This window comes from Acinetobacter sp. TY1 (assembly GCF_048551395.1).
In the GTDB taxonomy this organism is placed as follows: domain Bacteria; phylum Pseudomonadota; class Gammaproteobacteria; order Pseudomonadales; family Moraxellaceae; genus Acinetobacter.
Genome location: NZ_JBLYZK010000027.1, coordinates 1 through 41,137 on the forward strand (window position 1 = coordinate 1; position 41,137 = coordinate 41,137).

Genomic DNA, 41,137 nt, shown 5'->3' on the forward strand with positions numbered 1-41,137 from the left:
ATCATCTTGACAACTTGAGGACTACTTTCGATTCCTGTAATTGCCCAATTACATAAATGTTCACAGTTATTAATAATCAGGTGATAGTGGTTTTCATTCATTCGAGAACGCATACGGCGTACCACAGCACGACCTCTAAATTTAGGTTGATTATAGGTAAGAATGAGGATGGGTTTGCCCCGAGAAAATTTTTCGATAGTAGTGATTTCTATAGGCTTTTTTTTGAATAAATGCGCAAATCCTGAATAGTGGATGACACGACCCCGTCCGGCATAAATTCCGTGATGGCTATAGCCAAAATTTTTGACAATGAGATGACTGCCAAGCCTGTATTTGTCTGAACGTTTTTGCATAAATCCTATAGATTCCAATAAAGGTACATCTGTATTTTATTGAAAGAGTGATTTGATTATACCTAAAAACCGAGTGGTGAGTAGACTAAAAAAGTAGGTTTGTCTATTTAACTGCAAAATTATGTGACAAACTTTGAATTAAATAAAGTCACTTGTCGAATCATTAAATCTGAGTATATTGAGATGATTATTCATAGTTTTATAACAAAAAACTTAATATTGATGGGGTTGTTGGTTAGCTTGTTGGGGTGTCATTCAGGTTCTGCTGAAGTGATTTATCAGAATGCACAATATAAAAATATGCATCTAGATATTTTTAAGATCAGTGATTTTAGGCAATTAAAACTTTTTTTAAATGATCAAAATCAACAGCCTTATGGTTATTTTAAAAATGTGCAAAAAGATCTTAATGCATGTCAAAGCTTAGTATTTGTAATGAATGCTGGAATGTATCATCCAAATTATCAACCTGTCGGTTTATATATTGAAAATGCTCAGCAGTTAAAAGCGCTTAATACAGAAAAAGGTTTTGGTAACTTTTTTATGCAGCCCAATGGGGTGCTTGCTTGGAATTCAAAAAATGCTGTGATTGCAACGACGGATGAACTCCAAAGGTCGAAAGAATTTAAAAATTTAAATCCACTCTATGCAACTCAGTCAGGTCCCATGCTTGTCAGTCATGGGCAAGTGAATGCCACATTTCAGAAAAATGCTCAATCACGTAAAATTCGTAATGGTGTTGGCATTAAAAATCAGACACTGTATTTTGTGATCAGCCGTGAGCCAATCAATTTTTATGATTTTGCACAAGTCTTTAAAACACAATTAAAAATTGATAATGCGCTTTATTTGGATGGGACTATATCAAGTGCTTATCATCCTAAGCTAGATAGTCCTAAACAACATTTCAAACTGGGTCCAATGGTGGGATGGGTCAACAATGAAAACTGTGCTAATTAATACGTGCGATGGTTTGTAGTTATATTATATAAAAGTATTTTTATTATGAAAAAAGGTCATCTAAAGTTGGATGACCCTTTACTTTTTGATTGTAAAGACTCTTATATTAAAAATGAAAAATGCTTAGTTTGTTTCACTTTCAAGTAAAACCGAACCAAACTGCTCACGTAAATCTTTTTTCAGCATTTTTCCTGTGCCTGTCAGTGGAATAGAGTCCACAAAAATTACACGGTCAGGAATTTGCCATTTAGCAATTTTATCTGAGAAATAATCGAGTAATTCAGCTTCGGTAATATCGCTATCTTGTGCCTTAATAGCAATAATAATTGGGCGCTCATCCCATTTACGATGAATAGCAGCAATAGCGGCAGCCATTGCAATTTTAGGATGTCCCATCGCTATATTTTCAAGCTCAACAGATGAAATCCATTCACCACCCGATTTGATTAAATCTTTTGCGCGGTCTTGCAAATTAATAAATCCATCAGCATCTATGGTTGCAATATCACCTGTGTCGAACCAGCCATCTTCAGTTAATGCACTTTCATTTTTACCATAATAAGCGTTAATGATCCAATGACCTCGAATTTGTAGATTACCTGAGGTATTGCCATCATTCGGTTGTTCAACCATACCTTTTTCTTGTTCAGTAATACGAACTTCTACGCCAAACGGTGGACGACCTTGAGACAGGCGAATTTGTAATTTTTCATCATCAGATAAAGCATTGTGCTTCGATTTTAATTGGTTCAATGATCCAAGTGGGCTTGTTTCGGTCATTCCCCATGCGTGAATTGTTTCACAGTCATACACATCACGGAACGTTTTCATCATCGCAGGTGGGCAGGCAGAACCACCTATGACATTGCGCTTTAATGTTGGAAGTGAGCTATTTACAGCTTTTGCTGCAAGCAATAAACCTTGCCAAATGGTCGGAACACCAAGAGCAATGCTGACTTTATATTCATCAATCAGCGCAGTTAAACTAGCGCCGTCAAGACCTGGTCCAGGCAATACCAGTGTACAGCCGACCATTGCGGCAATGTAAGGTGTACCCCATGCGTTGACATGGAACATTGGAACAACAGGGAGCATGATATCACGAGCCGAAAGGTTTAAAGAGTCAGGCATTGCACCTGCATAACTCTGTAAAACGGTTGATCGATGAGAGTAGAGAGCTCCTTTTGGATTGCCTGTTGTACCTGAGGTATAACATAGTGAACTTGCTGTATTTTCATCAAATTCAGGCCATTCGTATTCTGCAGATTGTTCTGCAATGACGACATCATAGAATTTAACATCTGGAATGGCATCGGCAACGTCTTGGTCAAATGCACTTAAGCAAATGAAGTGTTCAACATTAGGTACATGGGGTTTAACGGCTTTGATGAGCGGTAAAAAGGTTTTATCGAATAAAATGACACGGTCATTGGCATCGTTAATAATGAAAATCAATTGTTCAGGAAATAAGCGTGGATTGATGGTGTGACAGACAAGCCCACTGCCTGAAATAGCGTACCAAGACTCAAGATGACGATGGTTATTCCAAGCGATCGTTGCAACTCGATCACCTTGTTGCATGCCTAAAGCATTAAGTGCATTGGCAAAGCGTTTTGAGTTTTCAGAGATATGTGTCCAATCTGTTTTCGTAATGGTGCCGTCTGTATTTTTAGAAATGATCTCGGTATCACTGTGATAGCGTGCTGCATGTTTTAACAGGCTGCTGATCAACAGCGACTGAAACATCATACGTCCTTGCATTTTTTATATCCTTTATATGTACTTGAATTTTAGATTCTGTTTTTATATCTTTCCTGACTCATTTTCCTATAAATGGAAAAAAAGAGCTTGCATTCATCCTAACCGAATCACAGGGTTAATCAAGTTAATTTAAGCAAGTTTTTATTTTATTTTTCAAATTAAATACGGCAAAACAATAGCTTGTGTTATTCTCATTATATGAAAATGAAAGCAAACAAATACAAAAAATATTTTAATTTTTATTAAAATGAATACTTGAATAATCATGGGAATATGATAAATATAATAGGGTAGCAAATTTTGATATTGATATTTCAGGATGGAATATCGTCAGTTGCTTTAGCCAAGGATAGAGAGGTAAATCTATAATGTTAAAACTATTAAGGGAATTTTTGTGTATTCACATTTACGAATACGAGCATCAAGCAGGGGATGTTGAGCATATAGAGTGTCGTAAATGCGGAGTTCATAAAGCGCATTAATTTAAGTTAAAAATACATGATCCACTACAAAATCGAAGTGCATAAACACTTCGATTTTTATATTTGCAGTTAAATTTTTCATTATTACGTTGAAGCCGTTAGACTGCATCTAAATTCAAATTGAAATGAAGTGCTATGCCAAAAGACTTTTCTAAGCAAACCTATGTTGTTGATGATGTACTTGCTGATACTTTAACGTGGCTTTGTCATCATCAAGATACTTTTGATGCATTTGAATATGATGCGCTTACTCAAATTTTAAAAGTGCATCATGCCAATGGTACAGATCAGATCCAAGAAGGTATGTTTCTGAATGCCAAATACGGTATTTTAATTACTTCGTTATAACTTTATGTTGTAATCAAAATGTATAAAAATGGCATAAAATGAGATTTCATTTTATGCCATTTTACTTTTAACGTTTAGAACTAGGTATTAGGTTTTAACCTGCCATCGCATCAACAGATAATTCAGCAACTGTCTGTTTGGCTTTCTCAGCTTGTAAGCCGAGTTTTTGGAAGAGTTGTTTGTCTTTACCATCGCCTGCATTTGGCGTAGTTAAGAGCTTTTCACCACTAAACAAGGAATTTGCACCTGCCAAAAATGCCAACGCCTGATCAGAGTCAGATAATGCTTCACGACCTGCAGATAAACGTATATAACTTTTTGGCATAATAATACGAGCAACTGCAATGGTGCGAATCCATTCAGTAACATCTAATTTTTCGACATCGGCAAGTGGTGTACCTTCAATAGGAACTAACATATTGATTGGTACAGATTCAGGGTGCATAGGCAATGTTGCTAATTCTTGGAGTAAACCTACACGGTCATTACGGTTTTCACCTAAACCGACAATCCCACCACTACATACTTTCATACCTACACTACGAACATGATCAAGCGTATCTAAGCGGTCATCAAAAGTACGTGTGCTAATAATATGTGAATAATATTCACGAGAAGTGTCAAGATTGTGATTGTAGTAATCAAGTCCAGCTTCGTGTAATCGTTCAGCTTGAGATTGATTGAGCATACCCAATGTCATACAAGTTTCTAAGCCTAATGCCTTTACTTCACGTACCATTTCTAAAACATAAGGCATATCACGCTCATGTGGATTACGCCAAGCAGCTCCCATACAAAAACGTGATGAACCTGATTCAAGAGCGTCTTTTGCCTCGCTAATCACTTTGTCTACAGCAATGCGCTTTTCGGCTTCTAGTTTTGAATCATAATGTGCTGATTGTGAACAATATTTACAATCTTCAGGACATTTCCCCGTTTTAATAGATAGTAAAGTACTGACTTGAATGACATTGGCATCAAAATATTCACGGTGAATTTGCTGAGCCTTAAAAACAAGATCCATAAAAGGTTGTTCATAAAGATGTTGAATTTCTTCACGCGTCCAATCGTTGCGGGTGGTCATGGGTCAAATCCGTGATATATACGTTATTTATGTTTTATCATACAGTGTTTGTGCAAAATCCAAAGGGCAAAAATGTACAAAGTTGATGGGATCTGTCGATAAAAAATAAGTAATTTATAAAAAATAAATGTTCAATTTAGTTGCAAAGATTGGCTAATTTTTGCAGATTTAGTGACATAATTTTAAAAGAGAAGAGTTTTAATGTTGTGTTGAATTGGCGACTAAGTTGATAATTTTAAGCCAACTTTGTTAGTAACGTGTATAAGTAAAAAAAATTAAAAACTGTGGTTAATATACAAATTTTATGGCTTTTTTTTACTCAATTGTTCCTCAATAGCCCAATCAATATGGACTTGCACAATATTATCTTGTTGATGTGGTGGTTGTTGAAGTTTCCTTAAAATTTCTTCAGAAAATGGTGCATTACCCAAGCCAATGGCGATATTACGCATAAAGCTCTGATAACCTGTACGTCGTATTGGACTACCTTCGGTACAATTAAGGAATGTTTGTTCATCCCATTGCCATAGGTCTAATAAATTAACATCATCCAAACCGTGACGAGGGTTAAAGTCGTCAATGGTGGCTTTTTTTGCAAAGCTGTTCCAAGGGCAGATCAGTTGGCAATCATCACAGCCAAAAACTCGATTACCGATACCACGGCGTAATTCTTCAGAAATAATACCTTTATATTCAATGGTTAAGTATGCAATACATTTACGAGCATCAAGCATGTACGGTTCAACAATTGCTTGAGTTGGACAAATGTCGATACATGCTGTACATGAACCGCAATGTTTCGTTGTTGCTTCATCAAAAGGCAATTCTAATGAAGTAAATAATTCACCTAAAACAAAGAAAGAACCTGATTTTTTATGAATAAGTAAAGTATGTTTGCCAGTCCAGCCCATGCCTGCATTTTCAGCCAAAGATTTCTCAAAAACAGGGGCTGAATCTGCAAAAGGGCGAGATTCAAACTCACCAACTTTTTCACGAATAATATTTGATAGAGTTTTTAAGCGCCCACGCATGACTTTGTGATAATCACGCCCACGCGCATAACGGGCAATGATGGCTGAGTTTGGTTCATCAGGCACATAACGTGGTTTTGGTGTTTCTACCAAATAATTCATTCGCACACAGATAATGCTTTTTGTACCTGGGACGAGCAGGGTTGGGTCTGCACGTTTTTCTAAATTTTCTTCTAAAAATTTCATATCGCCATGATAGCCACGTTTTAAATATTCTTTGAAACGTGGTAATTCAGCTTGAGCATCGGGGCGAGCAATGACACAATCAGCAAAGCCCAATTGCAAAGCCTGATCTTTAATCCATGCTTTTAATTCATGTGGATCAATTTGTTGCAGTGGAATAGAGGGTGTAACTGAAGTTGCCGACATAGTAAATTAATGCGCTATTTAAAAATGAGAAGAAAAGGACAGAATCATGCCTAAGCAAGTTTATCATAGCCATGAAATTCAAGCATGGGAGCATCGTTGGTTTGAGCAACAAAATAGTTCGTTTGGCTTGATGCAACAGGTTGCTTGGATAGTTTCACAGCGTTTAGATAACTTGTTTCAAAATGAATATTCACACATTCAAAAAATAGCCGTGTGGTGTGGTGCAGGCAATAACGCTGGTGATGGTTATTGCATCGCAAGTTATTTAAAACAAAAAGGTTATTTGGTTGAGATATTTGCAAGCGATACTAGTCATTCGGTTGACCTACAATCTGCAATCAGAATCGCCAAGCAAAATCATGTGATGATTCATCAGAATTTTAATCTTTTATCTGCCTTTGATTGTCATATTGATGCTTTATTTGGTATTGGTTTAAATCGTGAGTTAGATGAGCCTTGGCAAGCCATTATTCAAAAATTTAATGCTCAAAAAGGTTTGAAAATAGCAATTGATCTTCCAAGTGGTTTAAATGCTAATTCAGGACAGCCATTACCTCTTGCTATTAAAGCAGATTATACCTACACCGTTTTAGGGCTAAAAGCAGGGTTATTTACAGGACAGGGCAAGGAGTATTCAGGCATTGTCGATGTGATTTCAGTGATTCCTATAGATTCAGAGTTAAACAATTTAGCGCAATTATCACCTTTAAATATTCAGCTACCACAACGGCAAGCCTTTGGTCATAAAGGCAGTTATGGACATGTTTTGGTGGTTGGTGGTCATGCGGAAATGGGCGGTGCTGTAATGATGGCAGGCGAGTCAGCGTTTAGTGCAGGCGCGGGCAAAGTCACCATTGTCTGTGATGCTAAACATCACACAGCTATTCTTTCTCGTTCACCCAATATCATGCTTCGTGATATTAACCTATTGTCTGAGCAAGATATTCAAAACCTACTCGATCATGTCGATGCGGTGGGTTTTGGTATGGGTTTAGGACGTGATGATTGGGCAAAACAGCAATTTTTAAAATGGTTTACACCCATTCAAAAAAGTGAACACTTACAAATCGTTTTGGATGCAGACGCTCTATGGTTTTTGGCTGAACAGTCGACCAAATTGAATGAAAAAACTTATTTAACGCCACATCCTGGCGAGGCATCTAAATTGTTGAATTGTTCAGTCGCAGAGATTGAACAAGATCGAGTGAAAGCCATTCAAAAACTTCAAGAAAAATATGCAGGGCAATGGGTACTTAAAGGTGCAGGCAGTTTGATTTTAGAAGATCAACTTTGGATTTGCACAGCAGGCAATGCAGGTATGGGTACTGGTGGTATGGGGGATGTACTCGCAGGCATGATTGCAAGTTTAAAAGCACAATTTTCTGAGCAAATTCATTTGCATGAAATCGTGACTTTACATGCGTTGGCAGGTGATTATTTAGCGAAAAAAGGTATGCGTGGTTTACAAGCACAGCATATGAATGAAGCGGTGTATGCTGTGGTCAATCTTAGTTAATTCGAGTTATTTAGAATGCAAGTAATCAAATTATTGATCAGCGGAAAAGTTCAAGGAGTTGGTTATCGCCGTTGGTTTGAGAAACTGGCTATAGCGCTAAAACTGAATGGCTATGTGAAAAACTGACCAACAGGTGAGGTAGAGGCCGTGGTTGTTGGGAATGAAACTGTGATTTCAAGGTTAATTACACATTGTTATACAGGTTCTACATGTGCGCATGTAACACAGATTGCTGTAACGCAGATTGAGCAAAAAAAATTGGAGCAGATATCTGAATATACCGATTTTAAAATATTACGATGATTTTATTTTCAAGAGAAAAAAGCGAGTTTTAAAATCTTTAAATGATGGTTTGTATGATGTTGAAATCAAATTTTCAGGGACAAAAAAGATAAAAGTTCTGATAAAATTGTGTCAGTAAGTAGAAAGGCTTTATTTGTATAATGATCAACAGGAAACATTTATTCGAGTGAAATAACATGATAGAAAAGTATTTGGTGGTGGGGGTTGTGGTGGCTTTATGTCTTGCACTTATTGCCTATACCCAATTTTCAGGTCGAAATACCGAAGATAAAAGTTTGAGCTTTAAAGATAAACTACAGAAAGCTTTTGCTGAGTTTAAAATAGTTGAGCGTAATCAAAATTTAATTATTTGCCGTGAAATTGAAAACCAACGTATTCTCGATGAATTGGTTTTAATTCGTATTGATCCAAATCAACAGAAAAATTTGCGTACATCAGGGAAAATGCTGATAGCGACCTATTCAAAACAGCCAAGTATTCGTGAAGTGACAAAAGATGCTGTAGCGTATTTGGCGTAATTAGATTTAAAACATCTATCTAAAAATGTTGAGTTATTTGAGTAAGGCGAAATGATAAATATTTCGCCTTATCTTTTTATAAGTCTAATCTTCTTGATTTAGCGACGACGACTGCTGGTACGGCTACGCCCACGTGCCATTCCACCGAGTGCATTGAGTACAGCAAGCTTACTCATACTGCCAGAAGCATGTGCATGACAAATAGCAGCAGCAAGAGCATCGGCAGCATCTTGCTGCGGCTTAATCGAAAGATTCAGTAATCTCATCACCATCATTTGCACCTGTTCTTTATCTGCCGCTCCATAGCCCACAACAGATTGCTTGATTTGTCGTGCAGAATATTCGGCAACTTGTAAGTCTAAATTGACTAATGCCGCAATAGCAGCGCCACGAGCTTGACCAAGTTTTAATGCGGAATCTGGATTTTTTGCCATAAAGACTTGCTCTACAGCAGCCTCCGTTGGACCATGAAATTTTACAATACGTTCAATCCCTGCAAAAATTCGTTTGAGTCGTTCAGGCATTTCAGTTGTTTCTGTGCGAATTGTCCCTGCATCGATAAATTTTAGTTTTTGACCATCTTTTTCGATGATGCCATAACCTGTAAGACGTGAGCCTGGATCAATTCCAATAATTAAAGACATAAAAAGACGAAGTTAAAAGATTGAGACAATTATATGATTTGGCGAGGAAAATGTAAGTATAATTTTAATGATGATAACTCGATTCAAGAATGAGTGATTTTATAGATGATTATGATAAGTGCTGATTTGGTCTTTGTAGGAAAGTAATGGGTTTAAATATTCAGTCCTTTTGTTTAAAACAGGGCGTGGTCAAAAATAAAGAAGTGTATTGGATTCATCGCATACTCGCCATTTTCTATGCTTTAGTTTGTGGTTTCATGGCTATTGGGCTAATCAGTACATTTGAGATGATGAATAGTGTTTTTGTACTTTTAGTTGTATTACTACCTTTGGGGTGGATCAGTTATTTACATTGGCTCGCATCGCTTGAATCTATGCAAGGAACAGAGCGAGGACGTCGTATGACTTTATTTATTGCTCTGATTTTATTGATGGCTTTTCCTTTGGGAACACTCATTTCAATATGTTTACTTTATAAAAGTAGCCAAAATTTATGGCATTTTGAATAGAAAGCTAAAATTTACCCTTTAAAATTTTAGAAATGCCCATATAGTATTTTAACAACGATGTAAATATTGATCACGTATGTGTGCAATGTTGTATCAAAATTTATTGAATTATTTGAGATTAGATTAATTTTCATGAAAATTGCATTGGTGGTTCTTATCGGTTTGGTCCTCGAAATCCTCGTTTGGATTGGTGTGGGCGATCTTGTTGGCAGTATGTGGTATGTCTTTTTTTGGTTTATTGCTGCATTTTTTATTGGTGGAAGTATTATCCGTAAAAACTCGCAAGGTTTAATGCCTCAGATGCAACAAATGCAGATGGGACAAATGGCAGATCCATCATTGGCAGGGAATTTACCTAAATTGATTGCAGGTTTTCTGTTGTTAATTCCAGGTTTGATCACGGATGTACTTGCTGTTTTACTACTAATCCCTGCTGTTCAAAATGCACTAAAAGCAGCCATGATGAAAGTGATGATGAAAAAACAACAAGACATGATGAACAATATGATGGGTGGCATGATGGGCGATTTAAATGGTATGGGCGGTGCAGGCGCACAAGGTCAAAATCCATTTGCAGACATGATGCGCCAAATGCAAGATATGCAGAATCAACAAAGTGGTGGTACAGGGCGTTATAACGATTCTTCAGTGATTGATGGTGAAGCACATGAAGTTCAACCTCAACATCAACAGATTGAATTAAAGGATGTGAAGAAAAATTAATCTTTAATCAGTACTGTAGATATACTGTATTGAACAAGTATTCATAAAAAATCAAAGTCGGATCACAGATCCGACTTTTTGATTTTTAAATATTTATATTTAAAATAAAAGCATTTAATTTGAAGGATTATTTTTTAATATTTGATACATTTTTAAGTATAATTTAGGACTCTGCGATTCAGATTTTTGATCCATGTCTTTGTTAATCACCATTTGTTTATTACATTTCATTGCACAATTAAGCCCAGGTCCAGATGTTTTACTTGTTGCTAAAAGTGCAGCATCCAATAGTAGAGCGAATACATTAAAAATAGTTTTGGGCATTAGTGTCGGTATTGTGATATGGGTAGTGCTGACTTTATTGGGTTTTACGGTGTTGATTGAACAATGGCCGTGGATTCAACAAGCCCTGATGTTAATTGGTGGATTTTTTCTTGCCAAAATGGGTTATGGCATGTTGAAGGGTGGCTTGTTAAGTTTAAAACAACAGGCTTCACTTGATGGTGTTATGGAACAAAAGCCACAAAATTATTTTATGTTGGGTTTGTTCACCAATTTATCCAATCCTAAAACGTTAATTTATTTTAGTAGTGTATTTTCTTTAGCGCTGAGTTCGAGTGCAGGGGCAAGCTTGAAACCGCAACTTGCTGTCATTATTCCGATACAGACGTTTGTGGTCTTTTCATTGCTGACTTTAATTATGTCTATGCCCAAAATGAAAGCCATGTATCAACGCGCTGGAAGCTATATTGATATTATTTCAGGTGTTTTTTTCCTCATTTTCGCCGTATTTTTATGGGTAGATGCCGTTCATTTGTTCGGCTGATCACTGTTTAAAGATTGTGGGGATTTAGGCTTAGGTTCTTTTTCTATATGTAGGCATGCTGACTTAGTTGTATGCTCAGCTCGGTATTGTGTAGGCTCGAGTACTGTTTGTTGATTTTCAGAGTTTTGATATTTACGACTACGGTTAGCGCGTTCCCGAAAACCACCTTTATTGATGAGTTGTACCATGTTAAAGCTCATTGTGCGAATCATGCACATTTTAACATAGAGAAGTATTTTGTAATATTAAGATAGGTTCTTGATGTTGATAATTTACACTTCCAAAAAATTTATACATATAAATAGATAATCTGTTACATTCAAGTTCTATGTTTTAACGAATTGAAATATATTTAAATTTTATTTTTTGACACAAATATCTATTAATTTAAGGGAACTGAAACATTTTTCATTTAATTTAGGCTTGAAATTATTGATTGTGTTCCTTAGTATGAATTTTATAAATATAAAACAAAGTATATGCAAATGGATGGTATATACCAAAAATGAAGGAGTTTAAAATGTATACTTATAACTGCGCATGTTGTAATTCTGTTCTGACATATCATGCGAAAGAATGTAATCACTGTGGTTCACATCATATTCGTAGCCCAATTAATAGTTGGATTTTCTGTATTTTCGCTTGTCTTGCAGTTGTCATTACATTGAAACTCGTACATATCTATACGCAAAGTCACAATGAAGTTCCCGTACAACAGTCATTATTAGAAATTCTTAATAAAAGTAAATAACGTGGATTTTTGTTGAGAATAGTTGATTGAATAAAAAAACCCACATGATGTGGGTTTTTTTAATACTCTATGAGAAAGTTAACAGATCGGCTTATAGACCTGCAGAAGCTTTTAATGCTTCAACTTTGTCTGTTTTTTCCCATGTAAATGCAGTGTCAGAACCTTCACGACCAAAGTGACCATAAGCAGCCGTTTGTTGGTACATCGGCTGAATGAGATCAAGCATACGAGTAATACCGTATGGACGTAGATCAAAGTGTTCACGAACTAAAGCAATAATCAAATCTTCAGACACTTTTGCAGTGTTAAATGTATTGATTGAAATTGAAGTTGGCTCTGCAACACCAATAGCATAAGACACTTGAATTTCACATTTGTCTGCAAGACCTGCGGCAACAATGTTTTTCGCCACATAACGACCTGCATAAGCGGCAGAACGGTCAACTTTAGATGGATCTTTACCAGAAAAAGCACCGCCACCGTGACGAGCCATACCACCGTAAGTATCGACAATAATTTTACGACCTGTTAAACCACAGTCACCTACAGGACCGCCAATGACGAACATACCTGTTGGATTAATGTGAAATTGAGTGCCAGCATGGAACATATCAGCAGGAATAACTTTTTTCACGATTTCTTCAATAATAGCTTCTTTGAGCTGTGATTGAGAAATAGAAGGATCATGTTGTGTAGACAAAACTACAGCATCAAGGCGAACAGGCTTACCATTTTCATAAGCAAAAGTGACCTGACTTTTTGCATCTGGGCGTAACCAAGCAAGCGTACCTTTTTTGCGAAGTTCAGCTTGTTTTTCCATTAAGCGGTGTGCATAAGAAATTGGCGCAGGCATTAATACATCAGTTTCACGGCTTGCATAGCCAAACATTAAACCTTGGTCACCAGCACCTTGATCTTCGGGTTTCTGGCGATCTACACCTTGTGCAATCTCAGGTGACTGTTTACCAATCATATTGAGAACCGCACAAGTCGAGCCATCAAAACCCAGATCAGAATGGTGATAACCAATACCATTTACGGTATTACGAACAATTGCTTCGAAGTCCACATTTGCAGTTGTAGTAATTTCACCCGCAAGAACAACAACCCCTGTTTTTACAAGCGTTTCACAAGCAACCCGTGCATATGGGTCTTCTTTTAAAATAGCATCCAAAATCGCGTCACTGATTTGATCCGCCATTTTGTCTGGGTGGCCTTCGCTTACTGATTCAGAAGTAAAAACACTGTACTCGCGCATGAATATCCTACGGGCATTATTTTTTCGATGCGTTATGTTACATCCACTTGCCAATAATCACTAGGCTATTGTTATGAAAAAATCAAATTAAACATACAATTTAATCTGATTCATTGTGATCATGGCATTTTTTGTCCTTATTTTTTAGCTTTCTGTGGATACATAACAAACAGGTACGAGTTCTTCACGGCGGACATCATCTACAGCAAGGGGATTATCTTTTTGGCTATCCCAAATATAAAGTTGATAGTGTTCAGGAAACATTTTTGAAGAATATAAATCAACTTTTGGAAAAAATTGACGATAACGATTGTAATAGTCTAAACCTGACATATGTGTCCAACGTGCATTGCCACTATAGTCATCTACGGTTTTTTCAGTAAAAACAGGCATAGGAATAATTGCGATCCCGTTGGGTTTTAATATTCTCCGCATTTCTGAAATGGCTTTAATATCATCAAATGGATAAAGCAAAATATGTGATGCGAAAACAATATTAAAACTTGCATCAGGAAAAGGAATATCGACAACGTCAAACTGAATATCGACATTGGTACGGAATTTATCAGCCGAAGTATAATTTTTAAATTTACTTTGAAAGTATTTTTGCAATGCTCGTTCAGGAGCAATGTGTAATATTTGAGCGTCAATATTTTCATATGAGTCAAAAAGTTGTTTGATAACAATATACTGTAGTCGAGCACGTTCATTTTCACCACATTTTGGGCATTTTGCATTCAATCTGCGTTTTTTATCCTTAAATGGACCTGTATATAAACAGATTGGGCAGGTGAATTTTTGCTTGTTCGGGTATAAAATTTTATAAAATGGTGCTCTTAAGCTTTTAATTTGTTGCTTCACTGACATGATTATTTTAGATTTTCCCTGTTGCAACAGTTTTTCCAAATCATATATGAAATATTTTTAACTTACATTTAAAAAAAATCATGAATGCAAAAAAACAACAAAGCGATAAAAATTGGGAAAATGATATTAATGTGCTAAATTTTCCATTTTTTTGAAACCTGAATGCATAAATATGTAGTTATGCCTTTACCCCGTCAGCTTTTTTTAAGACAATAGCACTAGCTTTTGAATTTTTATTCATCTTCCTCATATTTTCAAACTTATTGGACTCTGATCTATGACAACCCCGCTAAATGAACGTCGTGTTGCAAATGCAATTCGTGTATTGGCTATGGATGCTGTGCAAAAAGCAAACTCTGGACATCCAGGTGCTCCAATGGGGATGGCTGATATCGCTGATGTGGTATGGCGTGAGTTTATGAACCATAACCCGAACAATCCACAATGGGCAAACCGTGACCGTTTTGTATTGTCGAATGGTCATGGTTCAATGTTGCAATATGCGTTGTTACATTTGACAGGTTATGATCTTTCAATTGAAGATATTAAACAATTCCGTCAATTACATTCTAAAACACCAGGTCACCCAGAATTGGGTTATGCACCAGGTATTGAAACCACGACTGGTCCATTGGGTCAGGGTGTTGCAAACGCTGTTGGTTTTGCACTTGCTGAAAAAACTTTAGCTGCGCAATTCAACAAAGAAGATATTAAAGTTGTAGATCACTTCACTTACTGTTTCTTGGGTGATGGTTGTTTGATGGAAGGTATTTCCCATGAAGCATGTTCACTTGCAGGCACTTTAAATTTAGGGAAGCTTGTTGTTTATTATGATGATAACGGCATCTCAATTGATGGTGAAGTAGAAGGTTGGTTCTCTGACGATACAGAAGCTCGTTTCCATGCTTACGGTTGGCAAGTGCTTAAAGTTGATGGTCACGATGCTGATGCAATTCGTACCGCAACGGTTGCTGCACAAGCTGAAACAGCGAAACCAACACTGATTATGTGTAAAACCATTATCGGTTTAGGTTCACCAAACAAACAAGGCAAAGAAGATTGCCACGGTGCACCACTGGGTAATGATGAAATTGCATTGACTCGTCAAGCTTTGGGTTGGACAGATGAGCCATTCGTTATTCCTGCTGATATCTATGCAGCTTGGGATGCTAAAGCGAAAGGTACAGCTTCAGAAACAGCGTGGAATGAAACTTTTGCTGCCTATGCTGCAAAATATCCTACAGAAGCAGCTGAACTTAAACGTCGTTCTTCAGGTGATTTACCTGCGGACTTCGTAGCAAAAGCAGATGCGTATATTGCTGAAGTAAATGCTAAAGCTGAAACCATTGCAAGCCGTAAAGCAAGCCAAAATGCGATTCAAGCATTTGCCCCACAGCTTTCTGAAATTTTGGGTGGTTCTGCGGATCTTGCGGGTTCTAACCTAACACTTTGGAAAGGTGCAAAAGGCGTTGAATCTGATCCTGCGGGTAACTATGTTCACTATGGTGTGCGTGAGTTCGGTATGACTGCAATTGCCAATGGCGTTGCACTTCACGGTGGTTTCATTCCTTACGTTGCAACATTCCTGATGTTTATGGAATATGCACGTAATGCTGTACGTATGTCTGCGTTGATGAAGCAACGTGTGATTCATGTATATACACATGACTCAATCGGTCTAGGTGAAGATGGTCCTACGCATCAGCCAATTGAACAAATTGCATCTTTACGTGGTACACCAAACTTAAACACTTGGCGTCCATGTGACACTGTAGAAGCATCTATTTCTTGGAAATCTGCATTGTTACGTTCAGAAGGTCCAACAGCGTTGATCTTCTCTCGTCAAAACTTACCATTCCAAACGCGTACAGATGCACAAATTGCTGATGTTGCTAAAGGTGGTTATGTTTTAGCGAAAGAAAAAGGTGAGTTAAAAGCCATTATTATTGCAACTGGTTCAGAAGTGTCATTGGCAATGGAAGCACATGCACAACTTGATGGTGTGCGTGTTGTGTCTATGCCATGTGCTGAAGAATTTGTTAAGCAAGATGTTGCATATCGTGAAGCTGTTCTTCCTGCACATATTCGTGCACGTGTTGCGGTTGAAGCTGCACATGTAGATTATTGGTGGAAGTTCGTTGGTTTAGACGGTAAAGTGATCGGTATGACTACTTATGGTGAGTCTGCACCTGCGAAAGATTTATATCAACACTTCGGTATTACCACTGAAGCGGTGATTGAAGCAGTTAAAGAAGTTACAGCTTAATAATGATATTTAGTTGAAATAAAGAACGCTCCTGAAAATGGGGCGTTTTTTATTATTCTTTTTAGTGAAAAGGAAAGGGTAATTTATATATACAAATTAGATATACAAAACATTACGGCTGAATCGTCATCGTATATTTAAAATAAAGACTGTATGTATTTAAAACTATAAAAGGAAACAATAATGAAATTATTTTCTAAAATTTGTGTTTTAGCACTATGTGTGGCTAATGGTGTAAATACCCAAGCTCAACAAAATAAAATGGATGAGCCTATTCGTGTAGATTGGGATGCGCAGGGTAAATTCGAAAATAAAATTAAGGAATTAACAGGTTTAGGCGAGTGGAGTTATTTGGAACTCTATATTGATCAGAATAATCGACAAGAAAGTATAAAGTTTTTGAGTAATAAGAATGTAAAAAAAGATAGATTGATGATGAAATTTAATTGTATAGAACCTAATGCAAAGCCAAGTTTTTTGATTGAGGATAAGCGAGGACTAGATCGGTTGAGTTCAAATGACGAAAAAGAAATTGATATTCTACTTGATGGAAAAAGCTATAAAAATCCATTTATTCAAACATCAGACCAATTGGAGAAGTTTCAACAGGCTTTAATGACAGCGAAAATAATTCAATTTAATGCAGATACTTTTGATTCGCCTTTTAAGTTTTCAAATCAAAATGCTGAAATAACGAATAAAAAAGTAAATTGTGAAACTTAATGCGCTAGGTCATCGAGAGGAATAAACATGATTTTAATGAACGATAGGTTGATTCATACATATATCGAACGCATCAACAATAAAATGTATTGTCAAAAATGGACGGAAAAGGCTAGCAGTTTTTATTAAAAGGTATATAGTGTGCTCCTTAATTTGGTTTTGATTCCATATGGTTATTCATAAGCCATAAGTGAGGTAAATATGAGTCTTTATGAACAAGTGAGTGAAGAAATCATTTTGATGGATGTTGGTGAGCAAAAATGGATTGGGCAGGATTTGCCGATAGAATCTATGGTTGCTGTTGAATTGTTACTTCAGGATATGGCTGACGACAAGCAAATTAAAATTCGCCGTAAGAATCACGAAAAGCAAACTGGTTTAAAGCAAATAGATCGAATTTTGGTTGAAAAGCTATAATTTTTAAAGTATTAAAAAGCCCCGAAAGGGGCTTTAATCGTTTTAGTGTATTAAAATAGTATATGTATTCACTATTTTAAAATGTTCCTAATTTTAAAATGTCCCTACATGTTGTCAAAGGCGATTGATCATAGTTTGAATACGATTTTTTTGCTTCTACAACCTTATATTTTTTAGACATTATTTTATGCTTAATTCAGTTTGAATCTGAATGTTTGATGTCAATAATTTATGCACAGGGCAACTTTCTGCAACTTTAAGTAAGCGCTTATACTGTTCCTCGGTAAAATCACCTTTTAAAGTAATTGTACGCACAATATTATTTTGACCTGCCTCAGGATCACCTGCAGGATTGAGTGCTAAATCGACCTGAATATGTTCAATTTTAATATCTTTATGATCTGCATACATTTCCAAAGTGACTGTGGTACATGCACCTAAAGCAGAAAGTAAAATTTGCATTGGATTTGGTGCCGTATCTGAGCCTCCTTTTTCAGCAGGTTCATCGGCATACCAAGTGTGACCTTGAGGATTGGTCAATGTAACACGGTAAGGCGTATGGTTACCTTCAACAAATGCACGATTGATCATAATATAATTTTCCCTTTTATTATCTGTGAGTGAGTCAAAATATTATGGCAGACTTCCACTGTTATTTTTTGTAGATTCTTTGTCGTTATGTTTGGCTTAATCGCTTTTTAATAGCTGTATAGAGATTATTTTTTGAAAATTATAATATAATAATCATATAGATAGGTATTTTATTGTTCTGTTGATTTTAAATAATAGCGTATTTTGTGTAATCGTTGCAATTATGCGACATATCGTTTTATGAATAAGAGTGCATTAAAATCATGAATGTATAAACTAAACATTATTCTAAGTGAGATAACAACATGAACTTCAAGTCTTTAGCATTAGGTTTAGCAGTCGCTTCTATCGCAACAATCAGTGTTGCAAAACCTGTGGATTACACCATTGACCCAACACATACTGCAACAGTATTTACTTGGAATCATTTTGGTTTCTCTACACCCTCTGCAAATTTTAGTGACATTCAAGGAACAATTTCAGTAGATAATGCAAAACCTGTAAACTCTGCTGTAAATGTAACAATTCCATTGTCTAGTTTGAATACAAATGTTAAAGCACTTGATGATCACTTGAAAAATGCTGATTTCTTTGATGCTGAAAAATATCCAAATATCACATTCAAAAGTACAAAAGTGCAAGCGCTAGGTCAAAACAAATACAAAATTACGGGTGATTTAACTGTAAAAAATGTGACTAAACCTGTCGTATTGGATGCTGTGTTAAACAAACAAGGTGTTCATCCTATGACTAAAGCTGAATCAATTGGCTTTAATGCAACGACTTCTTTTGATCGTTCAGCATTTGGTGTTGGTGCATATGTGCCTAATGTAGGTGATAAGATTACTGTAAATATTACAACTGAGGCTTCTGTAGCGAAGTAATATTGCAATATATCAAAGGCTTATAAGGTGAATATGAATTACTTTATAGGCCTTTTTTATCGCCTATTACTTTTAAAAAGGTGTTAATTTTTACTATTTTCTCTACAATATTACTAAAATAATAAGGAATTTACTCCGAGATTACGCCAAAAATTCGATAAAACTATCTAATCCTATTAAGCGTGGCTCTAGATAGCGTATCACACCGTTAATTTTCAAAATCAAAGATAAATATCAACAAAATCATTGTTTGATAATATAGTTAGTTGTTAATAATTTTAAGTTATTGATTGTATTTAAAAAACTACCATCTGGTAGTTTTTTAAATACAATCAATTAAAAATAATATAAATCACAAATGAGAGAAAAAATAAACCAATTAATATTAAAATATATACAGGTATCCTTCGGTTTGTTTTAACTTGCTCAGACCTTTCTTGATAGTGCTTCCCGTTTTTAAGGGTAATCATATTAACCTCCAAAATTTAATGAAGCTTTTATATATAATGCGCTTATATTTTAACCATATTGTGTATAAATGTAGTTAAATGGTTAAATTAATAGATTTTATAGTTTTAATTATTAACATAAAATTATAAACCATTGATATATAATTCTTAACCTATCAAATATTTACATATTGAACCAGTGTAAATTAAAAATTGGAAGTAACTATAAATAAAAATTAATTCGATTTTCTGTTTTTTAAACTTATAGATAAGTTATTTTAAAAAATTAAATATCAATACAACCTAAGTGCTTAATTTGAATTAATTTAATTAATATGCTGAATGTAGGTGATACAAAATAAGTATTTGTTGCTAATGCAAAATAATATCTACGTAGGCAGAAAGAGAAGCCAATTTATCTTTAAAAATAAAAAGCACCGTTAATCGGGTGCTTTTTTATGGCATTTTTTTATAAATTGAACCTATTTAATCACGACCTAAAATAAGATAACAACCAAAACTAATAAAAATTCCACCAGTAACACCATCAATCCATTTTGCAAATTGTTGATAATATTGAGTCATTTTATGCCATGAGAAAAATACAGCAACTAAAGAAAACCACAATAAACTTTCAATCCAAATTAGACCCAATAGGGAGGTTTGTGCACTGAGTGGTGCATCCGATTGAATAGCTAAAGCAAATACACTACTAAAATAAACCAAAGCTTTTGGATTTGCCATATTGGTAAAAAAGCCTTGGAATAATAACGATAAATGCGATTTATCCAAGTGTGCTTCGGTTTGTATTTGGCTACCTGTGTTGTTCTTTGTTTTCAAGGATGACTTAAGCATTTGCCAACCTAAATAAAGCAAATATAGACCACCACAAACCATAAGTACGTGTTGTAACCATGCAATTTTTTGAAATAGAAAATGTAGACCACTAATGGCTAAAATTGCCCAAACTAAAATACTCAGGGAAATACCTAAAGCAGCAAAAAGTGCATGAGTGCGAGATTGACGGATTGCACTTTGGGTAACGAAGAAAAAGTCAGGACCCGGACTGATAAGTGCAAAAAAATGAATCAGTGCAATACTGAGTAAAGCGGTCATAATCTTTCCTTTATAAGATATATAAGCAATTGATTAAATTAAAAAAATACTTTGATAAAATACTATTTAAATCAATTTTTGCATGAAATTTTGTAGGACTTCTGAAGCAACTTGTTCAAGTGTAGGTGCAAATTTTTGATTATTTTCACGTAAAACAGAGATATCAATTTTAGCTTTGCGTAATTCAGCTGTATGTCCAATCAGCCATTTTTCTAAGCTATCATTGAGTACTTCTGGGTGAAATTGAACTGCTAAAACATGAGTACCAATACTAAAAGCTTGATGCGGGTAAATGTCTGAACTTGCAAGTAATATTGCTTGATTAGGAAGATCAAAAGTATCACCATGCCAATGTAATACTTCAATGTCATTTAAAGGCTGTAATGGATTATTATCAACATCAGCTAATTGTAATTTAGACCAACCAATTTCTTTTTGATGTCCCGGATAAACTTTAGCACCACTTGCGTGGGCAATCAGTTGAGCGCCTAAACAAATGCCGAAAGTAGGTAGTTTTTTTTCTAAACGTTGCTGTAGATGAATTATTTCATCTTTTAGAAAAGGATAATCTTCTGTTTCATAAACACCAATCGGTCCACCTAAAATAATAACTAAACCTGTATATTCAAAAGCTTGTTTTAAGTCATCGACACCTGCTTCAAAATAACGAACTCGAAACCCCGCTTGGTATAGCGTATCTTCAAAACTGCCTAGATCTTCAAAAGCCAAATGTTGAATCGCGTAAACGGTTTTAGGGAAATCTGTTGGAAGGGAGATCATGGTTTTGAACGCATTAGGCTAAATTTGACGCATTAATGTAGCTTAATTATGCTGAAATTTAAATCTAAAAAACGTGGAAAATGCATGATTTTAAGCAATTCTAGGTTAGGCCGTGAAAAAGATTGAATACCTGCATTAAGCAACAGATTTAAGACAAGATAAAATTAATGCTTTACTTGAGGTTAAAATCGTCTGTTTAAGATTCTCATCGGCAATACTTCGAGCCATTATAATTGCCCCAATCAATTGACACAAAACAGCCCATGCTTTTTCTTCACTGCCTAAATGATGCTTAAAAATTTGCTGACCACGCATTAATTCAGCTTGATACGTTTGTTTCAGTTGCAGGTCTGAACGAGCAATTTCACTTGCAAGCGCAGGTAATACACAGCCATAGTCAGGACGTTCAACATGGGAAAGCGATAAATAGCGATTCAGCTCAAATTCAATCCATTGTTCAGCATCTTCAAAAGGGTTGTCTTGCCACATTTGAATACTGTTTTGTAGTTCATTTTCAAGTAAGGCTTCAAATAGGTCATTTTTGGATGAAAAATGTGAATAGAATGCGCCACTTGTAACTCCAGATGCTTTCATAAAAGCATCGACACCAGTAGCAGCAAAGCCATTTTTTTTGGCAATTTGCCCACTAATATGCAGTAATTCTTTTCTTCTTTGTTCTTTATAGCCTGTTTTATAGCGCATAAAGTATTCGCCTTTGAAAATATGATGACAATTATGGTGATTCTTTAGACTTGACCTCTTGTCAAAATTATAACATAGTCATCGTTATAGTAACGACCGTTATCCAATAAGCATTCAAAAAGGAAGAATAATGAGTGATATAAATGATCTGTCATCATCAGAAGATACATTACTGAAAAATTTTGAATTTAAGACCAGTAATTCTGAAGGAAAGAAAGTGGCTTTAGTGATTGGCGCAGGAGATGCGACAGGTGGTGCAATTGCCAAACGCTTTGCTCAAGGAGGGTATATCAGTTGTATGACACGGCGAAGTGTAGAAAAACTACAACCTTTAATTGCTGAAATTAAGCAAGCTGGTGGACAGGCATATGGTTTCGCATCTGATGCACGTAAAGAAGAAGATGTGATGGCGTTGATTGAAAACATAGAAGCGAATATTGGTAAAATTGATGTTTTAGTTTTCAATATTGGTGCGAATGTGCCATGTAGTATTTTAGAAGAAACTGCGCGTAAGTATTTTAAAATTTGGGAAATGGCATGCTTTGCGGCTTTTCTAACGGGTCGCGAAGTTGCGAAGCGGATGGTTACTCGTGAACGAGGCACCATTATTTTTACAGGTGCGACAGCAGGAATACGTGGTAGTGCTTATTTTGCTTCATTTGCGGGTGCAAAACATGCACTACGCGCATTGGCACAAAGTATGGCACGTGAATTGGGTCCTCGAAATATTCATGTAGCGCATGTGGTAGTCGATGGTGCAATTGATACTGATTTTATTAAAAATACTTTTCCTGCAATGTATGAAAAAAAAGATCAAGACGGTATTTTGAACCCTGAACATATTGCGGAAAACTATTGGCATTTGGCGCAACAGCCACGTGATGCATGGACACATGAATTAGATTTACGTCCTTGGATGGAAAAGTGGTAATTGTAAAAGGTAAATTGTTCAAATACCTAGATACTTAAAATATAGTTACTAATTAAAAGTAAGTTTTATAATATTTAAAACAATTCGGCAAATATTAATCACACAAGGAATGTATAAAGAATGAAACAGGTTGAATTTTATTTTGATTTAGGTAGTCCTTATAGCTATTTAGGATTTTTTCAAATTCAAAAAATTGCACAACAGCATCAGGCAGAAGTGATTTGGAAACCGATGTTATTGGGCGGTGTATTCAAAGCCACAGGGAATAATAGCCCGATGATGGTACCTGCGAAAGCAGCATATTCAATGAAAGATATGGCACGTTGGGCGAAGTATTGGCATATTCCCCTACAAATGAACCCATATTTCCCGATCAATACATTACAGTTAATGCGCTTAATTACTGCTGTACAATTACATCAACCTGAAGATTTTGTGCGTATTTTGGCGGGTTTATTTAATGCGATGTTTGGCGAGCCAAAAAACTTAAATGATATGAATGAATTGATACAAGTCGTGACTTTGTTGGGTTTGAATGTGGAACAGGTTCAGGCATGGCTCAATGATGAAGGTGTAAAAGCACAGCTTAAAAAAGTTACGGAAGAAGCCATTCAACGTGGTGTATTTGGTGCGCCAACATGGTTTGTTGGTAATGAGATGTTTTGGGGTGTCGACCATTTACACTTTATTGAAACAGCATTGAGTGAATAATCTAATGTTGTGTAAAGTGTATTGATTTAAAAACTCTGATTAATTCAGGGTTTTTAAATACTAAATGTATAGCGTGCTTCTGATGATAGAAAATTTTTTATATTTAAAATATGATTTGCTTATTTTTCTTATCTGTACTTATTTGTCTTATGCTTCATTCAAAATGGCGAAGCAAAAATACCAATATAATTTTTCATTGTTCTTGGTGATGATTTCTAGTTTTTTAATAAATATTTCTTTTCTTATTATGAGTCATGATCTTGGTTTAAATTTCAGTATATCAATATTTTTTTTGATCATGATTTATGTTTTTGTTCCTTTTTTGCGGTTAGAAAAGCGTATTATGTAAGTAAAAATGATTGCTGATAATATCAGATAAAAAAGGATATTAAGGCTGATGTAATAATGACAAAATGAGTGCCAAACTAAAAATAGATAGAATCGTTTGCAGGCTAATCACAGATGCCATGAGTTGATAATTACCTTTTAATAGCTTTGTTAGAATATAAGCTGAAGAGGCTGTGGGAATAGCAAAGAAAATCATAATGGCAACAATGGCTTCATCATTTAAATTAAAAAATTGAATCAATAACCATGCGATACATGGAATGAGGAGGAGTCTTAAAAAACTAATCATCAGTGATTGAGCTAAATATTCCTTCATGCCTTTAAGCTGAATTGCAGTTCCGACACAAAGTAAACCAAGCATCAAACTACTATTTGAAAAGGCATTGAGTAAACTTGTAAATCCATTCCAAATTGGAATATTTAGAACATTAAATGTAATACCGAGTAAACATGAACTAATCAGCGGATTTTTGATTAAAGATAAAAAGATATTTTTAATCTTAAGTTGGTTTTTAGGTGTTAATGATAATATTGAAACCACGTTGACGAATGGAATGGTAATTGCCAAGATATTGACTAAAATACTTTTAATTTCAGGGTTATTTAAAGTAGCAGCTATTGATAAACCAATATAAGTATTGAAACGAATCAAACTTTGAATATATACGCCTATTTCTGCAACAGGGCTTTTCTTGATGAATGCAAATGCATAAACACTACCAATCACAATAGCCATCATTGAAAAAATAACGATGAATATGGAGTCGAGATGCCCCATATTGATATCGGCATGTGCAAGAGAGCTAAATAATAACGATGGAAATAAAATATAGTAATTGAGCTTTTCTGCACCATTCCAAAATTTTTCATCGAGCATACGTGAATGAAATAAATAAAATCCTAGACCAATCAAGGCAATTGATGGAAATAGGATGTTGATCATTTCTAGCATTGTTGACTCAATATCTAACTTTATTATCAAGGTTGAACAGAAGCATACATTAAATTGTGTTTAAGGGATAAATTTAAGCGCTGAAAGATAGAGATTGTGAAAGATACAGACTATTGTTCTATGATATTTTTGCATAGAATGAATAGACGTAAAAAGTCAGTTTCTTGATCTTAAATGGATTTAAAGAAACAGCGTAAAATTTAGAAATGATTTAAAGCATAAAAATTGGGGATGAAATGAACGTACAAATTTTGGGGAAATTTAAAGCACTCGCCGTGTTGGTAGCGGTCTGTATATTACCCATGCAAATTCAAGCTATGGGGTATAGCGCTAACTATGCTGCATGTATGAATAGTGCAGGCATTGCAACAAGTGCTGTTACGAGTTGTATGAATGCTGAATATCGTTATCAACATAAGCGCGCTCAAGATAATTTTAAGGCCTCTTTAGCACTTTATGGTGATGCGGAAAAGAAAAGTCAAAAAGCAGCAAATAAACAATGGAAAAAATTACGCGCAACCAATTGTCGTAAAGAAACTAGTTCAGACTCGATTGAACGAAAGACTTATTTTTTAAATTGTGCAATTAAAATGACTGTGACTCGAGCAGATTTACTTGAAAAACAATTGTACCGATTGAAATAATTTCTAAATTGAGCATGGGCAAAGCATTATAAAAGTCATAAAAACAAGGTATCATAAGGCGTTTAAAAATTTACCCTTGGAGACGCCTTAAGTGGATCGACCGACTATTAGCCCTGAACATTTACAGGAAGCTGCTGAAAATTTAACGACCATTCGTGACTTTATTCGCTTTGGTGTGACAGCACTACGTCAATACGATGCACACTTGGGTCAGGGGACTGAAGATTATTTTGCAGAAAGTTCAGCCTTGGTTTTACAGACCTTGTCGCTCGAATGGAAGGCAGATGCTGAAATTTTTGATGCTAAATTATTACCAAGTGAAAAAGCTGAATTTCTTGCATTACTTGAACGTCGTATCAATGAAAAAGTACCAACCTCATACTTGTTGAACTTGGCTTATTTCTGTGACAAACCTTATTATGTCGATGAGCGTGTGCTAATTCCTCGTTCACCAATTGCAGAGTTAATCAATCAACGTTTCGCGCCATATTGCTTAGATGAAAATGATCAAGTGCGTGAAGCCTTAAACAATTTACCTGCAAATCCACAACCTAAGAAACCACAGCGTATTTTAGATATGTGTACGGGTTCAGGTTGTATTGCGATTGCTTTGGCGTATGCATACCCAGATGCTGATGTTGATGCAACCGATATTTCTAAAGATGCTTTAGAAGTTGCTTCAATCAATGCAGAACATCACGACAAACAATATCAAGTGGCTTTGCTTGAATCAGACTTATTTGACAAAATTCCTGCTGAAAATCAATATGATTTGATCGTATCAAATCCACCGTATGTAGATGCGGAAGATATGGCAGAACTGCCTGAAGAATTTCATCATGAGCCTGAGCTTGCTTTGGCAGCGGGTCAAGATGGTTTAGATCTGGTGCGTAAAATGTTAGCTCAAGCAGCAGACTACCTAACAGAAGATGGTTTAATTGTCATTGAGGTTGGTAATTCTGAATGGGCAATGAAACAGAACTTCAATACCATTGATTTCCATTGGTTGAAATTTCAAAACGGTGGTTCAGGTATTTTTGCACTGACCGCAGCACAATGTCGTCAATACCGAGATTTATTTATTCAATCTATACAAGCATAAGGAATTGTAGGCATGGCAGGTAACAGTATTGGGCAACTTTTCCGTGTTACGACTTGTGGAGAATCTCACGGCGTTGGTTTAATGGCAATCGTTGATGGTGTTCCACCAGGCATGGCTTTGTCTGCTGAAGACTTACAGATTGATTTAGATCGCCGAAAACCAGGTACATCAAAATTTGCCACGCAACGCAAAGAGCCTGATGAAGTCGAAATTATTTCAGGTGTATTTGAAGGTAAAACAACAGGTACATCGATTGGTTTATTGATTCGTAATACAGATCAAAAATCGAAAGATTACGGCAACATTGCTCAGACTTTCCGCCCAGGTCATGCCGACTATACCTATACACAGAAGTATGGTTTCCGTGATTACCGTGGTGGTGGTCGCTCAAGCGCACGTGAAACAGCGATGCGTGTGGCTGCTGGTGCCATTGCGAAAAAATACTTAGCTGAAAAGTTTGGTATTTTAATTCGTGGTCATGTGACACAGATTGGTACAGAGAAAGCTAAAGTTTTGGATTGGAATGAAGTTTCCAATAATCCATTTTTCTGTGGTGATGCCGATGCTGTTCCTCGTTTTGAAGCACTAGTGACTTCGTTGCGCGAACAGGGCACAAGCTGTGGTGCAAAACTTGAAATCTTAGCTGAACAAGTTCCTGTGGGTTGGGGCGAGCCAGTATTTGATCGTTTAGATGCCGATATTGCCCATGCCATGATGTCAATTAATGCGGTGAAAGGTATTGAAATTGGCGATGGTTTTGCGGTTGCGGAGCAGTTTGGTCATGAAACACGTGATGAACTTACGACAGATGGATTCCTTGCCAATCATGCAGGTGGTATTTTAGGTGGGATTTCTTCGGGGCAGACCATTCGTATTGCCATTGCGCTGAAACCAACCGCAAGTATTACTACGCCAGGTAAAACCATTAACATGAATCGGGAAGATACTGATGTATTGACCAAAGGTCGTCATGATCCATGTGTGGGGGTGCGTGCAACGCCAATTGCTGAAGCGATGCTTGCGATTGTGTTGATGGATCATTTTATGCGTCATCGTGCGCAAAATTCCGATGTAGTTGCACCATTTACTCCGATTTAACACAATTTGTATTTGATTAAAAAACCAAACGCTATGTTTGGTTTTTTTTTTTTGAGATTTTAACGGATTTATGGTTGTGTAATGTGTTGAGAATAACCTTTGATAAAGGTTAAATAAGCAGAAGATTGTTGACCATCAGCTTTTAGAATTGGGCGCTCTATATCACCTTTATCTGTAATAAGTTTCAATGAAATTTCTTTACCACTACGGAAAGAGTTTAAGAAACTGACTGGGACAATAATATAATTTGAAGATAGTTTTGTACCATTTTCAAGTGTACTATTCTCTGTTGCAGCAATCGTTGAATAAGCATAAGGCTGACCATCGACATTAAATACAAACTGTTGAATATTATATTGCTCAGTATTTTTAATATCGGCAGTGATTTTAAAACCATCACGTTTTTCTTCATTCCAACGCATTGCAAGTTCAGGACAAACCTCGTTGGTTTCACAGATCAAAGGGCCTTTTGTCACAACTTTGAGAGAATTTGGAGTAGCACATGCCGATAATAAAAGTACAGATGAAAGAAATGCGAGCTGAATTTTCATAAATTTTCCTGAGTAACATGGATCTTACTGTTATTGATTGTTATAACAATGCACTGAACTTGTTAAATTTACCGTTTAATGCATAAAAATGGAATAACCAATCTTATTTTAGTGGTGGAATTATGAATAAAAGTCAACATTTAGATAGATGGGTAATAAAAAAAGCAGCATTATGATGAATACTACTTTTTGTTTTCTTATTGATGAGAAATAAACAGCATCAATTATTGTTTATAACCACGCATAAAGACTTTATAACCACCAGACTCATGGTTGCTGTCTAAAAGTACACCACTCACATCGCCTTGATTTGTATTGACGGTCATGGTGATATTTTTACCTCTAGCTAAAATAGTTAAAAAACTACGAGGAACTGTGACGTAATTAGTTGAGTCAATCAGGCTAGAGTTTTGAAGCCTACGATAAGTTGAAGGTGTTGTTGGGGGGTAGCTATAGTTTTGACCATCGATATTAAAGTTAATTTTCTTAATATCATACTGATTAATATGGAAAATATCTGAATACAAGTTGTATTGTCCCTGTGAGCTTCTCCAATCTACAGAAAATTCTGGGCAAACAGTATTAGAATCACAAAGCGGTGATCCTGATGTTTCAGTACGTCGAACTGTATCTGAAGGATTCATTGAGTTACTTAAAGCGTTGGTTGTTGGTTTAAACCATTTACCAGGGAGTACCACACATCCTGTAAGTGTTAAGCTGCTTAGTGATAAAGTTGTTAGCAGAAGTATGCTTGAATATTTCATTGTTATGACCGTTTAGTTTTTATTCACAATAATTTATCATAAAAATAATAAAGTGAGAACTGGTTATCTTTAATTTGTGTTAAAAATATCCATTTATGTTTGTATTGTTTAAATTTTTTTTCGTTAAATTATTGAAATTAAGCTATAAATTATATTTATCATGTTTTTTGATTGGATTCCTAATATTTTTAATTTTTTAATCAAGTGTGACACTTTATTAAGTTTTTATTTAATTTGGCTAATTATTTATGTTAAGTGATAGAGAAAATGGTTCATTTATGTTTTGTGCGAAACTAAATTATTGGATATTAAATAGTGTTGGTTGATACCGTTAAAAGGCTAATTGCGGAAAATCTATACGAAATCAGTAAATCAGGGATTTTTTATCAGTAAAATAATGCTATAAATGAAAATAAAGCGGATATGAAAAGGAGTTAAATTGATGAAAACAACAGTGAAGTATGTTGTGCTGAAAAGTCGAGAATATCAATTGGGGACTCCACTCTTTGAAGAAAGTCTAGATGTTGATCAGCACTATTTTGATCAAATTCCTGATGTTATTCACTATCAGCAGCATGATTTTAAGGTCAAATCTAAAGAGTTAGTGCGTAAGCAAATTTTTGATGATTTCGAAGAGTCACAAAGTATTTTGGTCAAAGTGATTGCGTTAAACTAAGTTACTCTAATTCATCACAAAGCAATGATTTTGAATTGTTTGTGAAAATTAAAAAACCCCATCAAATGTGGGGTTTTTATTTTTAAACGATTATTTTACTTTTTAACAATAAATACAGGTAATGTCGTTTGGCTTAATACATCTTGTGCAAAACTACCAAGTAACCATTTTTGGAAGCCTTTACGACCATGTGAACCCATGACAATCAGGTCTACATTTAATTCTTCAGCTGTATCAATAATAGTTTCTGCAGACACCATGCCTTTTTTTATTGAAGTTTCAATGTTGACACCTTCAACTGTAGCAATTTCATTCACTTTTTCGAGTGCTTGCTGTGCATTATTATAGGCTTCTTTGAAGTAGTCTTGAAGCATACCAGCTGTATAGTAAAAATCTGCACCTGAAAATGGATCTTCAGCAATGACGCTAATTGCCGTAATTTTACAATTGAAGGCTTTAGCAAGTCCAACGGCATGTTTTACTGCCGAAAATGAGATGTCTGAGCCGTCTACAGGGACTAAAATATGCTGATAAGTCATAATGATTTCACCTCTTTGTTTATTGTTCCCTATATTCATAACATATAAAAAGATATGATTAAAGTAGCTAAATAGAGTACAAAATTTATTTGAAAATTAATGTGAAGTAGTTGGATAAATTTTCAAAAAATGATTCATTTCGATATTCATTTTTCAAGAATGATTTTAATTAAAAGTATGAATCAACCAAAACATAGTTGATGATATTTAACATCAGCGGATTAACGTCTAAAAAGATTTCTGCGCTGATTTTGAGGTTTATAAATTTAAGAAAAAATAACTCATTGTTTAACAATCATCACAGGTAAAGGGCAGATGCTGAGAACTTCTTGAGCAACACTTCCTAAAACAAGTTTTTTAAGCCCTGTACGACCATGAGAACCCATCACAATCAAATCTGTATTTATTTCATCTGCAATATTGAGAATAGCCGTTGCCGTTGAAACATCTCGTGCAATGCGAGTCGTTACATGAATGCCATGTCCCAATAATGTTTGTTGCAGATCCTCTAAGCGACCTTTAGCATTTCTTTCAGCAGCAAGAATATACTCAGTAATAGATGGTGCAACTTTATAAAAATCTACGCCAATCATAGGATCTACAGCCAACACACTCAAGATCGTGATATGACTTCCAAAGGCTTGAGCAATTTTTTCGGCATGCTCAACAGCGGCATAGGAAATAGGAGAATCATCTATTGGAACAAGGATATTTTGATAACTCATATATATTCTCCATCATTGTTATTTCATTAGTCATAACATGGAATAAGAATATAGTGGGGAGTTGATTTGTTAAATTTTAATTGGTTTAAAATAGATCATAAAAATAGTGTGATTTATGTAACATAAATAAAAATATAATTGTTTTTAATCACAAACAAACTAGAATATATTTATCAAGTAGCTCGTTGAAAAGAGAGGTTATTATGATTCTTTATGATGGAGAACAAGTATTCCCTGAACAGGCAAATAAATTTAAAGTATTCCTAAAAGATTATCTTGCTAAACGTGGCGCAGCTTACATTTTAGAAGAAAAGTTTTTTATTTATGATAATGATAATGATGAATTTTTAGAACCAAAGATTCAAGAATTTTATGTACTTTGGTCTGTCGTTCCACATTAATAAATATAACCGCCAAATTGGCGGTTCTAAATTTTTGAAAGTGCTAAAATAACTTAAAATAGATGCATATAAAATAACAAAAATGAAAATATGAGGTATATACTCAGGCTAAGCCTTTGATCCTGAGTGAGAAGATAATGCCGAAAAATTTTGTCATCCGTTTTGCAGTTCTACTGTTTATGACTTTGTTGGTGATTGCATTGGGTATCCATTTTATGCTTTCGAAAGAAGTCACTGTTGTTGCATGGATTTTGATGTTCCCTATAATTATGGCTGTACCAATTTTAGCATCTGTACTTATGGCGAAAGATGAAGAACTAGAGATTTCAATGCATTAAGTTCGTGTTGAATTTGAAGTTGTTATAAAAGCCTACAGATGTAGGCTTTTAATTGAGTTATTCGTATAACATCTACTCTTATTTTTTTGGTTGTTTATTGATCTATGGTGATCATTTTAAATACAATAAGTAATGTGAAACTCTATCTATATTTACTCAAATCGTTTATTCTATCTGCATCATATTAGAATTATAAATTTTATCGTGTTTACTGATTTTGTTTCGTTGTTGATTTTCTCCATCGTTCTATAAGACGTTTATATTTTAAAAGTTATTTTCTACTATTATTTAATTTTTTTGAGAGAAATGTATGTCAGATATCACTACTGGTACTGTTAAATGGTTTAATGAAACTAAAGGTTTTGGTTTTATCGCTGCAGATAGCGGTGAAGACGTTTTTGCACACTTCAGCGAAATCCAGTCATCTGGTTTCAAAGTTTTAAATGAAGGTCAACGTGTTCAATTTACCGTTACAGCTGGTAAAAAAGGCCCTCAAGCAAGTGGTATTACAGTTATCTAAGTCTCTCTAGATTTAGAAGCTAGGCTCATCGTAAGATGGGCTTTTTTATTACTTATCGATTATTCAAAGTGATTGGGGCTTTATCTAAATCTAAAAATTATGGTTCATGTAAAATGAAGGCGTGTTAAATGAAATCAATTTTACAATTGTTAGAAGTATTTAGTGATACTTTCTTGGGACGAAAACAACGAGATGTGATGCACTCTTCGGTTGCGACTGCTTCTGACTCAGATCGTAATATTGGGATTGCCAGAGATACGATGATGATTAGTCCTAAAGGGATTGAAATGATTTGTCGATTTGAAGGCTTACAGTTATCTGCTTATGATGATGGCGTAGGCGTGTGGAGTATTGGTTTCGGTACGATAGTTTATCCAAGTGGTACAAGGGTTAGAAAAGGTGATATTTGTACACTTGAGCAAGCAAAATTTTATATGTCACATGATTTAAAAAAATTTGAACATGCTGTTGATCAAGCTGTAAAAGTATCAATTGATCAGAATCAGTTCGATGCATTGGTTTCGCTGACTTATAACATTGGTGCAGGCGCATTTCGAAATTCTACTTTACTTAAAAAGTTGAATGTTGGTGATTATCATGGTGCATCTGCACAATTTGATGTTTGGAATAAGGCGAGTGGTCGTGTTTTACAAGGGCTTGTGAATAGACGTTTTGTTGAGCGTACGTTGTTTGATAAAACCTAGTGTTTATATGTTGAATCATTTTAAAGATATAAAAATCAATTCTATACCAATAGGCTCAAGTGGTATAAGTTACATTTTTTAGAATCAAGATTTGTTGTGGTTGTGATGGAAGCATTTGAAGCAAAGAAAAATGTATATTTTAATTATGAATTTGATGAACTCACTTTGGATGAAGATGATTTTCCTGATGTGATTTATAAATCTTTGGTTGGTTTGCTTTATAAACATGTTATTGAATATCCTGATACTACGTATTGTATTTATTATCACGAAGAATTAGCTGGAGATGAATTACAAAAGATTAAAAATGATTGGATGGGTTATTGCCCATTGGATTAATCTCAGTTTCTTTAGGATACTTTTAATTGGGTTTTAAACCGCGCTTTATTTTTAAAAAAATTAAGTTAACAATTAAACAGCAATAATAAAGCCCTCATTGAGGGCTTTATTATTTATTTATGTTTTGTGTGAATCAAATCGCTTAAGTTATAACCTTGGTTTTTAGCATGATTTAAGAACTCGGTAGCAATTGCTGGATCAAGTGTTGGGGATCTGCTCAATAACCATAAGTATTTTTTGTTTGGTGTGCCGACTAATGCAACTTGATAGTCTTCATCTAATTTTAAAATCCAATAATCACCTCGTCCGACAGGTAACCAACGAAGCGCTTTTGGTAAAAAACTCACTTTTAGTTTAGAATTTTCTGGGGTATTTTGTACTGATGCTTCACCAATCGATTGCTGAAGTTTTCCATCTTTGTTAAAGCATTTATTATCAACTTTAACTGTTCCATTTTCATTTAACGAGTAATTTGCAGTTACGTTGTAATCGCATTTTTTTTGAAAATATAGCGGTTTACGCGCAATTTCATGCCATGTTCCTAAATATTTATTAAGATCAACTTTTGCTACAGTTTGTACTTTTTCATCACTAGCATATGCTAATGTAGCCATGCTAAGGAATGCTATTCCAGAAATAAGGGTAAAAATCTTAAATGTATTGTTCATCATATAGCTCGCATATTTAAGTACTTAATAAATATATCGAGTTTGAATAACGATAGGGATGATGTATTGTAAATTTGTTTACAAATCATGTAATTTTCTCATTAAAGAATTTACTTTATGATTTTTATATAATGTCTACAACTAATCTATTGGATTTATTTTTGATCTGCTAAATAAACAAATGACTACAATCTTATGTAACCTTTAATTTTTATAAGATATTGAAAATACAACCATATGCAACCGATGCCAATCCATCAAAGACTAAGTGGATTTTACTTTTTTTATAATACAAGCATGAATTAACATTGAGTAATAAATTTATATAAAACAATATATTGTGTTGTATTTTTACTCATTGTCTAATTGGTTTTAGACCTCATATATATTCTTGAGAAATTCTTTTAAATAGATTTTCTTAAAATATACTGAGTTTTTATAAAGATGAGAATTAATAAGTAAAATATAGATGATTTAGATTTTGGCGAAAAAGGGCAGAGTATTTATCGTGACGCTGACTTAATTGGTTTTATTATACGAGTCAGACCTATAAGTTAAACATTTTTTGTCGAAAGGAAATATAACAATGAACTTTTCCGTACCCTAAACTGTTTGATCGACCTTCACATTAATATTTTAATTGCCTATATAAACCATATCTATATCAATAGGGCGAAGTGGTGTAAGTTACGTGTTTTTAAGATCGAGATATGTTGACTGTGATGAAAGAATTTATCATCAACTTCAACTATTCTATCTTCATTTAACGATAAATTAGATCCTCAAAATGTAAATCTAAAATTATTTCCATTGATGGGCTAGGTTATATGGTGCTTAGCATCTACAATTCACGTTTTATCCAATGAGATTCTGTTTTGAGTAGCGAGACGCCTAAACTTCAGCGCCGTTTAAAGAACCGTCATATTCAATTGATTGCTATGGGCGGTGCAATTGGCACAGGCTTATTCTTAGGTTCAGCACATATTATTCAATCCGCTGGCCCATCTATCATTTTAGGTTACATGATTGGTGGCTTAATTGCATTTTTGATTATGCGTCAACTTGGTGAAATGATTGTACATGAACCCGTTACAGGTTCGTTCAGTTATTTTGCTTTTAAATATTGGGGACGATTTTCTGGCTTTTTGACGGGTTGGAATTATTGGGTTTTATATATTTTGGTGGTAATGACTGAGCTGACGGCTATTGGGAAATATGTCAATTATTGGTGGCCTCATATTCCTGCTTGGACATCTGTATTGTTCTTTTTTATTGTGATGACCTTTGCTAATTTAGCCAATGTAAAGCTGTATGCGGAGTCTGAATTCTGGCTATCGATGATTAAAGTCCTCGCAATTATTGCAATGATCATTTTTGGTATCTATTTGCTAATGACGGCAGATGTTGGCTCAACGGCTTCTATTAGCAACTTATGGGCACATGGTGGATTTTTCCCGCATGGCTTTGAAGGCCTATTTTATATGTTGGCTTTTATGATGTTTGCTTTTGGCGGAATTGAACTGATTGGGATGGCTGCTGCTGAAACAGAAGATCCCGAAAAAAATATTCCTAAAGCGGTGAATCAGACAGTTATTCGGATCTTTTTGTTTTACATCTGTTCATTGGCTATTCTTTTGTCTTTGGTACCTTGGAATCAATTAGATTTAGGTGGTCTAGATAAAAGTCCATTTGTACTTATTTTTAAGCAAATGGGCATTGACTGGGCTGCACATTTACTTAATTTTATTATTTTGACAGCATCAGTATCTGTTTGTAATAGTGGTATGTATGCCAATAGTCGTATGCTACTAGGCTTGGCAGAGCAAGGTAATGCACCGCAAATTTTTAAGTACGTTACTAAACAAGGAACTCCTGTTCCTGCCGTTTTATTTTCAGCATTGCTTATTTTTGGTTGTGTTCTGCTTAATTACTTTGTACCTGAAAAAGCATTAAGTTATCTGATTTATATTGTAGTAGCAGCAGCAGTATTGAATTGGATGATGATCAGTTTAATTCATTTAAAATTCAAAAAAGCAATGAAACAGCAGGGCGTCAAGACCAAATTTCCAGCGTTATTTGCGCCATTCACCAATTATGTGGTTTTGGCTTTTATGTTAATCATTCTTTATATTATGTGGAGTCAGGGTTTTATGCTGTCGGTATTGATGCTACCCGTATGGATTTCACTATTATTTGTTATATTTAAGTTGTATCAAAAAGCCCTCAACTGAGGGCTATTTCGAGCACCATTATGTTAAATGGAGCTTTTTACTTAGATTGTTGCTCATCTATAATGATAATTTGTCACAAGCTGAAAATTTAGTTGGAGTTACAAGAAATCATTCCATACCCATTGTTATAACAAGTAGTATTAGTCGATCTAGGTTGACTATTTAACATCTGTAGCTCTAGTTGCCGATTCTGTTGATACATGTATAGCTGTTGGTCTGTCATCGCATCTCTGTATCCAGTATCTTGGCCTTTTTTATTTATACACATGATGCGAGTCTTAGAGATTTGTCTGCCTGCTTTACAAGATGAGTCTCCTGCTAAGTAGTAGTTCCCATTTATATAATTTGGGGTAGCACTCATACATCCACTAAGACCAATAGCCAATAATCCCATTAAAATAAAATTTTTCATATTATTTAATCCATTAAGTTTAATAAATATTATGCTCTAATTTTACTAATTTTTTATTGCTATACAAAGGTAATCAAATATAAATAAATGCTAAAGCAAAGCGATTTTAAATTTGTCAATTTATATTGAGGTTTAAGCAATTTATCTAAAATTAGCATAATACGCTTTATGGGAAATACTCGATATTTCCTCATAAGCATCAATATTTTATATGAGACCATGATAGGGTTTAGCGCACTATCATGGTTTGTTTGTGACTATTCATGGTTGTGATTCGATTAATAGAACAAAAGCTGTTTGAGAAAGCCCTCAGTTGAGGGCTCATTTTTCAATGATGAGAATGCTGAATTTTGGGTGTGTCTCCTGCGAAAGGTCTAGCTTTACACATCTCTAAGCTTTCATTTGGATCACAAATACGTACATCTTGCATCATTCCTTGGTCTTCATGATCAAGAATGTGACAATGCAGAACAAAATCGCCAAGAAGATTATTGTCATATTGGGTACGTGTTATGACGGTATATCCTTTAGGGACAAAAATAGTGTCTTTCCATACATGCTTCAGGTTATTAAATTGAACATCATATTGACCTCCATTAGAGGGATTGCCGGAAACATCTTCATTTTTCTCATTTAATATTTTTTGGATTTGGAATGGATTTACATGAATATGAAAAGGGTGTCCACCTAGAGTAGATGTTAAATTCCACTCGTCGATGTAACTGCTCTCATCAGTAGTTTTAAAATTTAGATAACGTACATCTTCTTGTTTACCTGTGTATGCTTTACTATTTTTATCATCATTGATTTTATTGCTAATTTCAAAAGTAGGTTTAGAGCTAGTATTAATATTAAAATTCAATTCTTGCTTATCATTTTTTACTTGTTCATTTTCTAGGGATTTGAATGGTGCAAAAGCTGATAAGTCATTTTTTGCAATTTGATTTATGATTTGAGTAGGTAATTTCTTCAGTTTTGCTTGATTCGCTAAATAAGCTTGAATATTTATTTCACGTTCTGTGGATTTTTTAACATCAACCCAACTAATCAGTTTTGCATATAGTTCATGATTTTCAGATAGTTGCGCTTTCAACTTATTAGAAATATTTTTATTAATTTCATTTTTATCATTCAGTTTTGTATCAAAAACACAATATTTATTTACTGTTGGGAAAGAGATTAAAGCATCTTGGCGATAACCAGGTTGTAATACTGATAGCTTAGTTGGTTGAGTCTCTGCCATAGTAATTCCGTCATGGGCAAAGGTGTTAAAATTGATAGATTTGAGTTGGTTAAATCTCGTTATTTTTTCAATGTCCTTATTTTCTTTGTTATCAATAAATTCACCATATTCACGGCATTGTTGAATAACTTTATCATCACTAAAATCGGCTGAATTTGGTAGCTCTTTGATAATTAAACCAAGAGTATCTCTAATTCCTCCATGAATCATTCTCCAACGAGAAAATTTATTTTGGGTCATTTCTAATTTACCCAAAACTAATCCATTAATTGATGTATAACGTGATGATTTAGCCCAAGATGAAGGGTCTTTTAATTCATTATAATCATCAATTTTTCCATTCTCATTATATTGAATTTGTTGAAACATCAGGATTTTTTCATCTGTACGTTTCAAGAGAATATCAATATCACCGACTTGGACAATATTATTATTTTCGATTTTTGGAAATCTATTGCCTTCAACTATAAGTGTGCCAGCCATACCACTAGATACTTGTAGTGCTGTTGAACCATGTAGATGCGGATGATACCAAAATGTGCCTGCAGGATGGTTTTTCGGAATTTCAAATTGAAATGGTTGTGACGTATTCGGCTTTATATTAATAAAGACGTTATCACTTGCAATACCGGTATCTTTGGAGTCAGGTTTTTTAAAATAACCCGGATTTACAGCTAAACCGTGAGTATGTAGGTTTGTATTATTAAAACAATGAGGGGTGTTGTGATCATCTTGTTTTTTGCATTCGTCATTATCTAATTTATTATTTAGTAGAACTTTTAAAGATGCTCCCGGTTGGATTCGAATAGTGGGACCAACTAGAGAATTATTTTCTGTATTTTGACTGCTCCCGTCAATATATTGTCGAAGCTCAACTTCATCAATTTTTTTAAGACTTGGATTAAAAATTGTGCTTTTTTTCATTTGAACATTGAGTTCTAGTGGCTTTCCATTGGGACTTTGTTGGAACTCATTTGGATTAATAATAACCACTGATTTTGCATAAACTGTGGGTGAAATACTTATTGAAAGCGCTAGCATGTTAAAAAGTAAGATTGTTAATTTTGGCTTCATGAAAACTTCCTTTTGACTTAAATAATTGAAATAAATATAAAATTTATAATATCTGTGTTTTAATTATTGTTCAATTTTTATCGGGGAAATAAAAATGAAAAAAATTATGATGGGATTTGGTGCCGGAAGTCTTCTTTTTTTTATGCAAGGAACAACTTTCGCGAATATTCAAAGTTATGAAAATTTTTCAAAAAATCCAAAAAATATACAGATCTTAGATAAAGCATTTGACGAGATGAAAAAGCGTAATAATGCTGCTCATGATTCAAAGGATTTTAGGACGAGTTTACAGTATTGGGCAAATATACATGGTTATTTTGCTGAAGATCTATCAACTGATCCAAATGCAAAAGCATTAAAAGATACTATTAAAAATAAAGTAGGGAGTTGTTTTAGTGAAGCTTTCAAAAATAAATCGAAAGAAGAAATAGAACTCTGTATAACGTATACGACATACTATACCGCTATTCGTAATCAAACCGTTTTAGATGATAAAATTGCACAAGATGTTTGGGGGACTTGCCCACATAGCTCTAAGGATGTAGCTAATGATATGTTTTTACCTTGGCATCGACTCTATCTACATTTCTTTAATAAAACACTGAAAAAAGCGAGTGGAAGTGCTGAGTTCGTATTGCCATATTGGAAGTATGAAGATAATTATGATGAAGAAAGTTTTTCTGTAGCTTTGCCAACACAATTTACTGAGCAAGATAAGTCAATATATAGTCAATATCGCACTAAGGGCTTAAATACAGGACAGCAAAGCATTAATGCTTACATGAATGGAAAAGGGGAAGGTGTTGATATATTAGGTTCAGAGGCATTGAAAGCTGAAAAGTTTTTTTCAAATGAAAGAAATGGTTTTTCAAATTTAATTGAGCAAGATCCGCATGGAATGATGCATTGTGGAGTTGGTGCTAATTGTATTGCTCCTTATATGGGAGTTGTTCCTGCAGCAGGGAATGATCCAATCTTTTATTTACATCATCGGAATATTGACCGATTATGGCAAAAATGGATGGAAACAAAAAGTAATGGAAAAGAAATTACACTTGAATGGGCTAAGAAAAATTTAGGGATGGATCCTGCATGGTTTGAAAAAAAAATGAGTTTTGTGGATGAAAATGGCAATAAAGTTACTGTAAAAGTAGCCGATGCATTTAGCCCTGAATATATGCCTAAATATGAAGATCTCGATTTGAAAAATACAGAACACTCACTCGGTGCGCTTAAAGCAATTTCAAGTCCGTTGGGTAGTCATGAGAGTTTTGATTTAAAATCAACAGCGATATTGGGTCAAATGCCCGATAAAATTAACCTTGCAATACCTGCAAAAAATTTAAAATCTAATCTCAATAATAAACCTGCAGAAAGTTTTTTAAAGCTTGAAAATATAGAATTGAAGAATAATCCTCTATTAACCTATAGTGTTTATTTGGTTAATAAAGAGAACTCTAAAAAGAGTTATTTAATGACATTCTCATATTTCGGCGTTGATGAAGGAGGTCACGGCCATCATTCAGGGGCAAAGCTCAATGATGTTGAATTAAATATTTCAGATAATTTGCAAGAAATTGGAGCGACTAATTTTGATCAACTTCAACTTATTTTCAGGCCTACAGATTTAACAACAAAACCAGTATTCACACAACAAAATGATGCTGGAATAACCATTGGGAAAATCTCTTTTTATTCTAAGCCTTTAAAAGAGTAACGACCTATATAGTTCTAAACTTAATATTATAAGCACAAGCTAGAGTTTTTTTGCTTGTGCTTTTTTGTCTCTTATAAGAATTTTAAAAAATTGATTTATACAAATCAAATATTAGAAAGTGAATCAAGATGCTCTATAAAACTATTTTCTTTACCAACAGCATTAACATGATCAAAATAGTTATACCAACCACTGGCTTTAATACCATTAAGTAAGAC

The 41,137-nt window shown here is 34.7% G+C and carries 45 protein-coding genes and 1 pseudogene; 26 read left to right on the forward strand and 20 right to left on the reverse strand.

The window, feature by feature from the left end; all coding sequences use genetic code 11:
* Nucleotides 1-353: lecithin retinol acyltransferase family protein (locus ACK2M2_RS13210; protein ID WP_419349216.1), on the reverse strand; the 353-nt coding region annotated here is incomplete at its 3' end.
* 123 nt (nt 354-476) lie between these two features.
* Here ACK2M2_RS13210 and ACK2M2_RS13215 point away from each other — a divergent pair.
* Entirely contained in the window at nt 477-1,313 is an 837-nt protein-coding gene (locus ACK2M2_RS13215; RefSeq protein ID WP_419349218.1) for a phosphodiester glycosidase family protein, read from the forward strand.
* Nucleotides 1,314-1,436: 123 nt separating this feature from the next.
* On the opposite strand, the gene ACK2M2_RS13220 is transcribed toward ACK2M2_RS13215, so the two are convergent.
* Nucleotides 1,437-3,074: a long-chain-fatty-acid--CoA ligase gene (locus ACK2M2_RS13220; protein ID WP_419349220.1), complete on the reverse strand. Its 1,638-nt coding sequence runs from the start codon at nt 3,072-3,074 to the stop codon at nt 1,437-1,439.
* A 617-nt stretch (nt 3,075-3,691) separates the two neighbouring features.
* Between ACK2M2_RS13220 and ACK2M2_RS13225 the strand changes: the two genes are divergently transcribed.
* Entirely contained in the window at nt 3,692-3,904 is a 213-nt protein-coding gene (locus ACK2M2_RS13225; protein ID WP_419349222.1) for a hypothetical protein, read from the forward strand.
* A 94-nt stretch (nt 3,905-3,998) separates the two neighbouring features.
* Here the strand turns inward: ACK2M2_RS13225 and bioB are convergent, their stop codons facing one another.
* Together bioB and queG are read right to left on the reverse strand one after the other, a co-directional pair.
* A complete protein-coding gene (bioB, locus tag ACK2M2_RS13230) occupies nt 3,999-4,988 on the reverse strand; it encodes a biotin synthase BioB (protein ID WP_419349224.1) in 990 nt (329 codons plus the stop codon).
* Nucleotides 4,989-5,290: 302 nt separating this feature from the next.
* A complete protein-coding gene (gene queG, locus ACK2M2_RS13235) occupies nt 5,291-6,388 on the reverse strand; it encodes a tRNA epoxyqueuosine(34) reductase QueG (RefSeq protein ID WP_409510157.1) in 1,098 nt (365 codons plus the stop codon).
* A 46-nt stretch (nt 6,389-6,434) separates the two neighbouring features.
* Here queG and ACK2M2_RS13240 point away from each other — a divergent pair, with 46 nt between their 5' ends.
* The 3 genes and pseudogenes from ACK2M2_RS13240 to ACK2M2_RS13250 all read left to right on the forward strand — a co-directional run bounded on the left by ACK2M2_RS13240 (nt 6,435) and on the right by ACK2M2_RS13250 (nt 8,725).
* Nucleotides 6,435-7,904, forward strand: coding sequence for an NAD(P)H-hydrate dehydratase (locus tag ACK2M2_RS13240; RefSeq protein ID WP_419349226.1), 1,470 nt, complete (start codon nt 6,435-6,437; stop codon nt 7,902-7,904).
* Nucleotides 7,905-7,919: 15 nt separating this feature from the next.
* Nucleotides 7,920-8,207, forward strand: a pseudogene (locus ACK2M2_RS13245) (acylphosphatase).
* 176 nt (nt 8,208-8,383) lie between these two features.
* Nucleotides 8,384-8,725 (forward strand): hypothetical protein, encoded by a 342-nt coding sequence (locus ACK2M2_RS13250; protein ID WP_419349228.1) that lies wholly within the window; start codon nt 8,384-8,386, stop codon nt 8,723-8,725.
* Nucleotides 8,726-8,823: 98 nt separating this feature from the next.
* Here the strand turns inward: ACK2M2_RS13250 and ruvC are convergent, their stop codons facing one another.
* Nucleotides 8,824-9,369 (reverse strand): crossover junction endodeoxyribonuclease RuvC, encoded by a 546-nt coding sequence (gene ruvC, locus ACK2M2_RS13255; protein ID WP_409510154.1) that lies wholly within the window; start codon nt 9,367-9,369, stop codon nt 8,824-8,826.
* A 146-nt stretch (nt 9,370-9,515) separates the two neighbouring features.
* On the opposite strand from ruvC, the gene ACK2M2_RS13260 reads away from it, so the two are divergent.
* The 3 genes from ACK2M2_RS13260 (at nt 9,516) to ACK2M2_RS13270 (ending at nt 11,427) form a co-directional block, all read left to right on the forward strand.
* A complete protein-coding gene (locus ACK2M2_RS13260) occupies nt 9,516-9,878 on the forward strand; it encodes a hypothetical protein (protein WP_409510153.1) in 363 nt (120 codons plus the stop codon).
* Nucleotides 9,879-10,010: 132 nt separating this feature from the next.
* On the forward strand, nt 10,011-10,601 hold the full coding sequence (locus ACK2M2_RS13265; protein WP_419349230.1) for an FxsA family protein: 591 nt from the start codon (nt 10,011-10,013) through the stop codon (nt 10,599-10,601).
* A gap of 193 nt (nt 10,602-10,794) precedes the next feature.
* Nucleotides 10,795-11,427 carry a LysE family transporter gene (locus tag ACK2M2_RS13270; RefSeq protein ID WP_419349232.1) on the forward strand — a complete coding sequence of 211 codons (633 nt, stop codon included), beginning with the start codon at nt 10,795-10,797 and terminating at the stop codon, nt 11,425-11,427.
* On the opposite strand, the gene ACK2M2_RS13275 is transcribed toward ACK2M2_RS13270, so the two are convergent.
* Complete coding sequence (locus ACK2M2_RS13275) at nt 11,412-11,615, reverse strand: hypothetical protein (RefSeq protein ID WP_419349274.1); 204 nt, start codon at nt 11,613-11,615, stop codon at nt 11,412-11,414. The genes ACK2M2_RS13270 and ACK2M2_RS13275 overlap by 16 nt on opposite strands.
* 332 nt (nt 11,616-11,947) lie before the next feature.
* Here ACK2M2_RS13275 and ACK2M2_RS13280 point away from each other — a divergent pair, with 332 nt between their 5' ends.
* Nucleotides 11,948-12,178 (forward strand): hypothetical protein, encoded by a 231-nt coding sequence (locus ACK2M2_RS13280; protein ID WP_419349234.1) that lies wholly within the window; start codon nt 11,948-11,950, stop codon nt 12,176-12,178.
* A 91-nt stretch (nt 12,179-12,269) separates the two neighbouring features.
* Here the strand turns inward: ACK2M2_RS13280 and metK are convergent, their stop codons facing one another.
* Both metK and ACK2M2_RS13290 read right to left on the reverse strand, forming a co-directional pair.
* Nucleotides 12,270-13,436, reverse strand: a complete 1,167-nt coding sequence (gene metK / locus ACK2M2_RS13285) for a methionine adenosyltransferase (RefSeq protein ID WP_409510149.1) — start codon at nt 13,434-13,436, stop codon at nt 12,270-12,272.
* 144 nt (nt 13,437-13,580) lie between these two features.
* Entirely contained in the window at nt 13,581-14,303 is a 723-nt protein-coding gene (locus tag ACK2M2_RS13290) for a methyltransferase domain-containing protein (RefSeq protein ID WP_419349237.1), read from the reverse strand.
* 277 nt (nt 14,304-14,580) lie between these two features.
* Between ACK2M2_RS13290 and tkt the strand changes: the two genes are divergently transcribed.
* The 3 genes from tkt (at nt 14,581) to ACK2M2_RS13305 (ending at nt 17,709) form a co-directional block, all read left to right on the forward strand.
* Nucleotides 14,581-16,569, forward strand: coding sequence for a transketolase (gene tkt / locus ACK2M2_RS13295; RefSeq protein WP_419349239.1), 1,989 nt, complete (start codon nt 14,581-14,583; stop codon nt 16,567-16,569).
* Nucleotides 16,570-16,752: 183 nt separating this feature from the next.
* On the forward strand, nt 16,753-17,292 hold the full coding sequence (locus tag ACK2M2_RS13300) for a hypothetical protein (protein WP_419349241.1): 540 nt from the start codon (nt 16,753-16,755) through the stop codon (nt 17,290-17,292).
* A 201-nt stretch (nt 17,293-17,493) separates the two neighbouring features.
* The gene (locus ACK2M2_RS13305; protein ID WP_409510145.1) at nt 17,494-17,709 is read left to right on the forward strand and encodes a hypothetical protein; all 216 of its coding nucleotides are present in this window, start codon (nt 17,494-17,496) and stop codon (nt 17,707-17,709) included.
* A gap of 180 nt (nt 17,710-17,889) precedes the next feature.
* Here ACK2M2_RS13305 and ACK2M2_RS13310 read toward each other — a convergent pair whose 3' ends face one another.
* The gene (locus ACK2M2_RS13310) at nt 17,890-18,300 is read right to left on the reverse strand and encodes an OsmC family protein (RefSeq protein ID WP_409510144.1); all 411 of its coding nucleotides are present in this window, start codon (nt 18,298-18,300) and stop codon (nt 17,890-17,892) included.
* Between the two features lie 305 nt (nt 18,301-18,605).
* Here ACK2M2_RS13310 and ACK2M2_RS13315 point away from each other — a divergent pair, with 305 nt between their 5' ends.
* Nucleotides 18,606-19,184, forward strand: coding sequence for a YceI family protein (locus ACK2M2_RS13315; protein WP_419349243.1), 579 nt, complete (start codon nt 18,606-18,608; stop codon nt 19,182-19,184).
* Nucleotides 19,185-20,119: 935 nt separating this feature from the next.
* Here ACK2M2_RS13315 and ACK2M2_RS13320 read toward each other — a convergent pair.
* The 3 genes from ACK2M2_RS13320 to ACK2M2_RS13330 form a co-directional block, all read right to left on the reverse strand.
* Nucleotides 20,120-20,749 (reverse strand): LysE family transporter, encoded by a 630-nt coding sequence (locus ACK2M2_RS13320; protein ID WP_419349245.1) that lies wholly within the window; start codon nt 20,747-20,749, stop codon nt 20,120-20,122.
* A gap of 66 nt (nt 20,750-20,815) precedes the next feature.
* Entirely contained in the window at nt 20,816-21,529 is a 714-nt protein-coding gene (locus ACK2M2_RS13325; protein ID WP_419349247.1) for a glutamine amidotransferase, read from the reverse strand.
* A gap of 135 nt (nt 21,530-21,664) precedes the next feature.
* On the reverse strand, nt 21,665-22,231 hold the full coding sequence (locus tag ACK2M2_RS13330) for a TetR/AcrR family transcriptional regulator (RefSeq protein ID WP_419349248.1): 567 nt from the start codon (nt 22,229-22,231) through the stop codon (nt 21,665-21,667).
* 130 nt (nt 22,232-22,361) lie between these two features.
* Here ACK2M2_RS13330 and ACK2M2_RS13335 point away from each other — a divergent pair, with 130 nt between their 5' ends.
* Together ACK2M2_RS13335 and ACK2M2_RS13340 are read left to right on the forward strand one after the other, a co-directional pair.
* A complete protein-coding gene (locus tag ACK2M2_RS13335; protein WP_419349250.1) occupies nt 22,362-23,162 on the forward strand; it encodes an SDR family oxidoreductase in 801 nt (266 codons plus the stop codon).
* A gap of 120 nt (nt 23,163-23,282) precedes the next feature.
* Nucleotides 23,283-23,873 (forward strand): 2-hydroxychromene-2-carboxylate isomerase, encoded by a 591-nt coding sequence (locus ACK2M2_RS13340; protein ID WP_419349252.1) that lies wholly within the window; start codon nt 23,283-23,285, stop codon nt 23,871-23,873.
* A 388-nt stretch (nt 23,874-24,261) separates the two neighbouring features.
* Here ACK2M2_RS13340 and ACK2M2_RS13345 read toward each other — a convergent pair whose 3' ends face one another.
* Nucleotides 24,262-25,173: an AEC family transporter gene (locus ACK2M2_RS13345; protein ID WP_419349253.1), complete on the reverse strand. Its 912-nt coding sequence runs from the start codon at nt 25,171-25,173 to the stop codon at nt 24,262-24,264.
* A 236-nt stretch (nt 25,174-25,409) separates the two neighbouring features.
* Between ACK2M2_RS13345 and ACK2M2_RS13350 the strand changes: the two genes are divergently transcribed.
* The 3 genes from ACK2M2_RS13350 (at nt 25,410) to aroC (ending at nt 28,017) form a co-directional block, all read left to right on the forward strand.
* Complete coding sequence (locus tag ACK2M2_RS13350; protein ID WP_419349255.1) at nt 25,410-25,817, forward strand: lysozyme inhibitor LprI family protein; 408 nt, start codon at nt 25,410-25,412, stop codon at nt 25,815-25,817.
* A gap of 91 nt (nt 25,818-25,908) precedes the next feature.
* Complete coding sequence (gene prmB, locus ACK2M2_RS13355) at nt 25,909-26,919, forward strand: 50S ribosomal protein L3 N(5)-glutamine methyltransferase (RefSeq protein ID WP_419349257.1); 1,011 nt, start codon at nt 25,909-25,911, stop codon at nt 26,917-26,919.
* 12 nt (nt 26,920-26,931) lie between these two features.
* Nucleotides 26,932-28,017, forward strand: a complete 1,086-nt coding sequence (aroC, locus tag ACK2M2_RS13360; protein ID WP_409510134.1) for a chorismate synthase — start codon at nt 26,932-26,934, stop codon at nt 28,015-28,017.
* Between the two features lie 68 nt (nt 28,018-28,085).
* Here aroC and ACK2M2_RS13365 read toward each other — a convergent pair whose 3' ends face one another.
* Together ACK2M2_RS13365 and ACK2M2_RS13370 are read right to left on the reverse strand one after the other, a co-directional pair.
* Nucleotides 28,086-28,568 (reverse strand): hypothetical protein, encoded by a 483-nt coding sequence (locus tag ACK2M2_RS13365; protein WP_419349259.1) that lies wholly within the window; start codon nt 28,566-28,568, stop codon nt 28,086-28,088.
* Nucleotides 28,569-28,792: 224 nt separating this feature from the next.
* On the reverse strand, nt 28,793-29,332 hold the full coding sequence (locus ACK2M2_RS13370; protein ID WP_419349261.1) for a hypothetical protein: 540 nt from the start codon (nt 29,330-29,332) through the stop codon (nt 28,793-28,795).
* A gap of 442 nt (nt 29,333-29,774) precedes the next feature.
* On the opposite strand from ACK2M2_RS13370, the gene ACK2M2_RS13375 reads away from it, so the two are divergent.
* A complete protein-coding gene (locus ACK2M2_RS13375) occupies nt 29,775-30,008 on the forward strand; it encodes a hypothetical protein (protein WP_409510131.1) in 234 nt (77 codons plus the stop codon).
* Between the two features lie 95 nt (nt 30,009-30,103).
* Here ACK2M2_RS13375 and ACK2M2_RS13380 read toward each other — a convergent pair whose 3' ends face one another.
* Both ACK2M2_RS13380 and ACK2M2_RS13385 read right to left on the reverse strand, forming a co-directional pair.
* On the reverse strand, nt 30,104-30,547 hold the full coding sequence (locus ACK2M2_RS13380) for a universal stress protein (protein WP_409510130.1): 444 nt from the start codon (nt 30,545-30,547) through the stop codon (nt 30,104-30,106).
* A 281-nt stretch (nt 30,548-30,828) separates the two neighbouring features.
* Nucleotides 30,829-31,272: a universal stress protein gene (locus ACK2M2_RS13385; RefSeq protein ID WP_409510129.1), complete on the reverse strand. Its 444-nt coding sequence runs from the start codon at nt 31,270-31,272 to the stop codon at nt 30,829-30,831.
* 203 nt (nt 31,273-31,475) lie between these two features.
* Between ACK2M2_RS13385 and ACK2M2_RS13390 the strand changes: the two genes are divergently transcribed.
* The 5 genes from ACK2M2_RS13390 to ACK2M2_RS13410 all read left to right on the forward strand — a co-directional run bounded on the left by ACK2M2_RS13390 (nt 31,476) and on the right by ACK2M2_RS13410 (nt 33,574).
* Nucleotides 31,476-31,673: a hypothetical protein gene (locus ACK2M2_RS13390; RefSeq protein WP_409510128.1), complete on the forward strand. Its 198-nt coding sequence runs from the start codon at nt 31,476-31,478 to the stop codon at nt 31,671-31,673.
* Between the two features lie 137 nt (nt 31,674-31,810).
* Nucleotides 31,811-32,011: a hypothetical protein gene (locus tag ACK2M2_RS13395; RefSeq protein ID WP_409510127.1), complete on the forward strand. Its 201-nt coding sequence runs from the start codon at nt 31,811-31,813 to the stop codon at nt 32,009-32,011.
* A gap of 310 nt (nt 32,012-32,321) precedes the next feature.
* On the forward strand, nt 32,322-32,531 hold the full coding sequence (locus ACK2M2_RS13400; protein WP_409510126.1) for a cold-shock protein: 210 nt from the start codon (nt 32,322-32,324) through the stop codon (nt 32,529-32,531).
* 128 nt (nt 32,532-32,659) lie between these two features.
* Nucleotides 32,660-33,235 (forward strand): lysozyme, encoded by a 576-nt coding sequence (locus tag ACK2M2_RS13405; protein ID WP_419349265.1) that lies wholly within the window; start codon nt 32,660-32,662, stop codon nt 33,233-33,235.
* Between the two features lie 105 nt (nt 33,236-33,340).
* On the forward strand, nt 33,341-33,574 hold the full coding sequence (locus tag ACK2M2_RS13410; RefSeq protein WP_419349266.1) for a hypothetical protein: 234 nt from the start codon (nt 33,341-33,343) through the stop codon (nt 33,572-33,574).
* Between the two features lie 113 nt (nt 33,575-33,687).
* Here ACK2M2_RS13410 and ACK2M2_RS13415 read toward each other — a convergent pair whose 3' ends face one another.
* Nucleotides 33,688-34,242, reverse strand: a complete 555-nt coding sequence (locus ACK2M2_RS13415; protein ID WP_419349276.1) for a lipocalin family protein — start codon at nt 34,240-34,242, stop codon at nt 33,688-33,690.
* A gap of 875 nt (nt 34,243-35,117) precedes the next feature.
* Here ACK2M2_RS13415 and ACK2M2_RS13420 point away from each other — a divergent pair.
* Complete coding sequence (locus tag ACK2M2_RS13420) at nt 35,118-36,473, forward strand: amino acid permease (RefSeq protein WP_419349268.1); 1,356 nt, start codon at nt 35,118-35,120, stop codon at nt 36,471-36,473.
* Between the two features lie 740 nt (nt 36,474-37,213).
* Here the strand turns inward: ACK2M2_RS13420 and ACK2M2_RS13425 are convergent.
* Entirely contained in the window at nt 37,214-39,202 is a 1,989-nt protein-coding gene (locus tag ACK2M2_RS13425) for a multicopper oxidase family protein (protein ID WP_419349270.1), read from the reverse strand.
* 94 nt (nt 39,203-39,296) lie between these two features.
* On the opposite strand from ACK2M2_RS13425, the gene ACK2M2_RS13430 reads away from it, so the two are divergent.
* Nucleotides 39,297-40,919, forward strand: a complete 1,623-nt coding sequence (locus ACK2M2_RS13430) for a tyrosinase family protein (protein WP_419349272.1) — start codon at nt 39,297-39,299, stop codon at nt 40,917-40,919.
* Between the two features lie 104 nt (nt 40,920-41,023).
* Here ACK2M2_RS13430 and ACK2M2_RS13435 read toward each other — a convergent pair whose 3' ends face one another.
* A complete protein-coding gene (locus tag ACK2M2_RS13435) occupies nt 41,024-41,122 on the reverse strand; it encodes a DUF6616 family protein (protein WP_419349278.1) in 99 nt (32 codons plus the stop codon).
* Between the last annotated feature and the right edge of the window lie 15 nt (nt 41,123-41,137).

What these genes read in the sequence shown, in the direction of transcription:
- ACK2M2_RS13220 (WP_419349220.1), bottom strand. Translation starts at nt 3,074, where the DNA reads ATGCAAGGACGTATGATGTTTCAGTCGCTGTTGATCAGCAGCCTGTTA.
- ACK2M2_RS13225 (WP_419349222.1), top strand. Translation starts at nt 3,692, where the DNA reads ATGCCAAAAGACTTTTCTAAGCAAACCTATGTTGTTGATGATGTACTT.
- bioB (WP_419349224.1), bottom strand. Translation starts at nt 4,988, where the DNA reads ATGACCACCCGCAACGATTGGACGCGTGAAGAAATTCAACATCTTTAT.
- queG (WP_409510157.1), bottom strand. Translation starts at nt 6,388, where the DNA reads ATGTCGGCAACTTCAGTTACACCCTCTATTCCACTGCAACAAATTGAT.
- ACK2M2_RS13240 (WP_419349226.1), top strand. Translation starts at nt 6,435, where the DNA reads ATGCCTAAGCAAGTTTATCATAGCCATGAAATTCAAGCATGGGAGCAT.
- ACK2M2_RS13250 (WP_419349228.1), top strand. Translation starts at nt 8,384, where the DNA reads ATGATAGAAAAGTATTTGGTGGTGGGGGTTGTGGTGGCTTTATGTCTT.
- ruvC (WP_409510154.1), bottom strand. Translation starts at nt 9,369, where the DNA reads ATGTCTTTAATTATTGGAATTGATCCAGGCTCACGTCTTACAGGTTAT.
- ACK2M2_RS13260 (WP_409510153.1), top strand. Translation starts at nt 9,516, where the DNA reads ATGGGTTTAAATATTCAGTCCTTTTGTTTAAAACAGGGCGTGGTCAAA.
- ACK2M2_RS13265 (WP_419349230.1), top strand. Translation starts at nt 10,011, where the DNA reads ATGAAAATTGCATTGGTGGTTCTTATCGGTTTGGTCCTCGAAATCCTC.
- ACK2M2_RS13270 (WP_419349232.1), top strand. Translation starts at nt 10,795, where the DNA reads ATGTCTTTGTTAATCACCATTTGTTTATTACATTTCATTGCACAATTA.
- ACK2M2_RS13275 (WP_419349274.1), bottom strand. Translation starts at nt 11,615, where the DNA reads ATGGTACAACTCATCAATAAAGGTGGTTTTCGGGAACGCGCTAACCGT.
- ACK2M2_RS13280 (WP_419349234.1), top strand. Translation starts at nt 11,948, where the DNA reads ATGTATACTTATAACTGCGCATGTTGTAATTCTGTTCTGACATATCAT.
- metK (WP_409510149.1), bottom strand. Translation starts at nt 13,436, where the DNA reads ATGCGCGAGTACAGTGTTTTTACTTCTGAATCAGTAAGCGAAGGCCAC.
- ACK2M2_RS13290 (WP_419349237.1), bottom strand. Translation starts at nt 14,303, where the DNA reads ATGTCAGTGAAGCAACAAATTAAAAGCTTAAGAGCACCATTTTATAAA.
- tkt (WP_419349239.1), top strand. Translation starts at nt 14,581, where the DNA reads ATGACAACCCCGCTAAATGAACGTCGTGTTGCAAATGCAATTCGTGTA.
- ACK2M2_RS13300 (WP_419349241.1), top strand. Translation starts at nt 16,753, where the DNA reads ATGAAATTATTTTCTAAAATTTGTGTTTTAGCACTATGTGTGGCTAAT.
- ACK2M2_RS13305 (WP_409510145.1), top strand. Translation starts at nt 17,494, where the DNA reads ATGAGTCTTTATGAACAAGTGAGTGAAGAAATCATTTTGATGGATGTT.
- ACK2M2_RS13310 (WP_409510144.1), bottom strand. Translation starts at nt 18,300, where the DNA reads ATGATCAATCGTGCATTTGTTGAAGGTAACCATACGCCTTACCGTGTT.
- ACK2M2_RS13315 (WP_419349243.1), top strand. Translation starts at nt 18,606, where the DNA reads ATGAACTTCAAGTCTTTAGCATTAGGTTTAGCAGTCGCTTCTATCGCA.
- ACK2M2_RS13320 (WP_419349245.1), bottom strand. Translation starts at nt 20,749, where the DNA reads ATGACCGCTTTACTCAGTATTGCACTGATTCATTTTTTTGCACTTATC.
- ACK2M2_RS13325 (WP_419349247.1), bottom strand. Translation starts at nt 21,529, where the DNA reads ATGATCTCCCTTCCAACAGATTTCCCTAAAACCGTTTACGCGATTCAA.
- ACK2M2_RS13330 (WP_419349248.1), bottom strand. Translation starts at nt 22,231, where the DNA reads ATGCGCTATAAAACAGGCTATAAAGAACAAAGAAGAAAAGAATTACTG.
- ACK2M2_RS13335 (WP_419349250.1), top strand. Translation starts at nt 22,362, where the DNA reads ATGAGTGATATAAATGATCTGTCATCATCAGAAGATACATTACTGAAA.
- ACK2M2_RS13340 (WP_419349252.1), top strand. Translation starts at nt 23,283, where the DNA reads ATGAAACAGGTTGAATTTTATTTTGATTTAGGTAGTCCTTATAGCTAT.
- ACK2M2_RS13345 (WP_419349253.1), bottom strand. Translation starts at nt 25,173, where the DNA reads ATGCTAGAAATGATCAACATCCTATTTCCATCAATTGCCTTGATTGGT.
- ACK2M2_RS13350 (WP_419349255.1), top strand. Translation starts at nt 25,410, where the DNA reads ATGAACGTACAAATTTTGGGGAAATTTAAAGCACTCGCCGTGTTGGTA.
- aroC (WP_409510134.1), top strand. Translation starts at nt 26,932, where the DNA reads ATGGCAGGTAACAGTATTGGGCAACTTTTCCGTGTTACGACTTGTGGA.
- ACK2M2_RS13365 (WP_419349259.1), bottom strand. Translation starts at nt 28,568, where the DNA reads ATGAAAATTCAGCTCGCATTTCTTTCATCTGTACTTTTATTATCGGCA.
- ACK2M2_RS13370 (WP_419349261.1), bottom strand. Translation starts at nt 29,332, where the DNA reads ATGAAATATTCAAGCATACTTCTGCTAACAACTTTATCACTAAGCAGC.
- ACK2M2_RS13375 (WP_409510131.1), top strand. Translation starts at nt 29,775, where the DNA reads ATGAAAACAACAGTGAAGTATGTTGTGCTGAAAAGTCGAGAATATCAA.
- ACK2M2_RS13380 (WP_409510130.1), bottom strand. Translation starts at nt 30,547, where the DNA reads ATGACTTATCAGCATATTTTAGTCCCTGTAGACGGCTCAGACATCTCA.
- ACK2M2_RS13385 (WP_409510129.1), bottom strand. Translation starts at nt 31,272, where the DNA reads ATGAGTTATCAAAATATCCTTGTTCCAATAGATGATTCTCCTATTTCC.
- ACK2M2_RS13390 (WP_409510128.1), top strand. Translation starts at nt 31,476, where the DNA reads ATGATTCTTTATGATGGAGAACAAGTATTCCCTGAACAGGCAAATAAA.
- ACK2M2_RS13395 (WP_409510127.1), top strand. Translation starts at nt 31,811, where the DNA reads ATGCCGAAAAATTTTGTCATCCGTTTTGCAGTTCTACTGTTTATGACT.
- ACK2M2_RS13400 (WP_409510126.1), top strand. Translation starts at nt 32,322, where the DNA reads ATGTCAGATATCACTACTGGTACTGTTAAATGGTTTAATGAAACTAAA.
- ACK2M2_RS13405 (WP_419349265.1), top strand. Translation starts at nt 32,660, where the DNA reads ATGAAATCAATTTTACAATTGTTAGAAGTATTTAGTGATACTTTCTTG.
- ACK2M2_RS13410 (WP_419349266.1), top strand. Translation starts at nt 33,341, where the DNA reads ATGGAAGCATTTGAAGCAAAGAAAAATGTATATTTTAATTATGAATTT.
- ACK2M2_RS13415 (WP_419349276.1), bottom strand. Translation starts at nt 34,242, where the DNA reads ATGAACAATACATTTAAGATTTTTACCCTTATTTCTGGAATAGCATTC.
- ACK2M2_RS13425 (WP_419349270.1), bottom strand. Translation starts at nt 39,202, where the DNA reads ATGAAGCCAAAATTAACAATCTTACTTTTTAACATGCTAGCGCTTTCA.
- ACK2M2_RS13430 (WP_419349272.1), top strand. Translation starts at nt 39,297, where the DNA reads ATGAAAAAAATTATGATGGGATTTGGTGCCGGAAGTCTTCTTTTTTTT.